General features: G+C 62.4%; 50 protein-coding genes and 1 pseudogene (2 of these 51 running past the window's edge). 19 read left to right on the forward strand and 32 right to left on the reverse strand.

Going from position 1 to position 56,370, the window contains the following annotated elements:
- Both ILFOPFJJ_RS19160 and ILFOPFJJ_RS19165 read left to right on the forward strand, forming a co-directional pair.
- Positions 1-855, forward strand: the 3' portion of a protein-coding gene (locus ILFOPFJJ_RS19160; RefSeq protein ID WP_173512139.1) for an NfeD family protein. 513 nt of this gene lie to the left of the window's left edge; the window shows 855 of its 1,368 coding nt (coding positions 514-1,368); its start codon lies off the left edge, out of view; its stop codon occupies positions 853-855.
- Positions 856-876: 21 nt separating this feature from the next.
- Entirely contained in the window at positions 877-1,650 is a 774-nt protein-coding gene (locus ILFOPFJJ_RS19165) for a slipin family protein (protein ID WP_173512140.1), read from the forward strand.
- Between the two features lie 19 nt (positions 1,651-1,669).
- On the opposite strand, the gene ILFOPFJJ_RS19170 is transcribed toward ILFOPFJJ_RS19165, so the two are convergent.
- The 5 genes from ILFOPFJJ_RS19170 to ILFOPFJJ_RS19190 all read right to left on the reverse strand — a co-directional run bounded on the left by ILFOPFJJ_RS19170 (position 1,670) and on the right by ILFOPFJJ_RS19190 (position 7,485).
- Complete coding sequence (locus ILFOPFJJ_RS19170) at positions 1,670-3,559, reverse strand: bifunctional sugar phosphate isomerase/epimerase/4-hydroxyphenylpyruvate dioxygenase family protein (protein ID WP_173512141.1); 1,890 nt, start codon at positions 3,557-3,559, stop codon at positions 1,670-1,672.
- A gap of 43 nt (positions 3,560-3,602) precedes the next feature.
- The gene (locus ILFOPFJJ_RS19175) at positions 3,603-4,463 is read right to left on the reverse strand and encodes a shikimate dehydrogenase (protein WP_173512142.1); all 861 of its coding nucleotides are present in this window, start codon (positions 4,461-4,463) and stop codon (positions 3,603-3,605) included.
- Between the two features lie 88 nt (positions 4,464-4,551).
- Positions 4,552-5,568, reverse strand: a complete 1,017-nt coding sequence (locus ILFOPFJJ_RS19180; protein WP_173512143.1) for a TRAP transporter substrate-binding protein — start codon at positions 5,566-5,568, stop codon at positions 4,552-4,554.
- 62 nt (positions 5,569-5,630) lie between these two features.
- Positions 5,631-6,911 carry a TRAP transporter large permease gene (locus ILFOPFJJ_RS19185; protein WP_173512144.1) on the reverse strand — a complete coding sequence of 427 codons (1,281 nt, stop codon included), beginning with the start codon at positions 6,909-6,911 and terminating at the stop codon, positions 5,631-5,633.
- Positions 6,912-6,921: 10 nt separating this feature from the next.
- A complete protein-coding gene (locus tag ILFOPFJJ_RS19190; RefSeq protein ID WP_173512145.1) occupies positions 6,922-7,485 on the reverse strand; it encodes a TRAP transporter small permease in 564 nt (187 codons plus the stop codon).
- 306 nt (positions 7,486-7,791) lie between these two features.
- On the opposite strand from ILFOPFJJ_RS19190, the gene ILFOPFJJ_RS19195 reads away from it, so the two are divergent.
- On the forward strand, positions 7,792-8,454 hold the full coding sequence (locus ILFOPFJJ_RS19195; RefSeq protein ID WP_173512146.1) for a TetR/AcrR family transcriptional regulator: 663 nt from the start codon (positions 7,792-7,794) through the stop codon (positions 8,452-8,454).
- Between the two features lie 51 nt (positions 8,455-8,505).
- Here the strand turns inward: ILFOPFJJ_RS19195 and ILFOPFJJ_RS19200 are convergent, their stop codons facing one another.
- Complete coding sequence (locus tag ILFOPFJJ_RS19200; protein WP_173512147.1) at positions 8,506-9,489, reverse strand: zinc-dependent alcohol dehydrogenase family protein; 984 nt, start codon at positions 9,487-9,489, stop codon at positions 8,506-8,508.
- A 166-nt stretch (positions 9,490-9,655) separates the two neighbouring features.
- Between ILFOPFJJ_RS19200 and ILFOPFJJ_RS19205 the strand changes: the two genes are divergently transcribed.
- A complete protein-coding gene (locus ILFOPFJJ_RS19205; RefSeq protein ID WP_173512148.1) occupies positions 9,656-10,132 on the forward strand; it encodes an NUDIX hydrolase in 477 nt (158 codons plus the stop codon).
- A gap of 74 nt (positions 10,133-10,206) precedes the next feature.
- Here the strand turns inward: ILFOPFJJ_RS19205 and ILFOPFJJ_RS19210 are convergent, their stop codons facing one another.
- Positions 10,207-11,103, reverse strand: a complete 897-nt coding sequence (locus tag ILFOPFJJ_RS19210; protein ID WP_173512149.1) for a LysR family transcriptional regulator — start codon at positions 11,101-11,103, stop codon at positions 10,207-10,209.
- Positions 11,104-11,195: 92 nt separating this feature from the next.
- On the opposite strand from ILFOPFJJ_RS19210, the pseudogene ILFOPFJJ_RS19215 reads away from it, so the two are divergent.
- The 3 genes and pseudogenes from ILFOPFJJ_RS19215 to ILFOPFJJ_RS19225 all read left to right on the forward strand — a co-directional run.
- Positions 11,196-11,342, forward strand: a pseudogene (locus tag ILFOPFJJ_RS19215) (IMP dehydrogenase); the annotation flags it as partial.
- Between the two features lie 117 nt (positions 11,343-11,459).
- Positions 11,460-12,767, forward strand: coding sequence for a hypothetical protein (locus tag ILFOPFJJ_RS19220; protein ID WP_173512150.1), 1,308 nt, complete (start codon positions 11,460-11,462; stop codon positions 12,765-12,767).
- Positions 12,754-13,533, forward strand: coding sequence for a COG3904 family protein (locus tag ILFOPFJJ_RS19225; protein WP_173512151.1), 780 nt, complete (start codon positions 12,754-12,756; stop codon positions 13,531-13,533). Before ILFOPFJJ_RS19220 ends, ILFOPFJJ_RS19225 begins: the two co-directional genes overlap by 14 nt.
- A gap of 66 nt (positions 13,534-13,599) precedes the next feature.
- On the opposite strand, the gene ILFOPFJJ_RS19230 is transcribed toward ILFOPFJJ_RS19225, so the two are convergent.
- Positions 13,600-15,804: an amylo-alpha-1,6-glucosidase gene (locus ILFOPFJJ_RS19230; protein WP_173512152.1), complete on the reverse strand. Its 2,205-nt coding sequence runs from the start codon at positions 15,802-15,804 to the stop codon at positions 13,600-13,602.
- Between the two features lie 25 nt (positions 15,805-15,829).
- The gene (locus tag ILFOPFJJ_RS19235) at positions 15,830-16,930 is read right to left on the reverse strand and encodes a glycosyltransferase family 4 protein (protein ID WP_173512153.1); all 1,101 of its coding nucleotides are present in this window, start codon (positions 16,928-16,930) and stop codon (positions 15,830-15,832) included.
- 500 nt (positions 16,931-17,430) lie between these two features.
- Here ILFOPFJJ_RS19235 and ILFOPFJJ_RS19240 point away from each other — a divergent pair, with 500 nt between their 5' ends.
- Positions 17,431-17,670: a DUF982 domain-containing protein gene (locus ILFOPFJJ_RS19240; protein WP_173512154.1), complete on the forward strand. Its 240-nt coding sequence runs from the start codon at positions 17,431-17,433 to the stop codon at positions 17,668-17,670.
- A 560-nt stretch (positions 17,671-18,230) separates the two neighbouring features.
- Positions 18,231-18,509 (forward strand): Y4lK-related protein, encoded by a 279-nt coding sequence (locus ILFOPFJJ_RS19245; protein ID WP_173512155.1) that lies wholly within the window; start codon positions 18,231-18,233, stop codon positions 18,507-18,509.
- A 21-nt stretch (positions 18,510-18,530) separates the two neighbouring features.
- On the opposite strand, the gene ILFOPFJJ_RS19250 is transcribed toward ILFOPFJJ_RS19245, so the two are convergent.
- Positions 18,531-18,794, reverse strand: coding sequence for a hypothetical protein (locus ILFOPFJJ_RS19250; protein WP_173512503.1), 264 nt, complete (start codon positions 18,792-18,794; stop codon positions 18,531-18,533).
- 120 nt (positions 18,795-18,914) lie between these two features.
- Positions 18,915-19,076 carry a Thivi_2564 family membrane protein gene (locus ILFOPFJJ_RS19255; protein WP_173512156.1) on the reverse strand — a complete coding sequence of 54 codons (162 nt, stop codon included), beginning with the start codon at positions 19,074-19,076 and terminating at the stop codon, positions 18,915-18,917.
- A gap of 266 nt (positions 19,077-19,342) precedes the next feature.
- Between ILFOPFJJ_RS19255 and ILFOPFJJ_RS19260 the strand changes: the two genes are divergently transcribed.
- The 4 genes from ILFOPFJJ_RS19260 (at position 19,343) to ILFOPFJJ_RS19275 (ending at position 23,277) form a co-directional block, all read left to right on the forward strand.
- A complete protein-coding gene (locus ILFOPFJJ_RS19260) occupies positions 19,343-19,849 on the forward strand; it encodes a hypothetical protein (protein WP_246299686.1) in 507 nt (168 codons plus the stop codon).
- A gap of 113 nt (positions 19,850-19,962) precedes the next feature.
- Positions 19,963-20,403, forward strand: coding sequence for a DUF421 domain-containing protein (locus ILFOPFJJ_RS19265; protein WP_173512158.1), 441 nt, complete (start codon positions 19,963-19,965; stop codon positions 20,401-20,403).
- Between the two features lie 116 nt (positions 20,404-20,519).
- Positions 20,520-20,714: a hypothetical protein gene (locus ILFOPFJJ_RS19270; protein ID WP_173512159.1), complete on the forward strand. Its 195-nt coding sequence runs from the start codon at positions 20,520-20,522 to the stop codon at positions 20,712-20,714.
- A gap of 652 nt (positions 20,715-21,366) precedes the next feature.
- Complete coding sequence (locus ILFOPFJJ_RS19275) at positions 21,367-23,277, forward strand: adenylate/guanylate cyclase domain-containing protein (protein WP_173512160.1); 1,911 nt, start codon at positions 21,367-21,369, stop codon at positions 23,275-23,277.
- Between the two features lie 47 nt (positions 23,278-23,324).
- Here ILFOPFJJ_RS19275 and ILFOPFJJ_RS19280 read toward each other — a convergent pair whose 3' ends face one another.
- The gene (locus ILFOPFJJ_RS19280) at positions 23,325-23,942 is read right to left on the reverse strand and encodes a TetR family transcriptional regulator C-terminal domain-containing protein (protein ID WP_173512161.1); all 618 of its coding nucleotides are present in this window, start codon (positions 23,940-23,942) and stop codon (positions 23,325-23,327) included.
- 281 nt (positions 23,943-24,223) lie between these two features.
- Between ILFOPFJJ_RS19280 and ILFOPFJJ_RS19285 the strand changes: the two genes are divergently transcribed.
- Positions 24,224-26,290, forward strand: coding sequence for an oxidoreductase (locus tag ILFOPFJJ_RS19285; RefSeq protein ID WP_173512162.1), 2,067 nt, complete (start codon positions 24,224-24,226; stop codon positions 26,288-26,290).
- A 121-nt stretch (positions 26,291-26,411) separates the two neighbouring features.
- Here ILFOPFJJ_RS19285 and ILFOPFJJ_RS19290 read toward each other — a convergent pair whose 3' ends face one another.
- From ILFOPFJJ_RS19290 to ILFOPFJJ_RS19305, 4 genes are read right to left on the reverse strand one after another with little or no spacing between them, the layout of a single operon-like run.
- Positions 26,412-26,948 carry a sarcosine oxidase subunit gamma family protein gene (locus ILFOPFJJ_RS19290; RefSeq protein ID WP_173512163.1) on the reverse strand — a complete coding sequence of 179 codons (537 nt, stop codon included), beginning with the start codon at positions 26,946-26,948 and terminating at the stop codon, positions 26,412-26,414.
- Complete coding sequence (locus ILFOPFJJ_RS19295) at positions 26,941-29,904, reverse strand: sarcosine oxidase subunit alpha family protein (RefSeq protein ID WP_173512164.1); 2,964 nt, start codon at positions 29,902-29,904, stop codon at positions 26,941-26,943. Before ILFOPFJJ_RS19295 ends, ILFOPFJJ_RS19290 begins: the two co-directional genes overlap by 8 nt.
- A complete protein-coding gene (locus ILFOPFJJ_RS19300) occupies positions 29,901-30,179 on the reverse strand; it encodes a sarcosine oxidase subunit delta (RefSeq protein WP_173512165.1) in 279 nt (92 codons plus the stop codon). Before ILFOPFJJ_RS19300 ends, ILFOPFJJ_RS19295 begins: the two co-directional genes overlap by 4 nt.
- Positions 30,180-30,206: 27 nt before the next feature.
- A complete protein-coding gene (locus ILFOPFJJ_RS19305; RefSeq protein ID WP_173512166.1) occupies positions 30,207-31,457 on the reverse strand; it encodes a sarcosine oxidase subunit beta family protein in 1,251 nt (416 codons plus the stop codon).
- Positions 31,458-31,553: 96 nt separating this feature from the next.
- Between ILFOPFJJ_RS19305 and ILFOPFJJ_RS19310 the strand changes: the two genes are divergently transcribed.
- From ILFOPFJJ_RS19310 to ILFOPFJJ_RS19325, 4 genes are all read left to right on the forward strand, one after another.
- Positions 31,554-32,507: a GlxA family transcriptional regulator gene (locus ILFOPFJJ_RS19310; protein WP_173512167.1), complete on the forward strand. Its 954-nt coding sequence runs from the start codon at positions 31,554-31,556 to the stop codon at positions 32,505-32,507.
- Between the two features lie 309 nt (positions 32,508-32,816).
- Positions 32,817-33,365, forward strand: coding sequence for a Spy/CpxP family protein refolding chaperone (locus tag ILFOPFJJ_RS19315; RefSeq protein WP_173512168.1), 549 nt, complete (start codon positions 32,817-32,819; stop codon positions 33,363-33,365).
- 119 nt (positions 33,366-33,484) lie between these two features.
- Positions 33,485-34,183: a response regulator gene (locus ILFOPFJJ_RS19320; protein ID WP_173512169.1), complete on the forward strand. Its 699-nt coding sequence runs from the start codon at positions 33,485-33,487 to the stop codon at positions 34,181-34,183.
- Between the two features lie 70 nt (positions 34,184-34,253).
- On the forward strand, positions 34,254-35,516 hold the full coding sequence (locus ILFOPFJJ_RS19325) for a sensor histidine kinase (RefSeq protein ID WP_173512170.1): 1,263 nt from the start codon (positions 34,254-34,256) through the stop codon (positions 35,514-35,516).
- Positions 35,517-35,620: 104 nt separating this feature from the next.
- Here the strand turns inward: ILFOPFJJ_RS19325 and ILFOPFJJ_RS19330 are convergent, their stop codons facing one another.
- From ILFOPFJJ_RS19330 to ILFOPFJJ_RS19380, 11 genes are all read right to left on the reverse strand, one after another.
- Entirely contained in the window at positions 35,621-36,832 is a 1,212-nt protein-coding gene (locus ILFOPFJJ_RS19330; RefSeq protein WP_173512171.1) for a siroheme synthase family protein, read from the reverse strand.
- Positions 36,804-39,476: a nitrate reductase gene (locus tag ILFOPFJJ_RS19335; RefSeq protein ID WP_173512172.1), complete on the reverse strand. Its 2,673-nt coding sequence runs from the start codon at positions 39,474-39,476 to the stop codon at positions 36,804-36,806. Before ILFOPFJJ_RS19335 ends, ILFOPFJJ_RS19330 begins: the two co-directional genes overlap by 29 nt.
- A gap of 347 nt (positions 39,477-39,823) precedes the next feature.
- Positions 39,824-41,557 carry a bifunctional protein-serine/threonine kinase/phosphatase gene (locus ILFOPFJJ_RS19340; RefSeq protein ID WP_173512173.1) on the reverse strand — a complete coding sequence of 578 codons (1,734 nt, stop codon included), beginning with the start codon at positions 41,555-41,557 and terminating at the stop codon, positions 39,824-39,826.
- A gap of 65 nt (positions 41,558-41,622) precedes the next feature.
- On the reverse strand, positions 41,623-42,468 hold the full coding sequence (locus tag ILFOPFJJ_RS19345; protein WP_173512174.1) for a formate/nitrite transporter family protein: 846 nt from the start codon (positions 42,466-42,468) through the stop codon (positions 41,623-41,625).
- A gap of 29 nt (positions 42,469-42,497) precedes the next feature.
- The gene (gene nirD / locus ILFOPFJJ_RS19350) at positions 42,498-42,851 is read right to left on the reverse strand and encodes a nitrite reductase small subunit NirD (protein ID WP_173512175.1); all 354 of its coding nucleotides are present in this window, start codon (positions 42,849-42,851) and stop codon (positions 42,498-42,500) included.
- A complete protein-coding gene (nirB, locus tag ILFOPFJJ_RS19355) occupies positions 42,848-45,295 on the reverse strand; it encodes a nitrite reductase large subunit NirB (RefSeq protein WP_173512176.1) in 2,448 nt (815 codons plus the stop codon). Before nirB ends, nirD begins: the two co-directional genes overlap by 4 nt.
- 4 nt (positions 45,296-45,299) lie before the next feature.
- Positions 45,300-47,063, reverse strand: a complete 1,764-nt coding sequence (locus ILFOPFJJ_RS19360) for an ABC transporter ATP-binding protein (protein WP_312032708.1) — start codon at positions 47,061-47,063, stop codon at positions 45,300-45,302.
- Between the two features lie 10 nt (positions 47,064-47,073).
- Positions 47,074-48,147 (reverse strand): ABC transporter permease, encoded by a 1,074-nt coding sequence (locus tag ILFOPFJJ_RS19365; RefSeq protein WP_173512178.1) that lies wholly within the window; start codon positions 48,145-48,147, stop codon positions 47,074-47,076.
- Between the two features lie 72 nt (positions 48,148-48,219).
- Positions 48,220-49,620 carry a CmpA/NrtA family ABC transporter substrate-binding protein gene (locus ILFOPFJJ_RS19370; RefSeq protein WP_173512179.1) on the reverse strand — a complete coding sequence of 467 codons (1,401 nt, stop codon included), beginning with the start codon at positions 49,618-49,620 and terminating at the stop codon, positions 48,220-48,222.
- A 350-nt stretch (positions 49,621-49,970) separates the two neighbouring features.
- Positions 49,971-51,191 (reverse strand): CmpA/NrtA family ABC transporter substrate-binding protein, encoded by a 1,221-nt coding sequence (locus ILFOPFJJ_RS19375; protein ID WP_173512180.1) that lies wholly within the window; start codon positions 51,189-51,191, stop codon positions 49,971-49,973.
- Positions 51,192-51,785 carry an ANTAR domain-containing response regulator gene (locus ILFOPFJJ_RS19380; RefSeq protein WP_173512181.1) on the reverse strand — a complete coding sequence of 198 codons (594 nt, stop codon included), beginning with the start codon at positions 51,783-51,785 and terminating at the stop codon, positions 51,192-51,194. It lies immediately after the preceding gene.
- A 223-nt stretch (positions 51,786-52,008) separates the two neighbouring features.
- Here ILFOPFJJ_RS19380 and ILFOPFJJ_RS19385 point away from each other — a divergent pair, with 223 nt between their 5' ends.
- Positions 52,009-52,965 (forward strand): S1C family serine protease, encoded by a 957-nt coding sequence (locus ILFOPFJJ_RS19385; protein WP_173512182.1) that lies wholly within the window; start codon positions 52,009-52,011, stop codon positions 52,963-52,965.
- 203 nt (positions 52,966-53,168) lie between these two features.
- Here ILFOPFJJ_RS19385 and ILFOPFJJ_RS19390 read toward each other — a convergent pair whose 3' ends face one another.
- The 5 genes from ILFOPFJJ_RS19390 to ILFOPFJJ_RS19410 all read right to left on the reverse strand — a co-directional run.
- Positions 53,169-53,405 (reverse strand): hypothetical protein, encoded by a 237-nt coding sequence (locus ILFOPFJJ_RS19390; RefSeq protein WP_173512183.1) that lies wholly within the window; start codon positions 53,403-53,405, stop codon positions 53,169-53,171.
- Between the two features lie 119 nt (positions 53,406-53,524).
- Complete coding sequence (locus ILFOPFJJ_RS19395) at positions 53,525-54,244, reverse strand: TfuA-like protein (protein WP_173512184.1); 720 nt, start codon at positions 54,242-54,244, stop codon at positions 53,525-53,527.
- Entirely contained in the window at positions 54,241-55,434 is a 1,194-nt protein-coding gene (locus ILFOPFJJ_RS19400; RefSeq protein ID WP_173512185.1) for a YcaO-like family protein, read from the reverse strand. The genes ILFOPFJJ_RS19395 and ILFOPFJJ_RS19400 overlap by 4 nt, the downstream gene beginning before the upstream one ends.
- 66 nt (positions 55,435-55,500) lie before the next feature.
- Positions 55,501-55,719 (reverse strand): hypothetical protein, encoded by a 219-nt coding sequence (locus ILFOPFJJ_RS19405; protein ID WP_173512186.1) that lies wholly within the window; start codon positions 55,717-55,719, stop codon positions 55,501-55,503.
- A 35-nt stretch (positions 55,720-55,754) separates the two neighbouring features.
- Positions 55,755-56,370, reverse strand: partial view of an AfsR/SARP family transcriptional regulator gene (locus ILFOPFJJ_RS19410; protein WP_173512187.1) — the final stretch only. 1,250 nt of this gene lie beyond the right edge of the window; the window shows 616 of its 1,866 coding nt (coding positions 1,251-1,866); its start codon lies off the right edge, out of view; its stop codon occupies positions 55,755-55,757.

Raw genomic sequence — 56,370 nt, forward strand, 5'->3', positions numbered from 1 at the left:
GCCTATATCCGTGGCCTCGCCGAGCTGCGCAACCGCAACGCCGATTGGGCGGAGCGGGCAGTGCGCGAGGCCGCGAGCCTTTCGTCGACCGCTGCCGTCCGCGAAAAGGTTATCGATTTCACGGCTGCCACCGTCGGCGACCTTCTGAAGCAGGCGCATGGCCGCACGGTTCGTGTCGGCCAGACCGATATCCGCCTCGATACGGCTGGTCTTGCCATCGAGGACCTGCTGCCTGATTGGCGGACACGCCTCTTGTCCGTGATCACCGATCCAAACGTCGCCCTGCTTTTGATGATCGTCGGCATCTACGGGTTGATCTTCGAGTTTCTGACCCCCGGAACGGTCCTGCCCGGCACGATCGGCGGCATAAGCCTCCTGCTCGGGCTCTATGCCCTTGCGGTGCTGCCGGTGAGTTATGCCGGGATCGGGTTGATCATCCTCGGCGTGGGGCTCTTGGTGGCCGAGGCGCATGCGCCGTCGTTCGGGGCGCTCGGTCTCGGCGGCGGGGTCGCGCTTGTGCTCGGCGCAGCCATCCTGTTCGACACGGACGTCCCGGGCCTGCAGGTCTCCTGGCCGGTTCTCGGCGGCGTTGCGATCGCAAGCCTCGCTTTCAGCCTGCTTGTCGCGCGCCTTGCCTTTATCTCGCGCCGGCACAAGGTGGCCACCGGGGCGGAGCAAATGATCGGCATCTCCGGCACCGTCGATAGCTGGACGGGCGCCACGGGCTACGTCATCGCCCATGGCGAACGCTGGAAGGCCATCAGCGGCGAGCCGCTCGCCGCGGGAGAAGACGTGACGGTCGTCGGACGCAACGGACTGACGCTGAAAGTCGCGCGCAGTGAATCGCAAAGCTAAGCGCCTCGGCAGGAGAAGGTCATGGACATAGTCGGAAGTCTTACCCCCTTCATCGCGGCGCTTGTGGTGCTGCTCATCGTCATTGCCTACGCAATCAGGATCCTGCGTGAATATGAACGCGGCGTCGTCTTCACACTGGGCCGGTTCACCGGTGTGAAGGGACCGGGGCTGATCCTGCTCGTTCCCTATGTCCAGCAGATGGTGCGGGTCGATCTCCGGACGCGGGTGCTCGACGTTCCGAGCCAGGACGTCATTTCGCACGACAACGTTTCGGTCCGCGTCAGCGCGGTCATTTATTTCCGGGTGATCGACGCGGAAAAATCGACGATCCAGGTCGAGGACTTCATGGCGGCGACGAGCCAGCTCGCCCAGACGACCTTGCGGTCCGTGCTCGGCAAGCACGACCTCGACGAAATGCTGGCCGAGCGCGACAGGCTCAATGATGATATCCAGAAGATACTCGACGTCCAGACGGATGCCTGGGGCATTAAGGTCGCCACAGTCGAGATCAAGCATGTTGACATCAATGAATCGATGATCCGGGCGATCGCACGCCAGGCGGAAGCAGAACGCGAACGCCGCGCGAAGGTCATCAACGCCGAGGGCGAACAGCAGGCGGCGGCGAAGTTGCTCGAAGCGGCCCAGATCCTCGCCCAGCAGCCGCAGGCGATGCAACTGCGTTATCTCAGCACCCTCAACGTCATCGCCGGCGAAAAGAACTCGACGATCATCTTCCCGTTCCCGATGGAATTGGCGAACATTCTCCCAACCAAGACGGGCGATTCCTCGCAATAAAGCACACGAGAAACGCTGCTCAATCTCGTGGCAAACCCGCCGGCCGCAATTGTTTCTTCAGCGCGGCGATGCGGAAGATGGCATTGGCGGCGCCGTAGCCGCGGTAGCCGCGCCGCTCCACGATCTCGAAGAAGAAGCCCTCGCCGTATGTCGGACTGTAGAGCTGAAAATACTCTCCGTGCTCATCGCGGTCGTAGAGAATATTTGCCTTTTTCAAGCGCTCGATCAGTTCCGGCTCAAGCGCGAAGCGGGCCTCGATGTCGTCGTAGTAGTTAGGCGAGATCGGCAGCGCGCGAAAACCATTCGTCTGCAATGCCTCGGCCGCCGCGAAGATATCGTTCGTTGCAAAGGCGAGATGCTGGACGCCGGAGCCGAAGGTCTCGGCGATGAAGTGGCCGGCGAGCGTGTTGCGGTTTTCGGCGCCGTTCAGCGTGATGCGCAACGATCCTGCGTCATTCTCCACCACCTGGCTGCGCACCAGCCCGGCCGGATCGATGATGTCGACCATGGGTGTTTTATGCACGTTGAGCAGGGAGTTGTAGAAGAGAAGCCAGGTCAGCATTTCCTCGTATTTGACGGTTTGCGCGACATGGTCGACGGAGATGAGGCCGGCCGGCATCGTCGATTGGTCGCCCTCCGCCGGTTCGAATTCGATCTCCCAGATGCGCGCAAGCTCCGACCGTTCATCGAGGAAATAGATGATGCCGCCGCCGACGCCGCGTATTGCCGGTACCGAAAGCTCACCGGGGGCGACGGCCTGTGCGAAGGGTTCGGCGCCAAGCGCCTTTGCGCGCTCGACGGTCGCCGCGGCATCGTCGACCATCAGCCCAACGGCGTAGGCGGAGGTGCCATGCACGAGGTAGGAGGCGTTGGCGAACCCCTCGCGTTCGGTGTTGAAGACGAGATTGATTGCGCCCTGCCGGTAAAGCGCGACGCGTTTGGTCTTGTGCTTCGCGGCCTTGCGGAAACCCAGCGTTTTCACCAGCGCTTCCAGTTCGGCCGCCTGCTCTTCGTCGGCCGCGAATTCGATGAAGGCGACACCTTTCACCTCGGCCTGCGCCGGCATCGCCGGTACCGACAAGGGTGTATCGGGCTCGGCGCGCTTGACCTGATCGCCGAGATAGATCAGCGAGCGGCGGCCATCGACAGCAATGGCGCCGGCGTTGCCACCGCGGAACTGGTCGTTGAAGATTTCGAGCGACAGGTAGCCATCGTAGCCCGTCGCCGCGACGGCACGCATGAAGTCGGTGACGGGAAGGTCGCCCTCGCCGGGCATGTTGCGGAAGTGCCGGCTCCAGTAGAGCAGGTCCATGTCGATCAATGGCGCGTCGGCAAGCTGAATGATGAAGATTTTCTCCTTCGGGATCGAGCGGATCGAGTTGACATCGATCTTGCGGGAGAGCGTGTGGAAGCTGTCGAGGATGAGGCCGACATTGGGATGATCGGCGCGCCGGACGATCTCCCAGGCATCGCGATGATCGTTGATATGCCGTCCCCAGGCGAGGGCCTCGTAGCCGACCCTGAGGTTCCGCTTCGCTGCCCGCTCGCCGAGTTCGCGGAAATCGGCGGCTGCGCGGTCGATGCCGCCCTGCCCTGCAGGCGACACATTGGAGCAGACGAGCACGAGATCGGTGCCAAGCTCCTGCATTACGTCGAACTTGCGCTCGGCACGGTCGAAGGTTCGTGTGCGGAGCGGTTCCGGCATGCCCTCGAAATCGCGAAACGGCTGGAACAAGGTTATCTCCAGGCCGAAGTCACGCGCCATGCGGCCGACCTCGCGCGGGCCTTCGTCGAAAGCGAGGAAATCGTTCTCGAATATTTCCACGCCGTCGAAGCCGGCCTTCGCGATTGCCTCCAGCTTGTCCTTGAGATCGCCGCTGAGCGAAACCGTGGCTATCGAGGTCTTCATAGTCCTGTCCTCGTTTGGGCTGAACGCCGGATGCGCCTGCGCGTCAGCCGGTCATCGTCCTGAAATGGCCGAGCATGCGCGTTGCGTCGGGCTCGAGCCCGGTAAAGAGCCGAAAGGCGCCGACCGCCTGGAACACGGCCATGCCGCCGCCGTCGAGCGTCAGGCATCCGCGCCGACGCGCCTCCTTCAGAAGCGCCGTTTCCAGCGGAAAATAGACGATCTCCGCCACCCAGTGGCGGCGCTCGAGAAGTTCGGCATCAAGCGGCAGGCCGGGATATTTGGCCATGCCCGTCGGCGTCGCGTGAATGAGGCCGGCGGCTGCTCGCATGGCTTCGGTGAGGTCGGTTCCCGCCATGATTTCAGCATTCGGGAAATATCCGGAGAGCATGCAGGCGAGGGACGGCGCCCGCTGCGGTTCGCGGTCGAATACGGTCAGGTGCCGCACGCCAAGTGACAGTGCCGCATAGGCTGTCGCGACGCCTGCGCCGCCGGCGCCGAGTTGCACGACCGAGGAGAGGTCGGCTCCGGGGAGGCCGCGACGGAAGCTCTCGCCAAAACCCCACCAGTCCGTATTATGGCCATAGCGCCGCCCGCCCTTCAGCACCACGGTGTTGACGGCGCCGAGCGATCGCGCCTCGGCGGCGAGTTCGTCGAGGTGCGGGATCACCGCCTGCTTGCACGGGTGGGTGATGTTGACGCCGGCAAGCCCTCGCTTCTCGGCGTCGGCGAGCAGTCGCGAAAGGTCCTTCTCGCTCGCGCCCAGCATATTGAGATCGATCAGCTCGTATTCATAGTCGAGCCCTTGGGCCGCGCCCTCCGCCATGTGCATCGCCGGCGTCAGCGAGGCCTGTATGCCGGCGCCGATCAGGCCGGCCTTCAAGGATCTTACAAGCGTGTCGGTCATGGTCTCCGGTTCCATGTGTTCGTACCAACGAGGTCCGCGGGCGCTGGGCAGGCCCGTCCTTTCGCGTGACAGGCCTGCGGCTTCCTCGTTACTGGCCGCGTACGGCGCCGATTTCCTTGAAGAGGGCCTGCACCGTCTCCTGGCCGATGTCGGCGCTGAACTTCTCGATCATCGGCTTGACCGCGTCGCGCAGGCGCTGCGTCTCCTCGGGGGAGAGTTCGCTGACCTCCATGCCGGTCTTGCGGATTTCCTCGAGCGCTGCTGCATCCTGCTCGCGCGACACCTTGCGCTGGAAGTCGCGTGCCTCGACCGCGGCCTGCTGCAGAACCGCCTTCTCCTCGTCATTGAGGCCGTCCCAGAACTTCTTCGAGATCAGCACGATCTGCGGGTTGTACTGGTGACGGGTCAGCGTCATGTATTTCTGCACCTCGTAGAACTTCGCGTTGAGGATGTTTGCGGACGGGTTCTCCTGGCCGTCGACGGTTCCCGTTTCGAGCGCGGTGTAGAGCTCGGTGTAGGGGAGGGGTACCGCGTTCGCCCCGAGCGAGTTGAAGAGCTCGACCGGGATCGGCGACTGGATCGTGCGGATCTTCAGGCCCTTGATGTCTTCAAGCTTGGTGACCGCGTGGCGGTTGTTGGTGAGGTTGCGGAAACCGAGTTCCCAATAGGCAAGGCCGACGAGGCCGGTGTCGGACAGACGCTCCATCAGGCCGGTGCCGAACGGGCCGTCCATCACCTTGTCGGCCTCCTCGCCGCTGTTGAACAGGAAGGGAAGGTCGACAGCGCCGAACTCCTTGACATTGCTTGCAAGAATGCCGGCGTTGAGCACCGTCATCTCGATCACACCGCCTTGCAGCGCCGAGACGGTCTGCACGTCGCCGCCGAGCGTGCCGCCCGGGAAGAGCTTTACCTCGATCTTGCCGCCGCTCTTCTCCTTCGCGAGCTCGGCGAATTTTTCCATGCCGGTCACCTGCGGGTGGCCCTTGTTGTTCGCCGAGGCGAATTTGATGGTCTGGTCGCGGATCTCCCCCAGTGCCGGTCCGGCCGTCAGCAGTGCCAGTGGCAGGGCGAGGCCCAATGCCAGTTTCGTCAGTCTGTTCAACATTTTTTCCTCCCAGGTTGGACCGGTGTCACGCCGGTCGTGTTGACAGTCAGAAGTCACGCCCGTCAGCGCCCGAACCAGGAAACCGGAACGGTCACCAGCTGAGGGAACAGGACGAGCAGGAAAAGAACGATCAGCTCCGCGATAAGGAAGGGCATCACGCCCTTCATCAGCTCTTCCATCGAGAGTTTCGAGACGCCGCAGATGACGTTCAGGACCGTGCCGACGGGCGGCGTGATGAGACCGATCGAGTTGTTGATGATGAAGAGCACGCCGAAATAAACCGGGTCGATGCCCGCCTGCTTGATGATCGGCATCAGCACTGGTGTCATGATCAGGATCGTCGGCGTCATGTCCATGGCGGTGCCGACAATGACGATCAGAACCATGATGGCGATGAGCAGCGCCGTCTGATTGTCCATCAGCGGTTCTACGAGCGCGGCGAGCGCGCCCGGCACGTCGGCGACGGTGATCAGCCAGGCCGAGACCGCTGCGCAAGCGACCAGGAACATGACAACGGCGGTGATCTTCGCGGCCGAGACGAATACGTGGAAGAGCTGCGCCGGCGGCAATTCGCGATAGACGACCATCGAGACGAAGAGCGAGTAGACGGCAGCGACCACGCCCGCTTCCGTCGGCGTAAAGACGCCGAACTTCAGCCCGACGATGATGATCACCGGCAGCATGAGCGCCCAGAAGCTGTCCATGAGGGCCTTGAGGCGCACGGCGCCACTCTCTCTCGGCGGCAGCTCGAACTGCTCATTGCGGGCGACGAGTAGCCAGGTGACGCAAAGGGCCGCGGCGATCATCAGCCCAGGGAAAATGCCGGCGAGGAAGAGCTTGGTGATCGAGACGCCACCGACCACGCCGTAAAGGATGAAGCCGATCGACGGCGGAATGATCGGGCCGATGACCGAGGCCGATGCCAGCAGTCCGCCGGCGCGCGCCGGGTTGTGGCCGCTTTTGAGCATCATCGGTAGGAGGAGGGCGCCGAGTGCGGCCGCATCGGCGACAGCCGAGCCAGAGAGGCTAGAAAGGATGCAGGCTGCGAAGATCGCCACGAATCCGAGGCCGCCGCGGATATGGCCGACCATCGCCATCGCCAGGGCGACGATGCGGCGGGAAAGGCCGCCGGTGTTCATGACCTCGCCAGCCAGCAGGAAGAAGGGAACGGCCATCAGCGGGAAGCTGTCGGCGCCGTTCAAGACGTTCTGCGCGACGATTTGAGCATCGAACATGCCGAGATAGAGCATCAGTGCCACGCCGCTCAGGATGAGGGCGAAGGCGATCGGCACGCCGAGTGCCATGGGTCCGAGAAGCGCGCCGAGAAAGATGGTGACCGTCATCGTCGCCTCCTCAATGCTTCGGCGAGAGCTGGCCGAGCACGGGCTCGGGCAGGTCGTCGAGGGCGGCCTCGTCCTCGCTCTCGCGCACGAGGTCGACCGTCGTCACGTCGATGCGGCCGGTCGCGATCGCGAAGGCGTCGGAAAGAAGGATCAGGAAGGCCGGGATGCCGAAGGCGAGACCGGCGCCGTAGAAGAAGGCCATCGGAATGCCGGTCGCCGGCGCACCGACATGAAGGTTGATCAGCGTCTGCGTCCAGCTGCCGCTGATCACCAGCCATGTGGCATAGAGCATCAGCGCATGGCCGCAAAGCACGGCCACCTTTGCGGCAGACGGCGGCAAGCGCTTGATGAGGGAGTCCACGCCGAGGTGGCCATGCTCGCGCATGGCGACGACTGCGCCGAGAAACGTGAGCCAGACGAAGAACATGCGCGACAGCTCCTCGGAAACCGTGATTCCCTGGTTGAAGGCATAGCGCAGGACGACATTGCCGAAGACGAGCACGACCATGCCGGCAAGCAGCAGGGCAATCGTCACCTTCAGCGCGAGGAAATAGAAATCGATGATGCGGGCCATTCGCTCCTCCCAAGCGTCGAACGAGCGTCAATGCTAGCATTGTGCACTCGCCGGTGGCTTCTCCTACCCAAGCCGGACGTTCGGCCTGACGGCCGGGACCCGCGCTCCTCCGCGCAAGCTCGGCATGTTCTTGAAACAAAAATGTACTAACTAGTTCGGAAAATCAAGATAGGCTAAGGTTGAAAGGAAAGGCGAAGGTGAATATGTCTTGATGTATCCCCCGGGGAGCCATGGGTCGACGCTGCCCGTTCTGGCAATAAGATCGACGAAACAAGGACTTGGGGAAAGCGGGGGCAGGCGGTAAAAATGGCGGAGCGGCAGACGAACGGCAGGAAGAACGATCCGCAGCGGACGCAGGAAGACATCCTCGAAGTTGCGACGGAGGAATTTTCCACCCACGGCCTGGCAGGCGCGCGCGTCGATCAGATCGCAGAGCGCACCCGCACCTCGAAGCGGATGATCTATTATTACTTCGGCAGCAAGGAAGCGCTCTATCTCGCAGTGCTCGAGCGATCCTATCGCAAGATCCGCACGCTCGAAGCCGATCTGGAACTCGCGAACCTTGCCCCCGAAGAAGCGCTTCGTACGCTGATCGCAACCACCTTCGACCATGACGAAGCCAATCCAGATTTCGTCCGTCTGGTCAGCATCGAGAACATCCACCATGCCGCGCATATGCTGCGTTCGGAGGCGATCCGCGACCTAAATGTCTCCGTCATCCAGATGATCGAGGCCATCATCGCGCGTGGTCTCGCCGACGGCACCTTTTGCCGCAAGGCCGACCCGATCGACATTCACATGCTGATCAGCGCCTTCTGCTTCTTCCGCGTCTCGAACCGCTATACATTCGGCACGATTTTCCGCCGCGACCTCTCGGAAAAGACGACGATCGAACGGCACCGCACGATGATCGCGGATGCGGTCATCAGCTATCTGAAATCGGCGGAAGGCGGGCCCGCTTCCGCGTAGTCTACATAGCCCGCGTTCCTTTGTGCATCTCAAAAGACCCACGGCGCTGTATCAAGGGACGAGTACCGCTGCCCCGCTGAGCCTGCCGGCGCGAAGATCGGCGAGGGCACGATTGGCTTCCTCAAGCGGATAAAGGATGGTGTGCGTCTTGACACCGGCTGCTGCCGCGATCGCGAAAAACTCGCAGGCATCCTGGCGCGTGAGGTTCGCGACCGAAACGAGTTCGCGTTCGCCCCAAAGGACGGCATAGGGCATGGCGGGGATATCGCTCATATGGATGCCGCCGCAGACCACCCGACCGCCTTTGCGGACTACTTTCAGCGCTGCCGGTACGAGGCTTCCGACGGGCGCGAAGATGATTGCCGCGTCGAGCGGTTCCGGTGGCAACTCGGCCGAACCGCCAACCCAAAACGCGCCGAGGTCGAGGGAAAAACGTTGCGCCGCCGCGTCCTCCAGGCGGGTAAAGGCGTAAACCTGCCGCCCCTGCCAGACGCAGATCTGAGTGATTATGTGTGCAGCGGCACCAAAGCCGTAGATCCCGATCCTCCTGCCGTCGCCGGCCCGCTTCAGCGAGCGCCAGCCGATGAGGCCCGCGCAGAGGAGCGGTGCAAGTGATACGGGATCGCCACCGGGATCAAGATCGAAAGCATAGTCGGCATCCGCGATGACATCCGTGGCAAAACCGCCGTCGCGGGTATAGCCGGTGAACAGCGGATCATCGCAGAGATTTTCCGCGTTCGAGCGGCAATAGAAGCAGCTCTGGCAGGTATGGCCGAGCCAAGGGACACCCGCGCGCCGGCCGATGCGTGCCGGATCGACACCGCTGCCGACGGCTTCGACGATGCCGACGATCTCATGACCCGGAACGAGCGGCAGCTTCGGCTGCGGCAGGTCGCCATCGACCACATGCAGATCGGTGCGGCAGACGGCACAGGCTTCGACGCGCAACCGGATCTCACCGGCAAGCGGCTCTGGAAGCGGCCGCTCCACCGCTTGCAAGGGTTCACCGATCCTCTCGAGGACCATCGCGCGCATCCGCTTCGGCCTCCCTGGAGTTGCAAAATCTCGTCGCAGTTCGTGCTGTTCGAAACGCGGCTCGGCAATGATATCCTTTCGTGATGGGTGGCGGATAGCCTGTTTCCATCGCATCGCAGTTTCACCGGTTTCATCAAGACAGCCATCGGCTTCGGAAGGATCGCAAATGCCGAAAAGAAGCGCGGGCATCCTGCTTTATAAACATGAGAATGGGGCGCTCCGTGTCCTGCTCGTCCATCCCGGCGGTCCCTTCTGGAGCAACAGGGATCTTGGTGCATGGTCGATCCCCAAGGGGGAATACGACCCGGATGAGCAGCCGGAGGCAGCCGCGCGGCGCGAATTCCTCGAGGAAACCGGCATCGCGATGAATGGGGCGTTGGAGCTCCTTGGGGAACTGCGCCAGAAAAGCGGCAAGCTCGTCACCGCCTATGCCGGCGAGAGCGACCTCGACATCACCGATATCCGCAGCAATATGTTCGAGATGGAATGGCCGCCGCACAGCGGGAAGACGCAGGCCTTTCCGGAAGTCGATCGTGCCGGATGGTTCAGCGTGCCGGAAGCGCGGGAGAAGATAAACGCGTCGCAGCTGCCGTTTATAGATCGCCTTGAAACGTTGCACGGCAAGACGCCGCCCCCCGAATGACCTTCAGCAAATGATGGGGCGATACTGCAGGCGTCAATGATTTTCGACTCTCCGGAAGACCGCTCTTCCGAGCTTCAATCCTCGCGGTAACGCAACGCATCGACCACGACCTTGAATGCTGGGGAGTTCTGATGTCGGCTGGGATAATAGATGTAGTACCCGGCGAAAGGGGGCGACCAGGACTCGAGCAGGGGTACCAAGCGTCCCGCCATGATGTGTTCCCTGACAAGGTCGTCCGGCACATAACCTATGCCGTGACCTTGCAGGGCGGCATCGACTATAGCGTAGGAGCTATTGAAGGTTAATTGTCCGTCGACCCTGACGCGGAGCTCTTGCCCGTCCTTCTCGAACTCCCAGACATAAAGCCCACCGCTTGTTGTCTGGCGCTGGTTGATGCAGTTGTGCTGGATCAGTTCCTGGGGATGCCGCGGTAGCGGGCGATTTGCCAGATATTCGGGCGACGCGACGGCCAGAAGGCGCCAGTCCGGCCCGATCCGGACCGCGATCATGTCCTTTTCGATGCTCTCACCAAGGCGAATGCCTGCGTCGAACCCATCTTCCACAATATTACGCAAGCCGTTGTCCCTGTTCAGTTCAAGCTTGATGTCGGGATACTGAGAGAGGATCGGCTCCAGTTTGGGCCAGACCAGGCTCTCCAAAGCGTGGTCCGACAGCGTGATCCTGATCGTGCCGGACGGCGTGTCGCGCAGGGCCATGAGCGCCGCTAGATCGTCGCGTATGGCGGATACCCGCGGCGCCAGCGAATGCAGCAGGCGCTCGCCAGCTTCCGTCAGTGCAACGCTCCGGGTGGTGCGAGCCAACAGCCTGAGGCCCATGCGCGTTTCCAGGCGCTTGATCGTGTGACTGAGTGTCGACTGGGTTATGCCGAGCTTGGCAGCCGCCTTCGTGAAGCTGCGTTCCTCGGCCACTGCCAGGAACCATAACAGATCGTTGAAGTCTTCCCTGGCCATCGCCTTACGTCCGGATGCGCGTCTTCGATTTATGCTTCACGTCGATAAATCTAAGCGAACTATGGCCACTAATCCATAGGCATTGCCTCTGTTATCTTCCATATCTCATGGATTTGGTGCTGAACTGCATCATCAATCCCGGCAAGGTGTTCGACCTTGAGGTTCCGCTCGTCGATGTGGCCGAAGGCTATCGTGCCATGGACGAGCGCCGCGCGATTAAAACGCTGCTGCGTGTTTGACGCCGCTCTACAGCGCCGCGCGTCTCAACGCAGCAGCTCCAAGCGCAAAGGCGGCCTTTATTCCGCCCGCTTCTTCATCTTCTGTTAAGGAATACATTCCTTTGCGGAGATCTTTCCATGGCGCTCGGCGCATCCCAACGTTTGCACGACGGCGTTGCGGCCGTCGAAACCATGACGCGTTTTGCGCTTGCAGTGCTGGCGCTTGCCTCGGGAGTCTATACCTATCTCGGCGTACGTAGCATTCTCGACGGCTCGCCGACCGCGGTCTTCTTCGCGGCGATCATATACTCGGCCTCAGTCTCCGTCGGCATCTATGCCTTCTGGTCCTACATGGCCCGCTTCTATCCGCATGTGACCACCCATACGGGCCGGGCTGCCATGTTGGGTGTGATGGCATTGGGCGCGGCTATGATCATTGCGATGTCGAGCTGGCTCAATGCGGCGGCGCTGGCGGGTTCGGCGGCGCTCGAACAGCACCTCGCCGAAACGGTGGAGGACTATACCGCCGACCTCGACCAGGCGCACCAGAATGCGCTTGCGGCTCAAAGCCTGCTGCCCGATATCCAGCGGGCATCCGAACGCTTCGCGCAGCTTGCGGCCTCGGAGCGGCAATCGGGAGCGCTCACCGGCACGACCGGATCGGGAAGCGTGGTGCAGCTTCTGTCGCAAATGTCGGCGCAGATGAAAGAGCTCGAAAATGGCATCAACGCCTCACGCGAACAGCTCACGATGCTGTTCAACGAAGGGCAGAAGCGGCTTGAGACCATGCGCACGCTGGTCTCGGCGCCCGGTGCCATCGAACCGCGTGCCGACCAGTTTTCCTCCGAAGTGGTGGCGCTCACAGGCGTAATAGCCTCGCTCGGACAGACTTCCATCGCGCCCTCGATCCGTCGCGCCGCCGATGACCTGTCCCTCGGCTTTATCGCACCGGTGGCTGACGGCGGTGATGCCGATCTCATCAACCGGCAGGACAGGGTGATGGAGACGGTGCGGACCTCGGTTGCAGCCCAGTCCAAGGTACTCTCCGAGGCGGCCGACGAAATCCTTACGCGGGCGCCGGTGGCGGAGCGACGCTTCGTTCCGCTGTCCTCGGCCGAAGCCGTGTTGCGCTATGCGACTGATTTTATTCCGGCTTGGGCTGGTGCCATTTCCATCGACCTGCTGCCGGGCGTGTTGGTCTTCATTCTCGCCGCCGTGCACGGCGCCATCCGCAAACAGGAGGAGAGGCTGCCCTTTGCCGAGCGCATCACGGCTGCCGAACTTCTGCAAGCGCTGCAAGTGCAGCGAGCGGTAACGGCAAACGGGATAGACCTCGGGGAGATGGGTGCTCAGGCGAAAGCCGACAGCAACATCGAGGAGCCGAGCAATATCACCAGTCTCGACCCGAGAACGCGTGTCAAGGATCGGCCGCATGAGGATCGATGAGCCGTTCAAGGCGCTGATGCGGCTCGACGACGGTGTGCTGATGCGCGGCGCCTTTTTCATCTTGCTGTCGGCTGCGGCGGTCTTCCTGCTGATCGACATGCGCGACATCGCGGCAATGAATGCCGAAGTGCCGGGTTTCGATCCGATGCATGAACCCGTTCTGCCTCCGGCCCTGACGGAAGGCATGCCCAACCCTCCCTCGGTACAACCGGCAAGCTCCCATGAAGTGCTGCGCCAGCCGATGAAGTTTGAGCTCACATCCGGCGGCGTATTGCTCGCCGAAGGCACCATTGACCTTGGGGCAGGTGCGCGTTTCGCCCGGGAGATCGAAGCGCGCGGCGAATATGTAAAGACGGTGGCGCTCAATTCCCCTGGTGGCTCCGTGGACGACGCGCTGGCCATTTCGAAACTGATCCGCGAAAAGAAGCTCGATACCAAAGTGGCGTCAAAAGCACTCTGCGCCTCCTCCTGCCCGATCGTCTTTGCCGGCGGCGTGGGGCGCCTGGCTGAAAAGGATGCGGTGGTCGGCGTGCACCAGTTTTTCAATGGCAGCAAGAACCGGTCGACCGCGGAACAGGCCATGTCGACCGCGCAGTCCACCACCGCCCGGGTCGCCCGCCATTTCGATGCGATGGGTATCGGCGCCGGGCTCTGGATCAATGCCCTCGAAACGCCGCCGGACAGACTCTATTACCTGACGGCGAAGGAGATGGCCGATTTCAAGCTGACCACGGAGCCGGTCGCAACTGCCAAGAAGAAGGCTTAAGCCATTCTCGCAATCCGCCGCGGCTTAGATCATTTCCTTGAAACTATCCCGGCTCCTTGTGTGACCTCAGTGCGTCGTCGTTACCTTCACTTGTCCCTTCCGTTCCAGGACATCGACAACGACCTGGGATCTCGCGCGTCTCAGCGCTACGTCGACGAGGCCCGAACTGGTCCGCAGGCGTGTTAGCACGACCTCGTCCAGGAAGGGTGGGAGCGTCGGTTCGTTCAGGGTCACATGTCCCCTGTCGGGATCGAAACCGAGGCCGATCATCGATTGAAGCAGATAGAGCGGTGCTGCTGCCGCCCAAGCCTGCGGAACACAGGAAACCGGGTAGAAAGTCGGGCCGCGGGCGCGCTTGCGCGCGAAGCCGCAGAAGAGTTCTGGCAGGCGCCTGAGGTCTATATAGGTCGACGCCGCGAACAGCCCTTCGAAGATGCTGGCCGCTTCGATACGGAATCCATAGCGCACGAAGCCTGATGCAATCAGCGCGTTGTCATGCGGCCAGACTGAGCCGTTGTGGTAGCTCATCGGATTGTAGCGGGCCTCCGAGGCAGCGATCGTGCGCACGCCCCAGCCGCAGAAGGAGGATTGCGCCATCAAGGTCGACACGACCTTTCCGGCGCGCTCGGGGAGGGCGATGCCGGTGAAGAGCGCATGGCCCGCGTTGGAGGAACGGACGCGGCAAGGATTCTTCTCGCCGTCGAGGGCCAGCACATAGGTCGCGAGTTCCTCGTCGAAGAACGCCTTGTCGAAGCGGATGCGCAGATCTTCCGCCCGTTGCTCGAACCTCAGCGCGTCGTCGACATGGCCGAGCTTCCGCGACAGGCCAGCGGCCGCCTGCCAGGCGCCGAAGACATAGGCCTGTACTTCGGCAAGCGCGATCGGCCCCGCGGCCAATCTCCCATCCGCATGAAAGATCGAATCGTGGCTGTCCTTCCAGCCCTGGTTCACGAGGCCCTTTGCGGTCCGGCTTCCATATTCGACGAAGCCGTCGGCGTCGCGGTCACCGAAACGGTCGATCCAGTCGAGCGCTGCCACCACGTGTGGCCAGAGGCTTCGCACCGTTTGCAAATCGCCGGTGCGATCGAGATAGGCGCCGGCAAGGATGATGAAGAGAGGTGTCGAATCGATGCTGCCGTAGTAACGCCGGAAAGGCACTTCGCCGAGTTCCGCCATTTCGCCGTAGCGCATCTCATGCAGGATCTTGCCCGGTTCCGCATCGGCGACAGGATCGAAGTGGGTCGCCTGGTTCGCTGCGAGATGCCTGAGCACGCCTTTTGCGATCTCCGGGTCCAGCCACAGGGTCTCGAGTGCGGTGATGAGCGCGTCGCGGCCGAAGACGGTGCTGAACCAGGGAATGCCCGCGTAAGGGTAGGGGCCTTCAGGAGTTTCGGTGAGCAGCACGTAGAGATCGGCGGCGCTGCGTCTCACAGCCTCGTTGAACACTGCGTTGGAGGAGACGATCGCGGCGGCGCGCGAGGACGAGTAGCGCAGCGCCCTCCTGGCGTCGCGAAGCGCCAGAAAGAAGTTGAAGGAGGAAGCATTCCGGTTCTCCTGACGGTCATGGCAGATGATCTCGATGAAGATCGATTGCGCCTGATGGGGCGCGAGTGCGATGACGAAGCGCGCCTTTGCGCCAGAAAGTGTCTGTGGCACTGGGTCGAAGCGCAGGGCTGTGCTGCGGGTCCGGCGGTCGAGACCGTCATAGGCCAACAAGATCCGATCGTTGCCGACAAGCGGGCTATGATAGCTACCGCGGCGTGACCTTGAGGTGCCGCGTACTTCGAAAAGATCGGCGAAGTCGGCGGCGAAGTCTAGCTCGACGTTCACCGTTCTCGGCATTTCATCATAGTTGCGGAGCACGAGGCGCTCGTAGCAGGCCTCTTTCCAAAGGAAACGGGTGCGCCGCACGTGAATGAGGTCGTGCTTCAGCACCTCGCCACCCGCATCGAGCACGAGCGCCGGATTGGTGAGATCACACTCGAGTGTGGCATTGTCGTCTCGCAGCGTGGAACTCAGCAACAGCGGCCGAACGCCGTTCAACGTCAGCACGAACTGCGATAGATGGCGGGTGTCGCGGTGGAAGATCCCCTCCGGATTGGACGGAGAGGAGAGCGCATCGCCATTGTGGTCGAACACGGCGAAGGTGTCGCCGTGTTTCAAGGATCTCGAGGTCCGCTCGTAGCGCGAAACTGCTGCAGGCACCAGGTTGCCCGTATTCGCTTCGTCGGGGAGGGCTTCGGCCGGTCCCCCGTAGATATCGGCTCCCATAGGTTCGATCTCCGTTACATCAGGCTCAGGCGACCCTGGTGAAGGTGGTGCGGACGCCGCTTTCGTCCGTCGCATGGATCGGCATGACCTTTTGACGTCCGCCCGTCAGGCCGCGATATATATCGAGATAGTCGTTCGCCATGCGCCGTGCCGTGAACCGCTCCTCGAACGTCGCCCGGACGGTGCGACGATCGATGCGGTCGAGATCCTGGACCGCCTTCACCGCCTCCTCCATGCTGTCGACAAGGAAGCCCGAGACGCCGTGGTCGATGACTTCGGGCACCGAGCCGCAGCGGAAGGCGACCACCGGCGTGCCGCAGGCCATCGCCTCGATCATCACCAGTCCGAAGGGTTCCGGCCAGTCGATCGGAAATAGCAGGGCGCGCGCATTTCCGAGGAATTCGGCCTTCTGCTGCTCATTGATTTCTCCAATGAATTCGACGTTCGCATGCTGTCGGACAAGCGGTTCGATCTCACTGCGCCAATAGGGCTCGTCGACCTTGTCGACCTTGGCGGCGATCTTGAGCGGCATATCGACCCGAGCAGCAATTTCGATGGCGCGATCGGGCCGCTTTTCCGGCGAGATGCGCCCTAGGAAGGCGAGATAATCGCCCTTCGGAGCGCTGGTGAACGGCAGCACTTCAGGCGCCAGCCCGTGATGCACCGTGGCGACCCAATTGACGGGCGGCATTGGCTTTCGCTGGTCGTCTGAAATCGAAACCAGGGGAATATCCGGGAAGGAAGCGTAGAACGGCTTGAGGTCGGGCAGATCGAGCCGACCGTGCAGCGTCGTCACCGTTTTCCTTGCGAGGCTCCGAATAAGGGGGAAGTGGAGGAGGTCAATATGGAAGTGCAGGACATCAAAGCTCTCCGCTTGCCTGCGCACTTCTTCGAGCATTATCATGTGATAGGGGATCGGATCCTGAACGGCAGGGTTCAATCGCAGCGCCATGTTCGAGCAAGGGACGAGCTTTGCTGACGTCGTCGAATCTCCGCTCGCGAAGAGCGTGACCTCATGGTCTTGCGCAACGAGCTCTTCCGTGAGGTTGTAGACGACCCGTTCCGTTCCGCCGTAGAGCTTCGGTGGGATGCGTTCGAATAGGGGTGCAATCTGCGCGATCTTCATGGGCAAACATCCGTCATCAAGCGAGGTTCAGACGATGAATCACGCGCCGGCCGGGATTGCCGCTGCTGGAGCAGCCGGGACTTGGGTGTCCCGGCAGCCAGCGGGTAACCGCCACTGGTCAGCAGACGGCAGCCGTGAAGCAATTGATGCAGTGCGACCCCATCAAGGAAGTCGGCGAACTCAAGCCCGAACAGGGGGCTTGTTGCTGTCGGAAAATGCGGGCGGTCGTTTGCGGCATCTGCCATCGCGTGAATCTCGCATTTTGGGGGCTACCGTAATGATAGCACCGTCTTGCGCACATTCCTGACCTTGTCGGAGGCGCCGCCAAGCTTTCGTGGGAGCTTCGGCTCGGCCCTTGTCCCGGACGGCATTTCCGCCCTTCGTCTGAATGTGCAGACGTCAAACAGCCCCGACGAGGCAATGTTCCGCAATGGAGATGTCGCCAGCTTCAGGAACAACGAAGCTCCGAAAACGTTCTTGCGCAAACCATGGAGGGAGCCATGCAGGAGTTCCTGTGGGACAAGCCCGTAAAGGTAGGCAATTTCGGGGGCCGCGAGCGCTGCATTAACGGCCCTCACGAGGCGCTGCAGTGCCTTTCGGAGTGGCCGGAAGGCGGCGGCTGGTTCTATGAACGCGCGAAGAACCGTTGCTACGCTGCCTTGGAGATGAGGGGAGACCTGGCGCTCTCCCGCCAGGCCTTTATTGCCGCCGCGATTGAAGCCTCATTCCAGTGCGACTGAGGTCCATCGAACCGACGTTTGGCCCAGCAACTCCCGCGAGAAGGCGAATGCCTTGGAGCTTCGTCCATTGGGCGCTCGACCTAGTCAGTAGCGAGAAAACCTATAGATGGGCCAGCGCTGCGTAAGTGAAGCCCTTGGCGCTTTCGCGGCCTTGATCAGAAGCCGTCAGTTGCAAGCAATGTGTTGAGCGATGCCCGCGGATTAGGGAGGTAAATGCGCGGGCATTGCTCGTTGCGGGCTCCAATCTCGAGGGCAGCTTCGGAGCCGGCTTGGTTGTCGCTTGGGATCGCGACACTTTCCAAACTTGCCCTCGATTGAATCGTTCCACTCTTAAGAGACCCAATCAGGAGCGCTTGCACTTCTCCTCCTTCAGGGCGTGGATGAGCGGCGCCGGTAGGAGCGCGGAACCGATCCGGGCTGTTCAAGATTTTAACGTCACGGTACGGCGGCTACGCGTTTTGGCGAGTTTAGGCTGCAGGCTGTCCTTGCGTGGACTTGCGGCAAACGTGGCGACGGCGCGGCCCAGAGGCCGGTATCGATTGTGAACGGGAGTAATCTCCATGGCGGAGCATATCAAGCATAAGCTGATGAAGGCGAGTGAGATTCCCGACTTCGTTGACGACGTCATCAAGACCGGCTGCAATATCTGCGCTGTCGGTCATGACAAGTACCTCATCGGGGAGGCCGACCTGCCGGCGCTTGAACAGGAAAGAGTGGGGCGGAAGCTGGCGAAGATTGACGAGATCTATGGCGATCGCGATTTCCTCAAGCTCGAGATCGTCAGCTACCTGCGGTCAATTGGCCGGTACCTCGACGTTGGCGCGGACGGGGCTGGATAGGATCGCTGGCGTCACGAAGCGTCAATGCACCGTGTGAATGGATTGGTCGAGAAAGCTGCGGATGCCGTCCCGCTGGATGGTCGCCAGGAATTCTTCAAACGCTTCACGATCGGTGGCGAACAGATCGTCCCAGACGGTCGAGTATCCTTCTTGATCGACGACCTCGAGCGTCCAATCCCCATTCGTGCCCGCCGGGCGATATATACCGATAATGACCATCACGCCGTCGTCGACAAATTCGCCGGAGAATTCAGAAAACTCGTACTGCTGTTCGTTTTCAGCCATTGCCATTTATAACATGTTCCTGGGCAAACGCGATTGCTGGCTTGCGAGCGCAGGAAGGTGACCTGCACCCTGAAGACCGATGGCGGACGAACCGCCTGTCCTCTTCCAGTGCTTGGCTGGTCAGAACACCGCCAGGTATCTCAGCAGGGACAAGATGCCGATGATGATCACGATGGCCTGAACGAGCTGCTTGGTGCGCCCCTCGATCGGGAGGCGGTTCACGAGATAGAGCACGAGAATGACGACGAGAAAGGTAATCAGGATGCTGATCAGTATCGACATGCTAACCGCCTCGAGTGCTTGCTGCATGAAGCTTCAACTATGAGAGGTGGAACAAAAAGCAAGTGGCAGCACACATAACAACACATGTCGCTCGTCACTGTTTCCTGCGCGACACGCGTATCTCACGGTCGCGCCGATGATGCCTCGAGCGCGGCTGCGCGGGTACGGGGCGGCCGCGGCCGACCCTCCACAATTCAACGATGCCGGCCGAGACCGGCTAAGGGAACATTCATCCTTGTCTCAACGTTTTGCGCTCTTGAGGAGTTATGCCGTTGAACGAACCGCAAGTTCGCAGCGATGGGCTGCAGGTTGAAGAGCATCGGCAGTTCCAGGAAGCATTCTGGAGTGCCGAAAGGCTCGCATGGTTAGGATTTGCTAGCGTTCTCGTTCTCGTCATCCTCGGCCTCAGCGGCTCCGGTGGGATATTCTCGAAACAAGCTACCCGTTTCCAGGAAGGCACCGCGGAGTTTCCTCGCTTCAGCCGCTGGGAAGCGCCTGAGGCCATAACAGCATTGCTGTCAGCTCGAGAACAGGGTCCGAAGGTCACGATCAGCCGGGAATTCTTCCGGAGCTTCCGAGTGGAGACGATCCATCCAGCGCCGGTCTCCGCCGAAGCGGGCGACCATGGCATGACCTATCACTTCCACTCGGTACCGGGGCAGGACGTCTTGCTCACCCTCCACGTTCGACCGTACCGGCCCGGCATCGCCAGTTATCGGGTGGGAATAAACCGGGAGCCTGTTCAAGACGTTCGGACGATCGTTTGGCCCTAGATCATCTCATTGTTTTCATCGAAACAGCGAAATGATCTAACCCTTTGAAATGAAGCAGTTCATGACGGGAAGCCGTCACGCACTTTTCCTGGAATTGCTCTAGGAGTGATCGCATGGAATCTGTTGCCCGCGGCGCGGCTATCTACTTCATCTTGCTCATCGTGCTGCGCCTTTCCGGCCGACGCACCGTTGCGCAGATGACGACCTTCGATTTTGTGCTGCTACTGATCATTGCCGAGACGACTCAACAGGCGCTGTTGGGAGAAGACTTCTCCATCACGAACGCGACGGTTCTCATACTTACTCTCTTCGGCCTCGACATTCTCTTGTCCTATGTAAAGCGGTCGATGCCCAAGGTGGCGCTGCTTCTGGACGGTACGCCCACTGTCCTCATTGCGGAAGGTAAGATCGACACGCATGCATTGAAACGAGCGAGGGTGGACCTGGAGGAGGTGCTGGCTGCCGCACGGGAGCAGCACGGCCTGGCTCGGCTCGACCAGATCAGGTTCGCTATTCTCGAAGCCGATGGGGGCATCAGCATCGTACCCCAATAGCCAGGTGTCGGAAGCGAACCACCAAGCAGCAGTATATGGCGGAATGGAGTTGCATTTCGGACACAACCCACATTTGAAACCTTTACAGGCCATCGCGGGCGGCGCTCCGAGGGCCTTTGAAGCGCGATCCGGTCGATTATTACGCCGATGACTTCGTCCTGCTTGCCACCGCATTCGAGGGTGCCGACATCCGGCCCAAGCCGTTCAGCGGCAAGGCAACGTCCGCGCCAAAGTGGCGCTACCTTTGCAACTGCAAAAAGAGTGGCGACTTCAGGCGTAAGGTAGCGTCAGGTTTCCTGCTGCTCCAATGACGCCGGATCATTCGCGCGCCCGAGCATGTCAGCGTTTGTGGAAGGCGACGCGATGAGGCATCTGCGGTCCTTCATCGAGGCCGGAGGCTTGCGGCGTATGGCCCCAAATCGCTGAATGTTTCGGGGGCCTTGTTTGCTCTCCGCGCAGTGGCCCGAACCACAACAGCGTCAATACCAACTCGAGCGGTGATGCCATGACAACAATGAGCAAAGCGGCTTCCATGGATGTTCCTTCCTGTCCCGAAACGGCTCCGCTAATCCTTGGCGGTCCGATCTTGCTGGTCGGGTTCGAGGCACTTGCGGGTGATCGCGGCGGTATGTTCATCGAGCCATTGTGCCAGCCACAGGTCCTGCTGCAGGATGACTTCGGTCGGCGTAACCCTCGCTTCCCTTCGTCCTTTGTTCCTCGCAGGGATAGAACCCGAGGACTCCAGAAATGTTCCTGAGGTGATCAGCGGCCGCCTAAGGGAATATGTGCCCGTTCCTGGTCAGGCGTCGCGATGTTCTGGCTGCGGACGCGAGCCCGTGAGGAACTGCGAACGTCGCGTGGCAGAGGCGCTTAATTGGATCACGGGCGCTTCCACACAGAGTTTTGAGTGGACGGGCAAGCGCTGCTCACTATAGATGCTTGTGAGGACTGCCGAGGCTCGTGATGGAACGCAAACTCGCAGCAATCGTAGCAGGCGACATCGTCGGCTACACGCGCCTGATGTCTGAGGACGAGTCCTCGACCTACGCCGCATTGCGCGCGGCCTTCAGCGGACTGATCATCCCTACCGTTGATAAACACGGTGGTCGAACCTTCAAGACGACCGGGGACGGCTTTCTCGCGACATTCCCCAGCGTCAACGAGGCCCTCGATGCGGCGATCGAAATCCAGAACGGATTCCTCGAGCGGCCGTTTGACATGCGTCTCGGCATCAACCTCGGCGACGTCATAGAAGACAATGGCGACATGTTCGGTGATGGTGTGAACGTCGCCTCCCGGCTGGAGGCCATGGCCGAGCCAGCCAGCATTTTCGTCAGCGAGGCGGTGGTTCGTAGCGCCGACCGGAGCCGCAGCAAGCTTTTCTACAGTGTCGGGAGAAGGCAGGCCAAGAACATACGCGAGCCGCTCGCCGTCTATGCCGTTCGGATCGAACCCGGCCAAGGCAGCGGCCCGAATTGGATACGGCGGATTGGCCGCGGGCGAGCCTCTTTGCCTTACGCGGCGGGGGTGGCAGCGCTTGTCCTTGTCGTCGCCTTGCCCCAAATGCCCGCATTGAGAGCAATCGGCGCGGATATCAGCGACAGTCTTCTGCGCCTGTCAGGCGGCGAGCCTGCAGATGCCCGGCCGTCTGTCGCGGTGCTGCCCTTTGACAATATGAGTGGCGAAGCCGACCAGGACTATTTCTCCGACGGGCTGACCGAGGACATCATCGCCAATCTTGCGCGCAATCCCGAACTTCAGGTGATCGCACGCAATTCGACGTTCGCCCTGCGCGGTCAGGCGGAGGACATCCGCAGGATTGGGGAAAGACTGGGCGCGGGCTATGTGGTGGAAGGCAGTGCTCGACGCTCCGGCGACCAGCTTCGTGTGGTGGCACAGTTGATCGACGCGCGCAGCGGCGCGCATCTTTGGTCTCGCAGTTATGACCGCCGCGTCGAGGACATCTTCTCGGTCCAGACCGACCTGACGGCCGAGATCGTGTCGCATCTTGTGTCCTATGTTCGTGAATCGGAGGTCTCGAATGCGGCTGAACGCCCGACCGAAAACCTTCAGGCCTACGACCTCGTCCTGCAGGCGCGTGACCGTTACGAACACGGCTCGAAGGATGCCGGGGCGCTGATTGCCGCCCGTGCGCTGCTTCATCGGGCCCTCGAGCTTGATCCCGGCTATGCCGCCGCGCGCGCCAATCTCGGAATGACCTATATCGTTGACTTCGCGCAGAAAATCAGCGGCAGGGCGACCATGACCGATGTGGAAACGGGTCTCAGCGAGACGCGCCAGGCCGTTCGGCTCGATCCAAATCTCGCTGTCGGCTATCAGGTCCTCAGTTTCGGCCTCTCCGTTACTGGCGACTACGCCGGTGCCATGCAGGCTGCACAACGCTCGGTCGAGCTCAATCCGAACGATCCGGACAGCCTGATGGCGCTGGCGAAGGCGCAGGTGCGATTTGGCAGCTATGACGAGGCGGTGCGCAACGCCGAGCGGGCGCGCCGGCTGCATCCCATCGCACCAGAGTACTATACCTATGTCTACGGCCAGGCGCTCTACGCTGCCGGTCGTCTGGACGAAGCCGATCAGGTCTTGCGGGAATGCCTGATCCGTGCGCCGCGCGAGGCAGACTGCCTGCTGATACACACGGCGGTCCAGAGCCAGCGCGGAGACGTGCAAGGAGCGCAGCGCACGATGGCGCGGCTGACGGACGTGAAACCTGAGTTTTCACTTGCGGATGAGCGCGCCAATCGTCGCTTCGGCGCCTCTCCGCTCATGGACCAGTTTCTCTCGCAACTGGCAGAGGCGAGGGCTCCGGACGTAACGAGTGGCTTCGTTTACCCGGGCCTTGGACCATTGCTGTAGGGGCGGAACGCCGTGTGTTGTTGGCGTTCACGCATTCAGTGACGGACTTACAGCCGGACATCCAAGAGCTTTGCAATCGAGTCGATTCCCAACTGAATCAGCTTCTCGACACCGCTCGGAGCTTCATTCAAGCACGCCTCAATCCACAAGCCATCGAGGACGGCGTGGACGATGACGGTCGTGTTTTCTACTTCCGCGGCGGAAAGCGGCCGGCCTTCTGCTTCGAAGACGGCTGCTATCAGAGGTTCGGTGGCGCGTCGCAGGTCTAGATAGCTCTGGTCACGCACGGCCGCGATCAGCGGATCGACCCTGCTTTGGCTCACGAACGTGGCCCAGAGAGAAAGCATCCTGTAGTCCGAGGCGGGAGCATCCAGGGTCGCGACGATGAAGCGGCGAAGGCGCTCATGCGGTGTGCCTTCGGTTGAGGTCAGCTCCCGCATCGATGCAGCAGTTATGAGCTCGATCGTCCTGCGGTAGGCGGCCACAATCAGGTTCGCCTTGGCGTCGAAATGATGCCGGATCAAACCGTTCGACACCCCAGCGCGCGCGGCGACGGCACGAACGGACGTCGCCTGGATGCCAAGCTCGGCAATGCACTCGAGCGTCGCCTCGATAAGGTCACGCTGCCGTCCGCTGTCTGGCAACCCGTTGTCGGAACTCTGCATATCCGTACGCTCCCCCTGCTCGGCCTTATATACCCGATTGGCAGAGAGAATACATTCCTTCGACTATACACTTGCATAGCGCTATGCAAGTGTATAGTGTCGCTGCCAATCAAGGGCAGCCGGGGAAGGCGCGCCTGAAAAGGGAACACGGGAACAGCATTCTTCTTCATGGCTGGATCGGGCATTGCCCGCGTCGCTACGATCGCGACGCGAAAGGTTCCGTCGTGCCTGAAGAAGTCCGCCGGCAGGCTGTGCTCGCCGGCTCTATCGGGATGAGGCGAATGACAGCGAACGAGACTGCCAACAGACGTTACGACATTCTCTTCGAACCCGTGAAAATCGGCCCTGTCACGACGCGCAACCGTTTCTACCAGGTACCGCACTGCAGCGGCATGGGGCATCGCTATCCAGAGGCCGATCTGTACATGCGGCGGATGAAGGCCGAGGGCGGCTGGGGAGTGGTCTCGACGCAGGAAACGGAAATACATCCCTCTTCCGACATTTCCCCGTCCAACCAGGGACGGATCTGGGACGACCGCGATGCTGATAGACTGAAAGAACTGACGGAGGCGGTTCACGAGCGCGGCAGCCTCGCAGCGATCCAGCTCGTCCATAACGGCATCCATACCGCCAATCGGCTGACCCGCATCGCGCCCTACGGCCCTTCGGATATGGTGGTGGATGTCGAGGACCCGGTACAGGCCCGCGCGATGGACAAGAGCGACATCGCGGCCTTCCGTCAATGGCATCGCGATGCGGCGCTCAGGGCCAAACGTGCCGGCTTCGACATCATATATGTCTATGCCGGCCACGACATGACGCTGCTCCAGCATTTCCTGCTGAAACGGCACAATTCGCGCACTGACGAGTATGGCGGCAGCTTCGAAAATCGTCTGAGACTGTTCCGGGAGGTGCTTGCCGACACCCGCGACGCGGTCGGCGACCGCTGCGCCGTCGCTGTCCGTTTCGCCGTCGAGGAACTGCTCGGCGCCGACGGATTGCAGCATGATGGCGAAGGGCATGACGTCGTCGCAGCCCTCGCCGACGAACCCGATCTATGGGACGTCAACCTCTCGAACTGGTCCAACGACAGCCAGACCGCCCGTTTCTCCCAGGAGGGCTTTCAGGAAGAGTATGTCTCCTTCGTCAAGAAGCTCACGACGAAGCCCGTCGTCGGCGTCGGCCGCTACACGTCGCCCGATGCCATGGTCCGGGCAATCAAGACGGGCGTACTTGATCTCATCGGTGCCGCGCGCCCCTCGATCTCCGATCCCTTCCTGCCGAAGAAGATCGAAGAAGGCCGGATCGACGACATTCGCGAATGCATCGGTTGCAACATCTGCACCGCAAGCGACAACACCGTCGTTCCGCTTCGTTGCACCCAGAACCCCACGGTTGGGGAAGAGTGGCGCAAGGGATGGCATCCGGAAATCATTCCGCCGCTGGCCCGGCCCCAATCGGTGCTCGTCATCGGCGGAGGCCCGGCCGGTCTCGAAGCCGCGCGGGCGCTCGCCCAGCGGGGGGCCGACGTGACGGTTGCGGAGGCATCCCGCGAATGGGGGGGACGCGTCACCAAGGAAGCCAGGCTGCCGGGTCTTGCAACCTGGGCCCGCGTTCGGGACTGGCGAATGAACCAGCTTCGCCAGGCCCCCAATGTGGAGCTCTATCTCGATAGCCCACTCACGGCGGACGACGTGCTGTCTTACGGGATCCAGCACGTCGCGATCGCGACCGGCGCCCGGTGGCGGACCGACGGGGTCGGGCGCACCCATCGTTCGCCGTTACCGTTTCTCAACGGCGACGCGGTCGTCGGCGTCGATGCGCTCCTCAGCGAAGGGGCATCGGCTTTGGTCAATGATGGTCCGGTCGTCGTCTTCGATGACGACCGCTACTACATGGCGAGCGTCCTGGCAGAAATGATCGCGCTATCAGGGCGGAAGGTCACCTTCGTCACCCCTGCGTCGATCGTTGCGCCCTGGACGGAGCATACGCTGGAGCAGCGGCGGGTCCAAACCCGGCTGATCGACCTCGGCATCGACATCATCCCGCTGCATCAGTTGAGCGGACTGACGCAAAGCGTCTTTACGATCGAATGCATCTATTCCGGCAGGAAGCGGGAGATTGCCTGCGCGGCAGTCGTCCCCGTCACGGCAAGACTTCCTTCCGATCGGCTCTGGCATGAACTCGCCGCGGTATCGGACGGCTGGGCTGACCACGGCATCGAAACCGTCGAAAGGATCGGGGACTGTCTCGCCCCCGGGATCATCGCCGCTGCCAACTATGCTGGGCATTTCTACGCCAGGAAATTGGCGCGGGCGATCGTCGACGATTACGATGCCTATCGCTGACGTTAACTCGGCTCCTTACCGCTCAGGCTAAAGGAATCCGCAAGGCAAAGCGCAGTGGTGGTCGTCTCGACCGGCCCGGCGAAAGCCGGGGAGTGATCGCGTCGTTTTGAAAAGACGCAGTTCAGGCGAATTCCGCGCTCATACGCACGAGGTCTTCCCACAGACTTTCGGCAAAGCCGCGCAGGACCATGATCTCGAAAACGGCAATCTCGATGCGCGTGAGATGCACGGAGACATGCCCGAGCAGGGTCATGGCGGACGTGCCGACGGGGAATGCGCCGGGATCGAGATCAACCGCCGTGCCCTTGGCGAGCATTCGCTCCACCATAGTGCCTTCGACGCGGATGCGAATGCGCCCGTGGCTCTGGTCGACTGCCGTCGCATGCGGCTGAAGCGCTGCCGAGAGCGCAGCGAACTCGTCCCGAGAGAGCGGCGCGTCGCCGACGATGAACCATTGCCCGGGGCCGGCGGCATGCACGGCACGGTGCGCGGGCCCTGCGGCTTTTTCCAGCACGCCGGAGAGGTCGGGAGCATGGGGCCGCCGGCCGAGAACCTGAACGACGTGGCCTTCCGGCATGGCGGTTAATGAGACGCCGCGTGAAGCCGGTCCGGTCGCCGAACCGAGCGCCGGGCGAAGTGCAATTCGGAAATCAGACATGGAGCCTCTCGTTCGTGGGATCGACGAAGGTCGGATCGCAGAGGATGGCGGGCGTGTATTCGCTTTTCAGCCCATTCCAGACCACGACTTCCTCGCCGAGGCGCTCCGGTCCGCGTTTGACGAGCGCGAGGCCGATCGTGCAGCCGACATGCGGCGAGAAGGCGCTCGACGTGATATAGCCTTGATCGTTCTCGAGCGTCGGCGCTGCGTTCTTCTCCAGGATGTGCGAGCCCGTCTTGAACGATGCGGTTGGGTCAAGAGGGCGCACACCGACGAGACGGAGCCGGTCGGAGGCCTTCAAGCCTTCCCGCTCCAGCATAGCCTTGCCGATGAAATCAGCCTTTGTCGCGGAGACCAGCTTGCCGAAGCCGAGATCATCCGGGATGACGGTGCCGTTTATTTCCGAATGGGTGACATGGCCCTTCTCGATGCGCAAGACACCGAGCGCTTCCGTCCCGTACGGCTGGAGACCGTATTCGGCGCCCGCATCCATCAAGATATCGGCGACGCTTTCCGCATAGCCGGCGGGTACGGCCAGTTCATAGGCAAGCTCGCCCGAGAAGGAGATGCGGAAGAGGCGTGCGTGCAATTTGCCGCCGCAAAGCGAGACTTCCTTCGCAGCAAGGAACGGGAAAGCCGCACTGGAGATGTCGTCGTCGACGATCTTCTCCAGGACCAGCCGAGCCTTCGGTCCGGCGATCGCCATCTGCGCCCATTGATCGGTGGCCGAGGCGAGACGGACATCGAGCTCGGGCCAAAGTGCCTGGGCGCAAAATTCGAGATGGTTCATGACACCCGCCGCATAGGCGGTCGTCGTCGTCATGAAGAAATGCTCTTCGCCGAGCCGGCTCGTCGTGCCGTCGTCGTAGATGAAGCCGTCCTCGCGAAGCATGAGCCCGTAGCGCGCCTTGCCGACCGGCAGCTTCAAGAAAGCGTTGCAATAGATCCGGTTCAGGAATTCCGCGGCGTCCGCCCCGAAGATCTCGATCTTGCCGAGCGTCGACACGTCGCAGAGCCCGACGTTCTGCCGGACGTTGACGACCTCGCGATCGACACTTTCGCGCCAGGTCTTTTCGCCGCCGCGCGGAAACCAGGCCGACCGGTACCAGAGCCCCGTCTCGACGAAGATCGCGCCGTTCTTGGCAGCCCAGTCATGCAGCGGCGACTTGCGGACCGGCTGGAAATGAAACCCGGAATGTGCGCCGGTCAGCGCACCGAACGACACCGGGGTATAGAAAGGGCGGAATGTCGTCGTTCCGACCTCGGCAGGCGAAACGCCGCGTGCTTCGGCGAGAAGCCCGATCGCGTTTACGTTCGAGAGCTTGCCCTGATCCGTCGCCATGCCGCTGGTCGTATAGCGCTTGGCGAGTTCCACATGGCCGTAGCCCTCGCGGACCGCAAGGCCGATATCCTTGAGATGCACGTCGTTCTGAAAGTCGACGAAGGCCTTGCCCTTGATGCCGGGGATCGACCAGAGAGGTTTTGCCGGGCGGCTTTCCTCTTCCGCCTCGACGTTCGGCAATGTCGCGGGCCGGCAGGAGAAACCGAGCTCGCAGAGGATTGCCATGGTTTGCGCGGAACCCTCCTGCATGCACGCGGCAATGCCGGCCGTCGCAGCCGCGGCGCCGGCAATCCTAAGGCCCTTCAGATCTTGAGGCGCGAGAAAGGCGGCCTTTTCCTCCGACCAGAACGGTTTGCTGCCCCGAAGGCAGGCGAGATGGATGATCGGGCTGAAGCCCCCCGCGATGGCGAGGGCATCCACCGCGATCGTTTCCGACCGGCCGTCGCGCAGGACCTCGATGGCCGACACCGATTTGCTGCCCTTTGTTCGGGAGACAACCGCGTTTGCGATCAGCCGCGCCCTTCCGCGATAGCTGAGGGCCGCCGTCGGTCGGCTGTCGACGACGGCGGTGACCTCGACGCCGGCCGCTTCGAGATCGCGCGCGAGAAGATAGCCGCTGTCGTTGGAGGTGAAGATGGCGGTCGCCTTGCCTGGTGCGACCCCATATCGGTTGAGATAGGCGCGCATTGCGCTTGCCGTCATCACGCCGGGGCGGTCGTTGCCGCCGAAGACCAGCGGGCGCTCTTCGGCGCCGGTTGCAAGCAGAGCCTGTTTCGCGACGATGCGCCACAGCCGCTCGACCGGCAGATGGCTCGCCGGGTCGCGTACATGCTTCTGCACGCGTTCGACCGCGCCGAAGACGTTGCCGTCGTACCAGCCGAAGACGGTCGTTCGCGTCATGAGCCGAACATTGGGCATCGACTGCAGTTCGGCGCCCGCCCCGTCTGCGAAGTCGCTTGCCGTCTTGCCATCGATCATGGCGGTGTCGAAAAGCAGCGATCCGCCCGGCATCGAGCCTTCGTCGACGAGAATGACCCTGGCGCCGGCGCGCCCGGCAGTCAGCGCCGCGGCGAGCCCAGCCGGACCGGCGCCGACGACGAGCAGGTCGCAATGCGCCCAACTCTTCTCGTAACTGTCGGGGTCCGCTTCGTGCGTTGCCTTGCCGAGGCCGGCGGCCCTTCGGATGAAGGGCTCGTAGAGCTTCTCCCAAAGCGGCGCCGGCCACATGAATGTCTTGTAGTAGAAACCGGCGCCAAGGAATGGCGACAGGAGTCCATTCAGGGCGCCGACGTCGAAATCGAGCGACGGCCAACGGTTCTGGCTCCTGGCTTCAAGTCCCTCATAAAGTTCCTGGACGGTGGCACGCGTGTTTGGCTCGGTGCGTCCGCGGCGGCCGATGGTGACGAGCGCATTCGGCTCGGACGCGCCCGCTGTCAGAATGCCGCGTGGGCGATGATATTTAAAGCTCCGGCCGACGAGCATCTGTCCATTGGCAAGCAGGGCGGAGGCAAGCGTGTCGCCTTCAAAACCCTGCATAGGCTTGCCATCGAAGCTGAAGGCGAGCGGCGCGCCGCGATCGACAAGACCACCCTTGGCGAGGCGATAGGAGGTCATGGCCGGACCCCCGCCAGTTTTGCGGCGGCGGCATCCAGACAGAGTTCGACCTCATGGCTCGCCGTGTCCCGGGTCACCACCAGCCAGCGGCGGCAACCGGAGGTATGATGCCAGTATTCCCGATGGATGCCCCTCGGATTGTCGCGCAGATAGACATACTCCGTCCACGCCTGATGGCCGGCGTCGGGCGCTGGGCGGGATAGAACCGCACCCTTGATCGCGAACTCTTCCTTGGGCCGTACGCCGCAATGAGGGCACGAAATGAGACTTGCCACGCTTGTCTATCCTCTTTTGCGGGTTGCTCAGTGAAGGTTGGGCTGCGCCCCCATACCCTTTTCGTCGATAAGGAAGCCCCTCTCGAACCGGTCGAGGCGAAATGCTCTTGCGGTCTCCTGCGCCTGATCGCGGGCGATCAGATGGGCGAAGCAATAGCCGGAGGCGGGCGTCGCCTTGAAGCCGCCATAGCACCAGCCGGCATTCAGATAGAGATTGTCGAGATGGGTGCGGTCGATGATCGGCGAGCCGTCCATGCTCATGTCCATGATGCCGCCCCAGGAGCGTAGGACACGCACGCGCGACAACGCCGGGATCATAGCCTTGCCGGCTTCCGCGACATGCTCGACCGTCGCGAGATTGCCGCGCTGGGCGTAGGAATTATAGCCGTCGAGGTCGCCGCCGAAGACGAGCCCGCCCTTGTCCGATTGCGACACGTAAAAATGGCCGGCGCCGAAGGTGACGACGCAGTCGATGAAGGGCTTCAGGCCTTCCGAGACGAAGGCCTGAAGCACATGGCTTTCGATCGGCAGGCGCAGATCCGCCATCGCCGCCACCTGCGAGGAATTTCCGGCCGCCGCAAGCGCCAGCTTGCCGCAGCCGATGAAGCCCCTCGTCGTTTCGACGCCGGTGACGCGGCCGTTTTCGCGCCTTATCGCGGTGACCTCGCAGTTCTGAATGATGTCGACGCCACGGCTGTCGGCCCCGCGCGCGTAGCCCCAGGCAACGGCGTCGTGGCGCACCGTGCCGCCGCGCCGTTGCAAAAGGCCGCCCTGGATTGGAAAGCGGGCATTGTCGAAATCCAGGAAAGGCAGCATCTCGCGCACGGCGGCCTGGTCGAGGAGTTCGGCGTCGACGGCATGCAGCCGCATTGCGTTACCGCGGCGGGTATAGGCATCGCGCTGCGCATCGGAATGATAGAGATTGAGCACGCCGCGCTGCGAGACCATCGCATTGAAATTGAAGTCCCGCTCTAACCCCTCCCAGAGCTTCATGGAGAGCTCGTAAAACGGGTTGTTTCCAGGTAGCAGATAGTTGGAGCGGATGATCGTCGTGTTGCGGCCGACATTGCCCGAGCCGACATAGTTCTTCTCGAGCACCGCGACATTGGCAATTCCGAATTCCCTGGCGAGATAATAGGCTGTCGCCAGCCCGTGACCGCCGCCGCCGACGATCACCACGTCGTAATGCGCCTTGGGCTGAGGGTCCCGCCATGCGGCGCGCCAACCGCGGTTACCGGTAAGGCCGTTTAACAGAATGGAGAGAGCTGAGTAGCGCATCGCTGGAATCCCTGAGCATCTGCCCTCTTGATAACGCGGCCGGAATGGAATGAATTGCAGAAAAGAGACGATTTCCTGTACAAATGGGCCATTGCAATGACCGAGGCGAAAAATGTCCAGAAAATGGGCTTTGTCCTGATCCGCAATTTTGCGCTGATGTCCTATGCCTCCGCGATCGAGCCGCTGCGCGCGGCAAATCTGATCGCCGGCCGCGATCTCTATCAGGTGAAGCCCTTGTCCTTCGCCGGCAGATCGGTCGTCAGTTCCTCCGGCGTTGCCGTCGATTGCGACGACGCGGCCGCAAATGCGAAACATTTTCACACGGTCTTCGTTTGCGCCGGCGGTGGGCGGGCAGACTGGGAAGAAGCCGCACCCCTCTATCCAGTGCTGCGCAGGCTCTCGCGCGAAGGCGTGCGGATCGGCGGCATTTCCAGCGGCGCTTTCATTCTTGCGGCGGCCGGTCTCCTCACCAATCGTGATTTCACCATCCACTGGGAACATGCGCCGGTGTTGCGAGAGACATTCCCGGATCTCAGCCCTCGTCAGGCGCGCTATGTGCTCGACGGCGATCGCATCACCTGCGGCGGCGGCGTTGCGCCGCTCGACATGATGCATGCGCTGATCTCGGAACGGATGGGTTCGCACTTCGCCCGCCGCGTCAGCGACTGGTATCTTCATACCGCCATCGCGGAACCGGCGGATCCTCAGAGGGCGTCGTCGGCGGAGCGCTTCGGCACCACGCATCCTGCGCTTCTCGCGATACTCGAAAAGATGGAGGCAACGATCGAGCAGCCTCTTGAGCGCGCCGCCATGGCGCGCTTTGCCGGTATCAGCCCGCGGCATCTGGACAGGCTTTTTGCGCAGCACCTCCGATCGGGGTTCCTCGAAACCTACCGGCAGACGCGGTTGCGCCACGCCAGGCGCCTTCTCGAACAGAGCCCTCTCTCGATCTCGGAGATCGCGTTTGCCACCGGTTTCTCCAGCCCGGGGCATTTCTCACGCGCGTTCAAGGCACTTTTCGATCGGACGCCGGGAGAGTGTCGCCGCTGAATTTTCTTGTGAGCTGAAGAAATTTTCCTTTGCGGCACAAGCCGGCGCGACGCCGGACGAGGCGGCCAAAGCGTTGCTCGGCGCAGACGCCGTGGCCGCGCTGACGCATGCGAATTGAACCGGGGCGGTGGACAGAAGCCACCGAAGGACGCCGCCGATAAAAACCGCTTTCGATCTGATGCGCGTGGACGGCCCATCGCGGGGCCACTCCGCTTTACATTTCTTTACGTTCGCCCAGAACGCTCGAAACGTCGCTCAGTTAGCTTTCCTCCCTTGCAGCAGGCGCTGCGGAGTGAAAGGAGACTAACGATGGAAAACGATGACAAGAACCTGTCGAGCCCGTCCGCCAGCGAACCCGCTTCGAAGGGCTGGGGTCGGCGCGCCGCGATCGGCGGTCTCGCAGCCGTCACGGTTGTCGGCGGGATCGGTTATGCAGCCGCGCGCAGCGACGATTTCGGCTTCGGCATGGGTCGTTTCGGTATGGGCGGCCAGATGATGCACGCGCATATGGGAGGCGGCTTTATGGAACACCGGATCGGCTCCGTGCTCGACGAACTCGATGCGACACCCGAGCAGGAAGACAAGCTTTGGGACATCATCGACAAGGCGCGCTCTGAGATCAGGCCGACATTCCGGGACTTCCGCGAGACGCGTGAGGAGGTTATCGAACTCCTCGGCGCGTCGACCATCGACCGCACCGCCGCCGAGAAACTGCGCAGTGAGCGCATTGCGGCCATCGACGAGGCCTCGCGCAAGATGACGACCGCGCTCCTCGACGCCGCGGAAGTGCTGACGCCGGAGCAGCGCGCCAAGCTCGTCGAGCATCTGAAGGAGCGCAGGGGTCACGGTCGGTGGTAAGACTTGCCCGGCTACTGCATGTTTCCTTAAGAACATGCAACAATTCAAAAGCGCTACAGCGACCTTTGCGCGTCTGATAGGACGGGCGCGCTGTAGGCAACTCAAACGGAGCGCAAGAAATGGCGGAACGGGTCTTGATCGTTGACGACGACACGCGCCTTTCCGCCATGCTTGCCGACTATCTCTCCGGAAACGGATACATCGTCCGCACCGCGCCGACGGCCACGGCGGGCCTCGCTGATCTCGGCCGCCATGGGCCGGACGCCGTGATCCTCGACGTGATGCTTCCCGACTTCGATGGGTTCGAGACCTGCCGGCGCATGCGCGCCGTCTCAGACGTGCCGATCCTGATGCTCACGGCCAAGGGCGAAGAGACAGACCGCATCGTCGGGCTGGAGCTCGGGGCGGACGACTATCTGCCGAAGCCGTTCAATCCCCGCGAACTGCTGGCGCGGCTGAAGGCGATCCTGCGCCGCCGCAATGGCAGCGCGGCGGTTTCGCGTACCTTTCGGTTCGGACGGCTGGAGATCGATCCGGGATCCCGCGCGGTCAGGATCGACGGCCGCGAATGTGCGCTGACCAGTTATCAGTTCGACCTGCTTGTGGCGCTTGCCGAAAATGCCGGCCGCACGCTGTCGCGCGAGCAGTTGATGGACGCGGTCAAAGGCGAGGAGCTGGATGCGTTCGACCGCTCCATCGATGTCCACATATCACGCATCAGGGCGGCCATCGAGAACGATCCCAAGCATCCGAGGCGCATCATCACCGTGCGCGGCGCCGGCTATGTCTTCGCCCGTTTCCAGGACGACGAGAGGTAAAGCATGTCGCCCAAAAGTGTGCAGCGGTTTTGGGATAACGACATGCATCAAAAAGCAGAGACCTAGAGTGATGCGCAGTCGGCTGTTTCTGAAAATATACCTGACGCTGCTGGCGAGCCTTGCGGCGGTCGCCGTCGCCAGCGCGGCCTTCGTGTGGCTGGGGCAGGGCGAGGAGGAGTTGAGTTGGCAGAGCCAGCGCGCGCGGTTTGTCACCGCGCTGATCCCGCCCGATATGGACCGGCGGTCGGTCGAGGCGACGCTAGAGCGGTTTTCACGGGCCTTCGATGCCGACATAGCGGTCTACGATCCGGGCGGCAAGCTGATCGCGAGCGCTGGCCGGCCGTTGCCGCCCGACATCGTCGAGCGACCCTGGCACCACGGCAGAGGCAACTTTCACACCATGGTGACCGAGTTGCCCGACGGTCGCGCGGTCGCCGCGCGCATGGAGCGGCCTTTTCGCCCGGCCGGCCGCAATCCGCTCGCCTATCTGGCGTTGATCGCCGGCGTCATCGGGCTCGCCGCCTATCCCGTGGTGCGTCACCTGACCCGCCGGCTGGAGCGGCTGCGCGGGGGCGTGGATGCCTGGGGCAGGGGCGATTTCGTAGCGCGCGTGCCGGAGGACGGCAGCGACGAGGTCGCGGCGGTGGCGAAAAGCTTCAACAGGGCGGCCGATCATGTCGAGCGACTGATCAAGTCACACCGCGCTCTGCTCGCCAATGCCAGCCACGAATTGCGCTCGCCGCTTGCGCGCCTGCGCATGGCGATCGATCTCTATGAGCAGGCGCCGGACAAGAGCCGCAAGGAGGAGATCGTCCGCAACCTCGCCGAACTGGACACGCTCGTCGAGGAGATCCTGTTGGCGAGCAGGCTGGACCATGTCGAGAAGCTTGATGCGCCAGAGCCCATCGACCTGCTGGCCCTGGTCTCGGAAGAGGGGGCGCGCAACGGCGTCGAGGTCTCCGGCACGCCGGCGACGGTCACGGGCGATGCGCGCCTCATCGGCAGGCTCGTGCGCAATCTCATGCAGAACGCGCTGCGCCACGGCGGCCCACCTGTCACAGCCACTGTCGTGCGCGCAGGCAGCATGGTGGAACTCAGGGTCCGCGATCACGGGCCGGGCATACCGGATAGCGAGAGCGCCCGCGTTTTTGAGCCGTTCTACCGGCCCTCGGGACGCAGCGAGGCGACGGGCGGCTGGGGCTTGGGGCTGGCGCTGGTGCGCCAGATCGCCGAGCGCCACGGCGGCGCGGTCCGTTACGAATCTCCTTCGGACGGCGGCGCCTGCTTCGTCGTGACGCTTCCGGCGAATCGGGCCGCCCGAACGATGCACTGAGGGATGCTGCCTTTCACTCTGGCTGCGATTTCCGGATCCCACCGGTTGCGGCGACTATCGTCAGATGTTCTCCTTGTGCGCCCGCATGGCAGGCCCTCCGGAACTCAGCCGGCCTGCGGTAGCGATCTTAGCGCGTCCGATTGGGCGCGCGGCGATGTAGCAGCACCGGCAAGGCTCACGATCCCGTCTAAGCCGTCGATTCTGGTAAGCCCCTGCGCTCCAGCTCGATGACGCTCGACCGATACGCCCGGTACGATCTCAACGGGAATGCCTTCGCCGTCCAGCCGTCGGATTTCCTTGCGCATTCCGGCAGATGCGGTGGGGTCGCCGGATTTGAGGCGCACCACGCGCTTGCCTGCCCGGACAAGCCCTATCATCGCATTGTGAATCTCTTCGTCGCCATCCGCGGCGCGGCTGCTGTGTCGATTGACGAAAAGGCGCTTTGCTTCCCGGCGGGCGAGTTCGAGCACCTCGTTCGAGATCGGTTCGTCGAAGAGAATGACATCAGCCGCCTGCAAGGCACGAACGGCCTTCAACGTCAGGAGTTCAGCATCGCCCGGTCCCATGCCGACGATCGTGACGCGGCCGATGGAGACGGGGGTCGCGTGCAAGCGATCCATCTCCTCCATCAGCCGCGCCTCGACACCCTCCTCCGGTGTCTCCAGAAACGCGCGATCGACGAACCGCTCCCAGAAGGCGCGGCGCGGCGCGCCGGGATTCAGTCGGGCGTTGACCCGTTCGCGGATCGCCTGCGCGATCGCCGCCCAGCCCTTGATCGCCGGCGGCAGCAGGGCTTCGATCCGGCGGCGGATGGCTTGCGCCAGGACCGGGGCCGCGCCGTCGGTCGAGATCGAAACGACGACCGGCGAGCGATTGACGATCGACCCGAACTGGAACTGGCAGAAGGCCGGCTTGTCGATGACATTGACGGGAACGCTCGCCGAACGCGCGGCATTGAAGAACGCCTCCGCTTCGGCATCGCCATCGCAATCGCCGATCGCAAGGGCGGCGCCGGAGAAAACGCCGCCGTGCCAGATTTGGTCGTGATGGACGAGGCGGCCGTCCTCGTGTGCGGCGCCACGCTTCAGGAGGCCCAGAAAGACGTCGCTCAATTGCGAGCGCGGCGCGTGAAGATGAACCTCCGCCCCACAGGCTGCCAGGAGTTCGGCCTTCCAGGCGGCGGCGTCGCTGCCGCCGGCAATCACGACGCGCTTCTTCTTCAAGCTCCAGAACAGCGGCAGCGTGGCGAGCGGAGCGACGCGTTGCGAGGAGGGCCGTGCGGTCCGGTCATTCAGCGGCAGCGGCAAGACATCCATCGATGATCCCCCTGATCTCTGCGCGGCAGGAGCCGCAATTGGTGCCGGCGCTAAGCCTCTCGCCGATCGCCTCGACACTGTGGCAGCCGTCTCGAATTGCGCCCGTGATCTGGTTGACGCCAACGCCGAAGCAGGAGCAGACGGTCGCGCCCGGGTCCTCTCTGCCGGCGCCGGGACGCCCCGCGGCGACCGCAAAGCGCATGCTGAGGTCGGCATGCGAGGCGCAAAGCTGGGAGACCGCCCAGTTGCGGGCGACCGCCACCGGCCGCGACGAGAGGAACAGGGCCGCAAGCAGGCGATCGCCGTCGTAGAATGCGAGGCGAAGCTCGCCGGACTGACGGTCGGTATAGCCAATCGGCTCGATCCCGGCCGGAATGGAAAAGCTTTGCCGGCACCAGCCGATCCAGTCCAGTTCCGGTTCGGCGAAGGCAAGCTCGACGCGCCAGCCGCCCTCGGCCTTGGCGAGTGCCCAATAGGCGGCATCCATTGCTCCGGGTTTCCAGGCGGAGACCGCGAAACCATAGGCCCGGGCGGCGAAACGGGCAGCCTTGACGGCCACGTTTTTCGACGCCGGTTGCCCGGACAATGGGTCGGTAATCGGCGGCACCAGCGCGTCGATGCGGGCCTTCGAAGCGAACTGGTCGTTCCAGTGCATCGGCACGAAGAGGCTTCCCTCCGCCTGCCGCTCCGTGAGAAGCGCCCGGACGACCGCCCGTCCGAAGGGGCTCTCGATCATCACCAGATCGGCATCAGCGACGGTGAGCTTTTGTGCGTCGCGCGGGTGGATTTCGGCAAACGGTTCGGCGATGTGGGCGGAGAGTCGGGCGCTCTTGCCGGTCCGGGTCATCGTGTGCCAATGGTCGCGGACGCGGCCGGTGTTGAGCGTGTAGGGATAGGCATCGTTTGCCCGTTTCGAGACCGACGCGCTGATCGCGACGAAGCTGGCCCGGCGATCCGGATGGTAAAACCCGCCGTCGGCGAAAAAACGTCTTCCTTGGGGCTGCGTACCCCGGGCCCACGGCCACTGGAAAGGCTTCAGATCGTCGTAGGCCGCCTTGTCGATCGCCGCGTGCGCGCCGATGTCGAAATCGCGGCGGCCATCGTTTTCGAAGCCGGAAAGGGCGGCATGTTCGGCGAAGACCTCGGCGGCGGAGGCATGGGCGAAGGCCTTGGCAAAGCCCATGCGCCGCCCGACCTCCGCCAGTTGCCACCAATCAGGGCGTGCCTCGTCGGGCGCATCGAGGAAGGCGCGCTGGCGGGAAATGCGCCGTTCGGAATTGGTGACCGTGCCGTCCTTCTCACCCCACCCAAGCGAAGGCAGAAGCACGTGGGCGTGGCGGCTCGTATCGGTCTGCCGCAGGATATCGGAGACGACGACGAAGGGACAGGCCCTGATCGCGGCCTCGACCGCATCCGCATCGGGCATCGAGACGACCGGGTTTGTCGCCATGATCCAGAGCGCCTTGATCCGCCCGTCGGCGACGGCGCGAAACATGTCGACGGCTTTGAGGCCGGGCTTGCTCGCGACCGTAGGTGCGTGCCAGAAGCGCTGGACGAGATCACGGTGAAGGGGTTTTTCGATGTCGAGATGGGCAGCGAGCATGTTGGCGAGCCCGCCGACCTCGCGCCCGCCCATGGCGTTGGGCTGGCCGGTCAGCGAGAACGGGCCCATCCCCGGCCGGCCGATCCGGCCTGTCGCAAGATGGCAATTGATGATCGCATTCACCTTATCGGTGCCGGAGGCCGACTGGTTCACGCCCTGGCTATAGCAGGTGACGACCTTTTCGGTTGTCTCGAACAGCCGGAAGAAATCGAGCAACTGCGTCTGCGAAAGCCCGGTCAGGGCCGAGAGTTCCGCGACATCCAGCGCGGAAGCGGCCGCAAAGGCTTCGGCGAAGCCTCTTGTGTGCGCGGAAATATAGTTCTGATCGACCGCGCCGCTCGCAGCAAGATGAGCGAACAGGCCATTGAAGAGCGCCACGTCGCTGTCGGGCGCAAGCGCCAGATGCATGCCGGCGATGTCGGTGGTCATCGTGCGGCGCGGATCGATGACGACGACCTTCATCTCCGGGCGGTTCGCCTTGGCCGCGGCAAGGCGCTGATAAAGGACCGGATGGCACCAGGCGAGGTTGGACCCGGTGAGCACGACGAGATCGGCAAGCTCCAGGTCTTCGTAGGCACCGGGAACCGTGTCGGAGCCAAAGGCGCGACGGTGACCGGCAACCGAGGAGGACATGCAGAGGCGTGAATTCGTGTCGATGTTCGCCGAACCGATGAAGCCCTTCATCAGCTTGTTGGCGACGTAATAGTCTTCGGTCAGCAATTGCCCGGAGACGTAAAAGGCGACCGAATCCGGGCCGTGCTCGGCAATGCTTTCCGCGAAGCGGCTGGCGACGAGATCCAGCGCTTCGTCCCAGAATGCGCGGCGGCCGCTGATCTCCGGATGGAGGAGGCGGCCGTCGAGATCGATGGTTTCGGCAAGCGCCGAACCCTTAGAACAGAGCCGGCCGAAATTGGCCGGATGCTCGGGATCGCCCTTGACGCTGACCGCACCGTCATCGCCCACGCGGGCGATGACACCGCATCCGACGCCGCAATAGGGGCAGGTGGTCTTTACGCTTTTCTCGTGGACCGGTTCTGGCATGCGATCTTACCAATTCCTCGTTTGGACCCGGGGTTGCGGCGGTGGCATCGCCTGGGAAAGTGATTCCTGTCGTGAACCTTTCCCGGCAAATCAGGCAGGCGCGAAAAACAAAAACGCCATGCAATCAGCCAAGTCACAAGGACAAGGATGAATTACACAGCGTCGATGCTGGTGCCTGGATTTATAGGCTGGCGGTGGTTCCGCTCCGTTGCGGATGCACCGTTTGTAATGCGGTCAGCGCGACTATCGCGGCCTGACTTGCTTCATTCGTATATTGGCAAAAGACAGGTGATTGCACAAGATTTAATATTTCGCGTCTAGTGCATAAAGAATGAGCAAATACACGGTCAGCCGAGGTCTTTCAGAAGCATGCCGAAAGTTATCAGGCTCAGGAGGATCGTCAGGCACTGCCAGAACAGCAGAGGATTGCGGTCCATCAGCGATTGCGGACGAGACCCGACCAGCTTTGGATTTGGATGCGACAGGTCGTACACGAACTCCGACAAGGCCTGATATCGTTTGGTGGGATCGGGGTGGACCGCCCTGCGGATCGCGGCCTCCACCCAGTCCGGCACGTCCGGCCGAATCTCGCGCAGGCTGTCGAAGCGCAGCTTCTGCTGCTGTTTCCGGGTTCTCGTTCGCGCCACGGCGGCGCCGTAGGGCAAACGGCCGGTCAGCATCTGGTAGGCGATTACGCCGAGCGAATAGAGGTCCGACAACTCGCTGCCCCGCTCTCCGACAAAATACTCCGGCGCCGCATACTGCACCGTACCGAGTATGTCGCCGCGATCGAGATCCGGCGCCGCCTCAATGACGCCGGCCACCAGCGCCGAACCGAAGTCTATGATTTTCACGGTGCCGTTCCAATCGATCATGAGGTTCTCTGGCCGCAGGTCCTGGTGGATGATTTCCTTGCGATGAAGGGCGCGAAGCCCGTCGGCAATCTGACCAATGATGTCGCGCATGGCACGCAATTCGGCTCGCGGGCGGTCGGCCATCCATTGGGCAAGGGTCTCGCCGTCGACGAACTCGTTAACGAGGTAGAGAGATTGGCGCGGCGTCAGCGGATGCCGGCTCTTCAACACATGCATGCTCGAAATGCGCCGTGCGATCCATTCCTCCATTGCGAAGCGCCGAAGGTAGTTCTCGTCCTCTCGCATGTCAGCCGATGTAAATTTCAGCGCTACGCTCTCGCCGGTTTGCGGATCGGTGGCGAGAAAGATATGGCTGCGGTTACTCGCATGGATTTGCCGATGAATCCGGTAGCCTTCGAACTCTCCAGGCACCCGGGGCAAGGGTGCCGGAGCCAACGAATCCGTCCTGTCGAAAACCGGCTCCAGATCGTCTTCAGGCAAGCCCTCGATCCGGACGATCTGGATAGTCAGGTTATCGCTGCTTCCCGCCTCATATGCCGACGCGGCAATATCAGCCGCTGACGAAGCAAGGTCGGTGCTCGACGCGATGATTGCGGCGATTTTGCGGGACGAAATGCTGTGGTGGATTCCGTCGGTCGTCAGCACGAAAACATCCCCGGGCTGGACATCCAGCCGGCGGTAATCGATTTCGACGGACGGCAGCAGCCCTAGCGCCCGACCGAGATAGCTTTCGATCTCTGATGCCACCAGACGATGGTCGGTGGTCAGCGGCTCGAGACTACGGTCAGAGAGTCGCCAGATGCGGCTGTCCCCGACATGGAAGAGGTGCGCTCTTCGACCCTTCAAGACGAGCGCCGAAAACGTTGTCACATGAGCGTGGTCGCGATCCTCGATGCCCCGGTTCTGCGCGTGGAGCCAGGAGTTGGTCGCGTCGATAACACGGCTTGCGGCGGTCTTTACGGTCCAGCCATCCGAGGTACAGTAATAGTCCGTCAGGAAGCTCTTGACCGCGGTCTCCGCGGCAATATGACTGACCGGGCTCGAGGAAATGCCATCGGCGATCGCGAGGGCGATACCCTTCATCATGAGGCCGGCGCCGTCTGGGACGATCGCACCATGGAAATCCTGATTGATCGCCTTGCGGCCCGCTGCCGAATACTGGCCGAGTGAGACCTTGAGCTTGCCCGACTCGAGAGACTTCAACATCCAATCTTCCCAACAGGAAGCGGTCCCGCCGTCTTCCGGCGGGACCAACAGGGTACGTTTTCACATCATTCGGCGGCGACGAGTCGCGTGGCGGGCTGTTCGGTTCCCTTGCGGCTCGGCGAGGTCTTGTAATGGGTGGCGTAGATCATGCCACCGACGAAGGTAAGGCCGCCGACGAGGTTTCCAACGACGGTCGGGATTTCGTTCCAGAGAAAGTAGTCCATCCACGTGAACTGACCGCCGAGCATGATGCCCGAAGGGAAGAGATACATGTTGACGATCGAGTGCTCGAAGCCGAGATAGAAGAAGATCAGGATCGGCATCCACATGGCAATCACCTTGCCGGACACCGAGTTCGACATCATTGCCGCGATGACGCCCGTCGAGACCATCCAGTTGCACATGACGGCCCGCACGAAGAGCGTCAACATGCCGGCGGCTCCAGCGGCCGCATAGCCGAGTGTTCGCGACTCGCCGATGGTGCCTATCTTTTGCCCGATCGCGTTGGGCTCCTGCGAAAAACCCATGGTGAAGATGATCGCCATGAAGACGGCGGTAGTCATTGCGCCCGCGAAGTTTCCGACAAAGACGAGGCCCCAGTTGCGCAGCACCCCACCGATGGTCACGCCGGGACGTTTGGCGATCAGCGCCAGCGGCGCCAGCGTAAACACGCCCGTCAGCAGATCAAAGCCCATGAGGTAAAGCATGCAGAAGCCGACCGGAAAGAGCAGGGCTCCGATCAGCGGCTCTCCCGTATTGACGTTGATGGTGACCGCGAACGCCGCCGCGAGCGCCAGAATGGCACCGGCCATATAGGCACGGATCAGAGTGTCCTTTGTGGACATGAAGACTTTGGACTCGCCCGCATCGATCATCTTCGTGGCGAATTCCTGGGGTGCTACGTAGGACATCGCGCTTCCTTTTCGCGTTCAGGAACGGCTCAGCGAGCCGCATGGTTGTCTGCAAGGTCGAGATAGATTTCTCGACCCTCGATCCGGACCGGGAAGGTTGATGTCCTTCCATCGTCCGCGCCTTGAGCTTCGCCCGTTTCAAGTGAAATCACCCAGTTGTGGAGCGGACATGTGACGCAGCCGTCATGAACGATCCCTTCGCTGAGCGGCCCGTTCTTGTGCGGGCATTTGTCTTCCAATGCGAAGATGCGATCATCGACGGTCCTGAAGACAGCAATCTTCGTTTCGCCCTTGTGGACGCGGCGTGAACCCTGGCGTGGGATATCGTCGACGGTGCCGACCAGAATCCACGCGGCCTCAGTTCTAAGATTGTGAGCATTCATTCCGCTGCTTCCTTCTGGATGACGGCCATCGGCCTGAACTCATGCTTGTCCTTGCCGGAGACGCGCTCCGACCACGGATCGACCTGAGCGAATTTCTGGCTGAAGACGAAGCGGTCGAAATAGGCCTTGCGCTTGTCGGCGTCGTCCATGATCTGGCGACGGATCTCGTCGAGACCGATGCGTTTCGCCCATTTGTAGATGCGTTCGAGATAGCGGGCCTGCTCGCGATACATCTGCGTCAGCGCGACGATGTGCTCCAGCGCCTCGTCCTCGGTCTTGACGAGCCCGAGGACCTCCGTGCCCTTGATGTCGAGTCCGGCCGCACCGGCGAAATGGATCTCGAAACCGGAGTCGACGCAGATGACGCCGACGTCCTTGCAGGTCGCTTCCGCGCAATTCCTTGGACAGCCGGAGACGGCCATCTTCACCTTGGCGGGCGTCCACGAGCCCCACATGAACTTCTCGATGCGGATGCCGAGCCCGGTCGAATCCTGCGTGCCGAAGCGGCACCATTGCTCGCCAACGCAGGTCTTCACCGTCCTGAGGCCCTTCGCGTAGGCCTGGCCGGAGACGAAGCCGGCCTTGCCGAGGTCGGCCCAGACGGCGGGCAGGTCCTCTTTCTCGATGCCAAGCAGGTCGATGCGCTGGCCGCCGGTCACCTTGACCATCGGCACGTTGAACTTGTCGACGACGTCGGCGATGGCGCGCAATTCCTTCGAACTGGTGACCCCGCCCCACATGCGCGGGACCACCGAATAGGTGCCGTCCTTCTGGATATTCGCGTGGACGCGCTCGTTGATGAAGCGCGACTGGTAGTCGTCGGCATATTCGTCCGGCCAGTCGCAGACGAGATAGTAGTTGAGCGCCGGCCGGCACTTGGCGCAGCCGCAGGACGTCTTCCATTCGAGCTCCTGCATGACGGCGGGAATGGACTTCAGCTTCTTGGCCTTGATCAGGCGGCGGACGTCGTCGTGCCCGAGTTCTGTGCAGTTGCACATCGGCTGGACGGCGGCCGGGTTGTAGCTGTCGCCGAGGGTCAACGACATCAGTTGCTCGACAAGACCGGTGCAGGAGCCGCAGGAGGCGGACGCCTTGGTGTGGGCGCGCACGTCGTCCAGCGACGTCAGGCGCTTCCCGGTGATCGCCCCGACGATCTTGCCTTTGCATACGCCGTTGCAGCCGCAGATCTCCGCATCATCCGGCAAGGCTGCAACGGCCGCCATAGGGTCCAGCGGGGACCCTCCCTGGTAGGCCTGGCCGAAGATCAGCGTGTCGCGCATCTCGGCGATGTCGGTGCCGCGCTTCATGAGGTCGTTGAACCAGGCACCGTCCGCGGTCTCGCCGTAGAGCACCGTGCCGATGATGCGGTTCTCCTTGAGCACCAGACGCTTGTAGATGCCGGCAGTGGCATCGCGCAGCACGATTTCCTCTCGTCCGTCGCCATCGGCAAAGTCGCCGACCGAAAAGAGATTGATGCCGGTCACCTTGAGCTTCGTCGGCGTATCGGAATGGACGAAGGCGGCGCTGCGTTCTCCGGCAAGATGGGCGGCGGCAACGCGCGCCATTTCATAAAGCGGCGCGACGAGACCGTAGACCATGCCTCCGACTTCGGCGCATTCGCCGAGCGCCATGATATCCCCGTCCGAGGTCTGCATGCCGGCGTCGACGACTATGCCGCGGTTGACGGCGAGCCCAGCCTCCTTGGCAAGGCCGACATTCGGCCTGATGCCGACCGCCATCACGACCAGCGTTGCCGGAATGATGCGCCCGTCGTCGAGCTCGATGCCCTCGACCTTGCCCTCGCCAACGATCCGTTTGGTATTTGCCTTGGTGATGACCTTGATGCCGCGCTCCTCGACCGCCTTCTGCAAGAGATAACCGGCGGCCGGATCTAGCTGGCGCTCCATCAGCGTCGGCATGACGTGCAGCACGGTGACCTCCATGCCGCGCGCCTTCAGACCGGCTGCCGCCTCCAGGCCGAGCAGGCCGCCACCGATGACGATCGCCTTTTCGCGCGACTGGGCGGCAAGCAGCATCGCCTGCACGTCGTCGAGATCGCGATAGGTGATGACGCCGCGCAGATCCTTGCCGGGAACGGGAATGATGAAGGGCACCGAACCGGTGGCGATCACCAGCTTGTCGTAGCTTTCCGTGACGCCGTGGTCGGAGGTGACCGTCTTGGCGTGACGATCGATCGCAACGATCTTGTGACCCTTGTAGAGGGTGATGCCGTGCTGGATGTACCAGCCGTCGCCGTGAATGACGATCTGCTCGTAGGTCTTTTCGCCGGAAAGAACCGGCGACAGCATGATGCGGTCGTAATTGACGCGCGGTTCGGCGTTGAAGATCGTTACTTCATAGCCCCCGGGCGCCTTTTCGAAGAGTTCTTCCAGCATGCGGCCCGGCGCCATGCCGTTGCCAACGATCACCAGTTTCTCTGTCATCATTTCACTCCGCGGCTTGTTTCTTGAGAGTTTGGGCGGACAACATGGTTCGGGCGGCGCGCTTGTTCCGGATCGCGTCGAGATGTTCGGGATCGGGGTTGGCGCCGCCTTCATAGGCTTCCAGGAAGTCCAGGAGTTCCTCGCGGTAGGCGTAGTAGTCGGGGTGCGACAGAAGCTCCTTGCGCGAGCGCGGCCGCGGCAGGTTCACTTCCATGATGTTGCCGATCCGCGCGTTCGGACCGTTCGACATCATCACCACCCGGTCTGCGAGCAGGATCGCCTCATCGACGTCGTGCGTGACGCAGATTGCGGTCACCTGGGTCCGCTTCCACACGTCCATCAGCACTTCCTGCAGCTCCCAGCGGGTGAGGCTGTCGAGCATGCCGAAGGGTTCGTCGAGGAGGAGCAGTTTCGGCGACAGAGCGAACGCCCGCGCGATGCCGACACGCTGCTTCATGCCGTTCGACAGGTCGGCCGCGAGCCGGTGCATCGCATCGCCGAGGCCGACGCGCTGCAGGTAATATTCGACGACATCGCGCCGCTCGGCCGGTGTCGCATCGGGATAGACCCGGTCGACGCCGAGCGCGACGTTTTCACGGGCGGTCAGCCAGGGAAGCAGGGACGGAGCCTGGAAAACCACCGCTCGGTCCGGGCCGGCGCCCGAAATTTCCCGTCCATCGAGGATGATGCCGCCGGACGAGATCGGGTTGAGGCCGGCCATCATCGACAGAACGGTCGACTTGCCGCATCCGGAATGCCCGATGATCGAGACGAATTCACCCCTGTTCATCTTGAGGTTGAAGCCGTCGACCACCGTCAGGGGACCTTTCGGCGTCGGATAGGCCTTCCGCACTTCGAAAAACTCGACATAGCTCTTCTCGATCGCGGAGCGCGCCTTTCGGGCATAGGCGTCCGGTAGCTTGGCGCCGGCCAGCTTCTGCGTGATCGGCACGACGTTCGGCAAGGCCACGGCGCCGCTTTCGGCCGTGCTGCGTCCTGCGCCCAGATCCATCAGATATTCGGTGACGGCGCCACGAAGGCGAATGAACTCGGCATTCGAGTTCATTTCCGCGCGGTCGCGCGGGCGCGGCAGATTCACCTCGAAGCTCGGCCCCAGCGATGCCATCGGGCCGGGCGTCAGGGGAATGATCCGGTCGGCAAGCAGGATCGCCTCGTCGACGTCGTTGGTGATGAGGATGATGGTCTTCTTTTCCTTTGACGAAATCTCCGCGAGTTCGTCCTGAAGCTTCGAGCGGGTGAGCGCGTCGAGCGCCGAGAGCGGCTCGTCGAGCAGGAGCACGTCTGGCTGCATCGCAAGCGCTCTTGCCACGGCAACGCGCTGGCGCATGCCGCCCGAGAGCTCCGCAGGCCGCCGTTCCGTCGCATGGGACAGGCCGACCATCTCGATATAGTACTGAACGATCCTCGCCCGTTCCGCCTTGCTCTTGCCGGAATGCACCGCGTCGACCGCAAGGGCGACGTTGGCGCGAACCGAGAGCCAGGGCATCAACGAATAGGACTGGAACACGAGCCCGCGCTCCGGCCCGGGACCCGACACTTCCTTGTCGCGGAAGAGCACCGCGCCCCGATCCGGCGTCGTCAGGCCGGCGAGGAGGGAAATCAGCGTCGATTTGCCTGAACCGGAAAAGCCGACGATGGCAATGAACTCGCCTTCCTGAACCTTGAGGTTCACGCCCGAGAGGACGTCGTTGCGCGACTTGCCCTCGCCGAAGGACTTCGAGACATCGCTCAGTTGAAGAATTGTCACGGGCGCCCTCCTACCGGTTCGACGTGAAGGTGAAGGCGGACTGGAGGGCATACATGACCCGGTCCAGAATGAAGCCGATGACGCCGATCGACAGAACCGCGACCATGATGCGGGCTAGCGAGTCGGACGAGCCGTTCTGGAACTCGTCCCATACGAACTTTCCGAGGCCTGGGTTCTGGGCGAGCATCTCAGCCGCAATCAACACCATCCAGCCCACGCCCAGCGACAGCCTGAGGCCGGTGAAGATCAAGGGAAGGGCGGACGGGAGAACGAGCTTGCGGATCGTCGTCGCGGTCGAAAGCTGCAGGACCTTGCCGACGTTGACCAAATCCCTGTCGATCGAGGCGACGCCGAGGGCCGTGTTGATCAGCGTCGGCCACAGCGAACAGAGGGTCACGGTCACCGCCGAGATCACCAGGGACTTAGGCAGCAGGCTCGACGGATCCGCATAAAGTGCCGAGACGACCATGGTCACGATCGGCAGCCATGCCAGCGGCGAGACCGGCTTGAAGATCTGGATCAGCGGATTGATCGCGCCGCTGATCGTCTTGGAGAGACCCGAAGCGATTCCGAGCGGTACCGCGACCAGGGTCGCGATTACAAAGCCGAGTCCGACCGTCATCAACGACGTCGCGATCTGGTCGATATAGGTCGGCTTGCCGGTGAACACACGATGCTTCACCTGGTCGGACTTGCCCTCGGCGACGAGCTTGGCGTTGCGTTCGTCCTGCCGGGCATAGAAGGCGGCTGCCTTGCTCCGTTCCGCAAAGTGGTCCTGGAGGAGCACGTTCGCCTGGCTGAAAACGGCGGCAGGCCCCGGAATGGCACCAAGCGAGGTTTGAACCTTGGGCGCAAGAAAGCCCCAGAGGGCCAGAAAACACAGGATGCCGGCAAGCGGTACCAGCAGCACTTTGCGGATCTCTGACATCTGCTCGGCGACATTGTCGCCGGCGGCCATGCGCAGGATCGGGGTCACCCAACCAAGCCCGAGCACGTTGAGCCAACCGGCGGCCTTATTGATCCGCTGAAACAGACGCTCGCGTCGCGCTAGTTTCGATTGAGCCACGGTGATCGCTTGAGTCATGGATTTGTCTCATCTGTTGGAATTGTGGTCTCGGAACCGGCGGCCACGGATTTCGCGCCGCCGGCTCGAAGTTCAGCCGCCGACGACGTCCGACCCGGATATCGTCTGTCCGTTCTTCAGCCCGATCTTGAGGGAGTCGATGTATGCGTTCGGCGCCTTCGCATCGAAGGCGACACCGTCGATAAAGTCGGTGGTCGGCGCCCTGTAGCCGTCGGTGCCGAAGGGGAAGTCGCCCTTGTCGGCGGTACCCTCTTCAACCAGCATCTCGGCTGCCTTCATGTAGATGTCCGGCAGGTAGACGGATTTGGCCGTTTCCGCATACCAGGCATCGTCCTTGTGCTCGGCGATCTGACCCCAACGGCGCATCTGCGTCAGGTACCAGATGGCATCGGAGTAGAACGGATAGGTCGCGTTGTGGCGGAAGAACACGTTGAAGTCCGGAACGTCGCGCTTGTCGCCTCGCTCGTATTCGAAAGTGCCGGTCATCGAGTTCGCGATAACGGCGGCGTCGGCGCCGACATATTCGCTGCGCGACAGAATTTCGACGGCCTCGGCCCTGTTAGCATTGTTGTTTTCGTCCAGCCATTTGGCTGCGCGAATGAGCGCCTTGGTGAGCGCAAGCGTCGTGTTCGGGTATTTTTCGGTGAAGTCCTTGGTCAGCCCGAAGACCTTCTCCGGATTGTTCTTCCAGATTTCGTAGTCGGTCACGACCGGTACGCCGATGCCCTTGAAGACTGCAGCCTGGTTCCAGGGCTCGCCCACGCTATAGCCGACGATCGTGCCGGCCTCGAGGGTGGAGGGCATCTGTGGCGGCGGCGTCACCGAAAGGAGTGCATCCGCTCTGATCTGTCCCGCGACATTTTCCGGTGAATAGAACCCCGGATGGATGCCGCCGGCAGCCAGCCAGTAGCGAAGCTCGTAATTGTGGGTGGAAACCGGAAAGACCATGCCGAGATTGAACGGCTTGCCCTCGGCCTTGAAAGCCTCCACGACGGGCTTCAGTGCGTCGGCCTTGATGGGATGGACCGGTTTGCCGTCGTCGCCGAGCGGAATGTTCTCCTTCATCATCGCCCAGACGTCGTTCGAGACGGTGATGCCGTTGCCATTCAAGTCCATGGAGAAGGGCGTGACGATATGCGCCTTGGTGCCGAAGCCGATGGTGGCGGCGAGCGGCTGACCGGCGAGCATATGCGCGCCGTCCAGTTCGCCGGTTATCACGCGATCGAGCAGCACCTTCCAGTTGGCCTGCGGTTCGAGCGTGACGAACAGACCCTCTTCCTCGAAGAAGCCCTTCTCATAGGCGATCGCGAGGGGCGCCATGTCGGTGAGCTTTATGAAGCCGAGCTTGAGTTCGTCCTTCTCGAGCTCCAGCATTTCGGCGGACGCGAAAGAGCTGGCGCCGACGTAGAGCGCGGCCGCCCAGGTGGCGACGGTCGAACACTTCGCGATTTTTCCAATGGAAGGCCTGCTCATGCTGTTCTCCTGTTTATCGGCGATGGGAGGTTCGCCTGCGGTTGCGACGTTCGGGACAAAAGAAAAAGGCTGCCAAAACCGAATCCGACGCTCTGCCTCGTTCAGAGCGCGTTCCCGGTTTGGCAGCCTTGCCTTCTGCGCCCTTCATTGGACGCCGATTATTTCGAGCGGACCCCTATGGCCCTACGCTTTCCTCAATGCAGGATCCGTGCCAGTTTGCGACTGTGCCGATTTCTTCGGTTTTTCAGGGATGTACCCAAAGCGCCGATTCACTGGTGAGCGGCTCTTAAGCTGTTCCTTGAATAAATTTTGCGCAGTGCACAATAATCGAGCAATGGCAGGAGGCGGGTTCAGCGCTGGCTCGCGACGTAGTCGTCGAGCCGGTCCGGGTCGAAGATCCGGCCATCGAAGAAGCCGTCGGGGCCTAGAACAAGTCCCTTTTCCGAAGCGCCGACCGGCGCCGCGACGGTCAGGGCGCCTTCGACCTTCATATTGGCGCCGGGCATCGGCGCGGCGATCGGCTTCAACGCCTGTCGGTAGATGTCGGGCCGGTAGGTGTCACGCGCGCGCTCCGCCAGCGCCGCCGAATGCGGCGTGTGTCCCCAGCGCACCATCTGGCTGTAGAACCAGAGGGCATGGCTCTGCCAGGGAAAGGTTGCGCCCTTGGCGTGCGGGACGAAGAACTCCGGAATATAGCCGGTCGCGCCACTGCCGAGCGTCAGTCGGCCCGTAAGGATCGGCATGAGCCTCTCGTGTGGCAGATCAAGATAGGCAGGCGTGCTCATCAGTGCCGCGAGTTCTTCATGGTTGGCGCTTTCGCCGCACCACATCGAGCTTCGGTAAAGCGCGCGCAGCAGGGCGTCCAGCGCCGGGCGGTTTTCCGAGGCGAACCGGGCCGAAACGCCGAGCACCTTTTCCGGGCTCAGCCGCCAGATCGATGCTTTGGTGGTGACAATGCGCCCGGCATTGCTTGCGACCGCAACGCTGTTCCACGGTTCGCCGACGCAGAAGCCGTCTATCGCGCCGGTCGAGAGCGCATCCGCCATCAGCGGCGGCGGGACCACCACGATCTCGACGTGCCTTTCCGGGTCGATGCCGCAGCCCGCGAGCCAGTAACGCAGTTCGTAGTTATGGCCGGAGAAAGGGTGCACGACGGCAAAACGCAGCGGCGGCTCGCCCGAGGCGCGGCGGCGTTCGACGACGCGCCTGAGTGCTGCGCCATTGGCGCTCGGGTCAGTGCCGGGGCCGGCGTCCTCGGCAGCCATGCGGCCCCAAAGGTCCTGCGAGACCGTCACCGCATTGCCGCCAAGTCCGAGTGCAAGGGGCGCCACGAGTTCCAGCGACAGCGGCGTCAGGCCGAGATTGGATGCAATCGGCATTGGCGCCAGCATGTGGGCCGCCTGGAAATGGCCGACGGCGATCCGATCGCGGATATTGGCCCAGGAGGTTTCGCGGACCAGATGCACCGACAGGCCCTCGTCGCCGGCGAAACCCTTCTCGATGGCCGCGACCAGCACTGCGCTGTCGAAGAGGGGCATGAAACCAAGGGTGATATCGGCGGTGGCAGCCATTCACAGATCCTCCAGCAATCCCGCCGCCAGTACCAGGCTTTGTGCGATTTCGGCTATTTTGCGGTTCTGGTTCATCGCGGTCGTGCGCAGGAGTTTGTAGGCCTCCTCTTCGCCGATGCCGCGCGACTTCATCAAGATGCCCTTGGCGCGATCGATCACCTTGCGGTCTGCAAGCTCGCTGCGAGCGTCCGCCAGTTCGCGTTCCATGCGTGAAAAGGCGTTGAAGCGGCTGATCGCCATGTCGAGGATCGGCTTCACGCGTTCCTGCCGCAGCCCGTCCACGACATAAGCCGAAACGCCGGCATCGATCGCCGCCTCGATCATGCTGCTGTCGGAGCGATCGACGAACATGGCGATCGGGCGCTTAACCGAGCGAGAGAGCTGGAACATGCTCTCCAGCAAATCGCGATTGGGATTTTCGAGATCGATGACGATCACGTCCGGCTGCAACCGTTCGATCACGCGCCCGACACCATGGACGTCGTGCACGACGCTTACGCGGCTGTGGCCGGCATCACGCAGTCCCGCCTCGATGATCGAGGCGCGGATGGCGTTCTCGTCAATCACGAGAATGGTCAGGTCGCGGTGATTCATGCGGCGATCATGATGCAGTGCAGCAAATTTCGCAACATGCCTGCCTAAAAAATTTGCGCTTCCGCAGGTTGCATGAATTTAAGGCGGAGACGAGTTCGGCATCGCTCAAAACCGCTGAGGCTTGAACTGATCTGCACGCCCCTCCATCTATTTTGAACACAGCGTGCCAATTCTTTCGGTCCTTGGTGAGCGGCGATGGTCACTGCTGTTTGAGGATCAGATCATGGGTTTCATGGACAAGGAAATAGCGCCCGTCGATGACGGCGCGCTGACGGACGCCTATTCGCATGCAATTGCCGGGGCGGTTGACGTGGTCGGCCCTGCGGTCAGCCGCATCGAACGAGTGGGCGGCAGGGCCGGTCACGGCTCGGGCTTCGCCATCTCTTCCGACGGGCTGATCGTGACGAACAATCACGTCGTCGGGGATTCCAAGGCCGTCCGCATCACGACGCCGGACGAGTTCGTGACGGAAGGTCGCGTGCTCGGCCGCGATGTCGACACCGACATCGCACTCATCCGGGCGAACTCGGGCGTCGGAGCCTGGGCGCGCCTGGGGGATTCGAAACGGCTGCGGCGCGGGCACATCGCAATTGCCATCGGCAATCCGCTAGGTTTCGAATGGACCGTCACCGCCGGCATCGTTTCGGCGCTCGGGCGCACGATGCGGGCGGCAAGCGGGCGGCTGATGGACGACGTGATCCAGACCGACGCTGCCCTCAACCCTGGAAATTCGGGAGGGCCGTTGGTCTCCTCGAGCGGCGAGGTGATCGGGGTGAACACGGCCGTAATCCAGGGCGCGCAGAGCATTGCCTTCGCGGTCGCCTCGAACACGGCAAATTTCGTGATTTCCGAGATACTCAGATACGGCCATGTCAGGCGGGCGTTCATCGGCATCGCCGGCGATACTATCGAACTTCCGCGCAGGATCGCCCTGGCGGCGGGGACCGATCAGACGACATCGGTTCGGCTGAGACGGCTGGAACCCGGCGGGCCGGCCGAGCGCGGCGGCCTTCGGGAAGGCGATTACGTCCTGGCGATCGACGGCAAGCCCGTCAGCGGCGTTGACGACGTCGTGAGGCTGATGGACGGCAGCAGGATCGGTCAGGCGACCGAATTCCTGATCTTCTCAGTGGCGGGCAAGATCGAAACGAGGACGCTGGTGCCGGTCGCGCGTTCGTGAGCGGCCTACTGCATGATTCTTTGAATCGGAATCGATTTACAGCGACCTTGCGCGTCCGATGAGACGCGCGGCGCTGCAGGCGACTTGCCAACCGTGAAGCGGTGGAGCGGTATCCCGACGGAAACCGCTCCACACGCAGTGCCCCCTCTTGGAAACGACGCTGTTCCGAACGGAAAACCGTTTCACACGTTTCCCGAAACGGCTTAGCAGCGGCCCAGGCTGCCCAGCGCCATCAGGTCGACCGTTGGAAGGACGTTCTTGTCGGCGATGTATTCGACTTCCTGGAGCAGGGAGGCCAAGGCCAATTCCAGGCAATATTGCACGCCTTCGACGTTCAACGTCTTGGCGGTGTCTCGTGCATAGCTGACGAGCCGGGCAAGGGCGAGGAGTTCCTTCTCCTTGTCTTCCACGTCGATGGATAGCGTAATGGCTTGCTGCATGACTGCCCCCAGTGCATTCCGGGTCACTGCGACCCGCTCTCATGCGCAAATATAGCGTGACTTTGGCGCTGTGGGCGTGACACGAGCGTGACACACGCTGAATGGGAAATGCGGCATTCCTACGTCTGAGGTTGATTAAGCAAGACCTTCCACATACTTGTCGAATTGAACTCCCAGTTCGGCCTTCCGCCGCGGAGTTCGTCCGGTTGAGCCCTGACCATTTCGAAAAGCTCAAGCGCATCAACACGCTTCTGATCGACCAATCCCTGATGCAACCTGGCCGCTAGAGCGGCGCGATCGCCGTCCGTTTGAAGGTCCGCGTCGGCAACGATGGCCGCCCATGTGCGCCGCTTGTAGAATATTTGCCGGGCTGCCGCCTCGATCCTCGCAGCATCTCCGGCAGTAATCGAGCCGCTCTGCCGCAGGCGGGCCAGCGTCGCGTGCACATTGACCAATGGAACTGTCAGGGGCGCGTAGCCGAGCTCGGCGGGGGCGTGAAGCAGGGCCACATCCGAGTCGTCCGCCAACTCTCCTGCGGCATACCGGCGAAATATTTCTCCGACCCCGATCATTCCGAAGGACGCACATTCGGCCGCGCGCAGGGCACCCATGCTCGCAGCCCCAAAGATCTGCACGCCCTGCGAAAGGGCGAACAGTATCTCTTTGTGCCAGACCGGCGCGACATGTTCGAAGTTGCCGTCGACAAGGCCGATAACCGTTCCGCCGGCGCGTATGGCGCGCAAGATGTCGCCCTGCATCGCTGGCGGCCGGACCGCGAAAGCCGCACCGGCGAGTTTGCGCGCATCGGGGACGGTCGGACCGACAAACACGACCTTCATGCAACCGCCAGTGCCCAGGACAGCGCCCGGGTACCGAAGCAACGCTTGCGGTCGCCCTCCGGGTTCTCCAGGTCCGGAACGAAGACTTTGACAACGGAAAATGGCAGACCATTGCCAAGCAGCGGCACGGAGACGACCGGACCGACGCCAACCTCCCGGAGCCGCTGCAAGACGAAGGACAAGAGCGCATCCGGCCCTTCTGCCTGAAAGGCCGATACCGGCGTCGTTTCGCGAGGCACAGCCTCGAACAGCCTTCGCGTCTGCTCCGGCAGGGGCCGAACGAACGTTTCCGGATAGACGTCGTCACGCGCGCCGCTGATATAGGTAAGCCTCGATTGGGCCGCTTCGGTCACGGCGCGGATAGCCGCCCGCGGTGCATTCGGATGCGCCCCATGCCCGACCGTGACATGGTGGAAAAGCGGCGCCTTCGCCGTTAGGATGTCTTTTCCGGCGAGCACGGCCGTGAAGCACGGTATGCCGATGTCGCTGGTGATGTCGAAGAGGCGCAGCTCGAGATCGGCCGCGGCGATCTTCCTGGCCATGGCGTCGAGCACCGGATCGCCGAGCGACTGGGGTGCGACGCAACCTCGAAGCCGCGCGGGCAACGGTGAAAGGCGCGAAAGGACCTCCGCATCACGCTCAATCCGCTCCAGGAGCCCATGCAGCACCGCCTCCGTTTCCGTGTTGCCCGAGGCGAGTCCATCGGACGATTGCCAGTAGCGGCAGTTCTCGAGCGTTCTGTCGAGCAGGCTCGCTTCCAGCGGAACCCATGTTGCGGCCCCTCCGTCAAGGTTGCGGCCGAGGATCCAGCGGATGGGCTCGTCATCGCCAAGGTCGGGCTGTGCGCTGGCGATCAGCCCCGGCAGAGCCAGGGCCTCGTCGCCTTCGGTCAACAGTTCTCTACAGCTTGCAACTCTTGCCGGTCCATGCGGCGCACATGCGACGGCGCGTTCGAGCGCCTCCATGGCGGCCGAGACCTTGGCGTCGATGTCCGTTATACCCTTGCCCTGATTGATGACCAGCGACTTCGAATTCGGACAAACGGCATTCCAGACCGGTATGCCGATGCAATCCAGTCCGGTCAGGCGCGCAAGCCGCGTGATGCCGAACTCCGGCAAAAGAGGCTCGATCCGGCCGAAGGTGGTTTCGGCACTGCAGATCCGATCGGAATAGCGGATTGAATCGGACATGGCTTTGAAGAGACGCCTGGGCGGCAGTCCCTTTGGTCTGCCGCCCGTCGCGCGCATGGCCGGCGGTCAGCCGTCCATGAAGCCCCCGAAAACGGCGTCGGCGGTGCTTGCCGCAGCTGCAAGATTGACGGTTTTAACGACCGTGGACCCGGACTTACGCAAGGCATCGGCGTCGGCCAGCGCGCCCTGCTTGGGCGGATCGATCCTGGTGACGGTCCCCGCCTTGAGATCCGCAAGCCACAAATGATCCTCGCCGGCAATGCCGAAAACAACAACTCCAGCCATTACTTACCCCTCTTGCTCTCGCGCGGAATTGCGCCTCAAAAACCCGCCTTCGTCAAACCTTCCCGGTAATGTTCCTTCTGCCATTCCTCGCGGAAGGGCACGATCGCCATCCATCTGTCGAGATCGAAATCCGGATGGACTTCGAGCGTCTTGCGCACAAATTGGCGAGCTTTCCTGCGATCGCCGAGCATGCCCCAGCTTGCCGCCGATAGCCGGTCGGCCGGGGTGCGATCCCGCATCCGGTCGATATAGGCGAGGGCCTGTTCGTATTGGCCAAGAGAGTAGCTGGCCCCGGCGGCCGTCCAGAAATATTCGTCCGGGGCGATCGGGTTGAGATCGATCGCCGCCCCGATCTTCTGCAATCCCTCGCCGGGACGGGATGCCTGCACGAGCGTATCGGCGTAACTGGCAATGACATTGGCGTAATGCGGGCTGAGCTCTTCCGCCCTGTCGTGGAATTCGGCGCTCTCGTCGAATTCGCGCAGATAGAGCTTGACGACGCCGAGCTCCCGGTAGCCGGAGGCGAGCGTCTCGTCTGCGGCTACGGCTTCGCGCGCATGTTTCTCGGCAAGCATCAGCAATTCCCGATCGCCACGCGCCGTCAGCAGCCATTCGACGAAATAGCTTCGGGCAAGCCCGCTCATGGCGGGG

This window comes from Sinorhizobium psoraleae, from assembly GCF_013283645.1.
GTDB lineage: Bacteria > Pseudomonadota > Alphaproteobacteria > Rhizobiales > Rhizobiaceae > Sinorhizobium > Sinorhizobium psoraleae.

Excerpts from the sequence above, each read along its gene's own strand:
- ILFOPFJJ_RS19165 (WP_173512140.1), top strand. The coding sequence starts at position 877 with ATGGACATAGTCGGAAGTCTTACCCCCTTCATCGCGGCGCTTGTGGTG.
- ILFOPFJJ_RS19170 (WP_173512141.1), bottom strand. The coding sequence starts at position 3,559 with ATGAAGACCTCGATAGCCACGGTTTCGCTCAGCGGCGATCTCAAGGAC.
- ILFOPFJJ_RS19175 (WP_173512142.1), bottom strand. The coding sequence starts at position 4,463 with ATGACCGACACGCTTGTAAGATCCTTGAAGGCCGGCCTGATCGGCGCC.
- ILFOPFJJ_RS19180 (WP_173512143.1), bottom strand. The coding sequence starts at position 5,568 with ATGTTGAACAGACTGACGAAACTGGCATTGGGCCTCGCCCTGCCACTG.
- ILFOPFJJ_RS19185 (WP_173512144.1), bottom strand. The coding sequence starts at position 6,911 with ATGACGGTCACCATCTTTCTCGGCGCGCTTCTCGGACCCATGGCACTC.
- ILFOPFJJ_RS19190 (WP_173512145.1), bottom strand. The coding sequence starts at position 7,485 with ATGGCCCGCATCATCGATTTCTATTTCCTCGCGCTGAAGGTGACGATT.
- ILFOPFJJ_RS19195 (WP_173512146.1), top strand. The coding sequence starts at position 7,792 with ATGGCGGAGCGGCAGACGAACGGCAGGAAGAACGATCCGCAGCGGACG.
- ILFOPFJJ_RS19200 (WP_173512147.1), bottom strand. The coding sequence starts at position 9,489 with ATGCGCGCGATGGTCCTCGAGAGGATCGGTGAACCCTTGCAAGCGGTG.
- ILFOPFJJ_RS19205 (WP_173512148.1), top strand. The coding sequence starts at position 9,656 with ATGCCGAAAAGAAGCGCGGGCATCCTGCTTTATAAACATGAGAATGGG.
- ILFOPFJJ_RS19210 (WP_173512149.1), bottom strand. The coding sequence starts at position 11,103 with ATGGCCAGGGAAGACTTCAACGATCTGTTATGGTTCCTGGCAGTGGCC.
- ILFOPFJJ_RS19220 (WP_173512150.1), top strand. The coding sequence starts at position 11,460 with ATGGCGCTCGGCGCATCCCAACGTTTGCACGACGGCGTTGCGGCCGTC.
- ILFOPFJJ_RS19225 (WP_173512151.1), top strand. The coding sequence starts at position 12,754 with ATGAGGATCGATGAGCCGTTCAAGGCGCTGATGCGGCTCGACGACGGT.
- ILFOPFJJ_RS19230 (WP_173512152.1), bottom strand. The coding sequence starts at position 15,804 with ATGGGAGCCGATATCTACGGGGGACCGGCCGAAGCCCTCCCCGACGAA.
- ILFOPFJJ_RS19235 (WP_173512153.1), bottom strand. The coding sequence starts at position 16,930 with ATGAAGATCGCGCAGATTGCACCCCTATTCGAACGCATCCCACCGAAG.
- ILFOPFJJ_RS19240 (WP_173512154.1), top strand. The coding sequence starts at position 17,431 with ATGCAGGAGTTCCTGTGGGACAAGCCCGTAAAGGTAGGCAATTTCGGG.
- ILFOPFJJ_RS19245 (WP_173512155.1), top strand. The coding sequence starts at position 18,231 with ATGGCGGAGCATATCAAGCATAAGCTGATGAAGGCGAGTGAGATTCCC.
- ILFOPFJJ_RS19250 (WP_173512503.1), bottom strand. The coding sequence starts at position 18,794 with ATGGCTGAAAACGAACAGCAGTACGAGTTTTCTGAATTCTCCGGCGAA.
- ILFOPFJJ_RS19255 (WP_173512156.1), bottom strand. The coding sequence starts at position 19,076 with ATGTCGATACTGATCAGCATCCTGATTACCTTTCTCGTCGTCATTCTC.
- ILFOPFJJ_RS19260 (WP_246299686.1), top strand. The coding sequence starts at position 19,343 with ATGCCGTTGAACGAACCGCAAGTTCGCAGCGATGGGCTGCAGGTTGAA.
- ILFOPFJJ_RS19265 (WP_173512158.1), top strand. The coding sequence starts at position 19,963 with ATGGAATCTGTTGCCCGCGGCGCGGCTATCTACTTCATCTTGCTCATC.
- ILFOPFJJ_RS19275 (WP_173512160.1), top strand. The coding sequence starts at position 21,367 with ATGGAACGCAAACTCGCAGCAATCGTAGCAGGCGACATCGTCGGCTAC.
- ILFOPFJJ_RS19280 (WP_173512161.1), bottom strand. The coding sequence starts at position 23,942 with ATGCAGAGTTCCGACAACGGGTTGCCAGACAGCGGACGGCAGCGTGAC.
- ILFOPFJJ_RS19285 (WP_173512162.1), top strand. The coding sequence starts at position 24,224 with ATGACAGCGAACGAGACTGCCAACAGACGTTACGACATTCTCTTCGAA.
- ILFOPFJJ_RS19290 (WP_173512163.1), bottom strand. The coding sequence starts at position 26,948 with ATGTCTGATTTCCGAATTGCACTTCGCCCGGCGCTCGGTTCGGCGACC.
- ILFOPFJJ_RS19295 (WP_173512164.1), bottom strand. The coding sequence starts at position 29,904 with ATGACCTCCTATCGCCTCGCCAAGGGTGGTCTTGTCGATCGCGGCGCG.
- ILFOPFJJ_RS19305 (WP_173512166.1), bottom strand. The coding sequence starts at position 31,457 with ATGCGCTACTCAGCTCTCTCCATTCTGTTAAACGGCCTTACCGGTAAC.
- ILFOPFJJ_RS19310 (WP_173512167.1), top strand. The coding sequence starts at position 31,554 with ATGACCGAGGCGAAAAATGTCCAGAAAATGGGCTTTGTCCTGATCCGC.
- ILFOPFJJ_RS19315 (WP_173512168.1), top strand. The coding sequence starts at position 32,817 with ATGGAAAACGATGACAAGAACCTGTCGAGCCCGTCCGCCAGCGAACCC.
- ILFOPFJJ_RS19320 (WP_173512169.1), top strand. The coding sequence starts at position 33,485 with ATGGCGGAACGGGTCTTGATCGTTGACGACGACACGCGCCTTTCCGCC.
- ILFOPFJJ_RS19325 (WP_173512170.1), top strand. The coding sequence starts at position 34,254 with ATGCGCAGTCGGCTGTTTCTGAAAATATACCTGACGCTGCTGGCGAGC.
- ILFOPFJJ_RS19330 (WP_173512171.1), bottom strand. The coding sequence starts at position 36,832 with ATGGATGTCTTGCCGCTGCCGCTGAATGACCGGACCGCACGGCCCTCC.
- ILFOPFJJ_RS19335 (WP_173512172.1), bottom strand. The coding sequence starts at position 39,476 with ATGCCAGAACCGGTCCACGAGAAAAGCGTAAAGACCACCTGCCCCTAT.
- ILFOPFJJ_RS19340 (WP_173512173.1), bottom strand. The coding sequence starts at position 41,557 with ATGTTGAAGTCTCTCGAGTCGGGCAAGCTCAAGGTCTCACTCGGCCAG.
- ILFOPFJJ_RS19345 (WP_173512174.1), bottom strand. The coding sequence starts at position 42,468 with ATGTCCTACGTAGCACCCCAGGAATTCGCCACGAAGATGATCGATGCG.
- nirD (WP_173512175.1), bottom strand. The coding sequence starts at position 42,851 with ATGAATGCTCACAATCTTAGAACTGAGGCCGCGTGGATTCTGGTCGGC.
- nirB (WP_173512176.1), bottom strand. The coding sequence starts at position 45,295 with ATGACAGAGAAACTGGTGATCGTTGGCAACGGCATGGCGCCGGGCCGC.
- ILFOPFJJ_RS19365 (WP_173512178.1), bottom strand. The coding sequence starts at position 48,147 with ATGACTCAAGCGATCACCGTGGCTCAATCGAAACTAGCGCGACGCGAG.
- ILFOPFJJ_RS19370 (WP_173512179.1), bottom strand. The coding sequence starts at position 49,620 with ATGAGCAGGCCTTCCATTGGAAAAATCGCGAAGTGTTCGACCGTCGCC.
- ILFOPFJJ_RS19375 (WP_173512180.1), bottom strand. The coding sequence starts at position 51,191 with ATGGCTGCCACCGCCGATATCACCCTTGGTTTCATGCCCCTCTTCGAC.
- ILFOPFJJ_RS19380 (WP_173512181.1), bottom strand. The coding sequence starts at position 51,785 with ATGAATCACCGCGACCTGACCATTCTCGTGATTGACGAGAACGCCATC.
- ILFOPFJJ_RS19385 (WP_173512182.1), top strand. The coding sequence starts at position 52,009 with ATGGGTTTCATGGACAAGGAAATAGCGCCCGTCGATGACGGCGCGCTG.
- ILFOPFJJ_RS19390 (WP_173512183.1), bottom strand. The coding sequence starts at position 53,405 with ATGCAGCAAGCCATTACGCTATCCATCGACGTGGAAGACAAGGAGAAG.
- ILFOPFJJ_RS19395 (WP_173512184.1), bottom strand. The coding sequence starts at position 54,244 with ATGAAGGTCGTGTTTGTCGGTCCGACCGTCCCCGATGCGCGCAAACTC.
- ILFOPFJJ_RS19400 (WP_173512185.1), bottom strand. The coding sequence starts at position 55,434 with ATGTCCGATTCAATCCGCTATTCCGATCGGATCTGCAGTGCCGAAACC.
- ILFOPFJJ_RS19405 (WP_173512186.1), bottom strand. The coding sequence starts at position 55,719 with ATGGCTGGAGTTGTTGTTTTCGGCATTGCCGGCGAGGATCATTTGTGG.